The sequence below is a fragment of the Mesorhizobium humile genome, from assembly GCF_033977215.1.
Classification (GTDB): Bacteria; Pseudomonadota; Alphaproteobacteria; order Rhizobiales; family Rhizobiaceae; genus Mesorhizobium; species Mesorhizobium humile.
Genome location: NZ_JAVIIV010000032.1, coordinates 1 through 48,998, shown reverse-complemented (window position 1 = coordinate 48,998; position 48,998 = coordinate 1). Strand labels below are relative to the sequence as shown.

Annotated in this window: 56 protein-coding genes and 1 other RNA gene; 23 read left to right on the top strand and 34 right to left on the bottom strand. The window is 63.8% G+C overall.

Going from position 1 to position 48,998, the window contains the following annotated elements; genetic code table 11:
• Window positions 1-263: 263 nt before the first annotated feature.
• On the bottom strand, window positions 264-1,616 hold the full coding sequence (gene glmM, locus RFM52_RS30400) for a phosphoglucosamine mutase (RefSeq protein WP_320296454.1): 1,353 nt from the start codon (window positions 1,614-1,616) through the stop codon (window positions 264-266).
• 367 nt (window positions 1,617-1,983) lie between these two features.
• Between glmM and RFM52_RS30395 the strand changes: the two genes are divergently transcribed.
• Window positions 1,984-2,862: a hypothetical protein gene (locus RFM52_RS30395; RefSeq protein ID WP_320296453.1), complete on the top strand. Its 879-nt coding sequence runs from the start codon at window positions 1,984-1,986 to the stop codon at window positions 2,860-2,862.
• A 492-nt stretch (window positions 2,863-3,354) separates the two neighbouring features.
• On the opposite strand, the gene ftsH is transcribed toward RFM52_RS30395, so the two are convergent.
• The 10 genes from ftsH to ybgC all read right to left on the bottom strand — a co-directional run bounded on the left by ftsH (window position 3,355) and on the right by ybgC (window position 13,785).
• Window positions 3,355-5,289, bottom strand: a complete 1,935-nt coding sequence (gene ftsH / locus RFM52_RS30390) for an ATP-dependent zinc metalloprotease FtsH (protein ID WP_320296452.1) — start codon at window positions 5,287-5,289, stop codon at window positions 3,355-3,357.
• Window positions 5,290-5,393: 104 nt separating this feature from the next.
• Entirely contained in the window at window positions 5,394-6,770 is a 1,377-nt protein-coding gene (gene tilS / locus RFM52_RS30385; protein WP_320296451.1) for a tRNA lysidine(34) synthetase TilS, read from the bottom strand.
• Window positions 6,764-7,930 carry a tol-pal system protein YbgF gene (ybgF, locus tag RFM52_RS30380; protein ID WP_320296450.1) on the bottom strand — a complete coding sequence of 389 codons (1,167 nt, stop codon included), beginning with the start codon at window positions 7,928-7,930 and terminating at the stop codon, window positions 6,764-6,766. Before ybgF ends, tilS begins: the two co-directional genes overlap by 7 nt.
• Window positions 7,931-8,140: 210 nt before the next feature.
• Complete coding sequence (pal, locus tag RFM52_RS30375) at window positions 8,141-8,647, bottom strand: peptidoglycan-associated lipoprotein Pal (RefSeq protein ID WP_320296449.1); 507 nt, start codon at window positions 8,645-8,647, stop codon at window positions 8,141-8,143.
• Window positions 8,648-8,903: 256 nt separating this feature from the next.
• Window positions 8,904-9,260 (bottom strand): four helix bundle protein, encoded by a 357-nt coding sequence (locus tag RFM52_RS30370; protein ID WP_320296448.1) that lies wholly within the window; start codon window positions 9,258-9,260, stop codon window positions 8,904-8,906.
• Between the two features lie 43 nt (window positions 9,261-9,303).
• Window positions 9,304-10,617 carry a Tol-Pal system beta propeller repeat protein TolB gene (tolB, locus tag RFM52_RS30365; RefSeq protein ID WP_320296447.1) on the bottom strand — a complete coding sequence of 438 codons (1,314 nt, stop codon included), beginning with the start codon at window positions 10,615-10,617 and terminating at the stop codon, window positions 9,304-9,306.
• 40 nt (window positions 10,618-10,657) lie between these two features.
• Complete coding sequence (locus tag RFM52_RS30360) at window positions 10,658-11,812, bottom strand: TonB family protein (RefSeq protein ID WP_320296446.1); 1,155 nt, start codon at window positions 11,810-11,812, stop codon at window positions 10,658-10,660.
• Between the two features lie 8 nt (window positions 11,813-11,820).
• Window positions 11,821-12,282, bottom strand: a complete 462-nt coding sequence (tolR, locus tag RFM52_RS30355) for a protein TolR (RefSeq protein ID WP_320296445.1) — start codon at window positions 12,280-12,282, stop codon at window positions 11,821-11,823.
• Between the two features lie 9 nt (window positions 12,283-12,291).
• Entirely contained in the window at window positions 12,292-13,002 is a 711-nt protein-coding gene (tolQ, locus tag RFM52_RS30350; RefSeq protein WP_320296444.1) for a protein TolQ, read from the bottom strand.
• A 309-nt stretch (window positions 13,003-13,311) separates the two neighbouring features.
• Window positions 13,312-13,785, bottom strand: a complete 474-nt coding sequence (gene ybgC, locus RFM52_RS30345; RefSeq protein ID WP_320296443.1) for a tol-pal system-associated acyl-CoA thioesterase — start codon at window positions 13,783-13,785, stop codon at window positions 13,312-13,314.
• Between the two features lie 52 nt (window positions 13,786-13,837).
• On the opposite strand from ybgC, the gene RFM52_RS30340 reads away from it, so the two are divergent.
• Window positions 13,838-15,088: a glycoside hydrolase family 5 protein gene (locus RFM52_RS30340; protein ID WP_320296442.1), complete on the top strand. Its 1,251-nt coding sequence runs from the start codon at window positions 13,838-13,840 to the stop codon at window positions 15,086-15,088.
• A gap of 15 nt (window positions 15,089-15,103) precedes the next feature.
• On the opposite strand, the gene RFM52_RS30335 is transcribed toward RFM52_RS30340, so the two are convergent.
• The 8 genes from RFM52_RS30335 to rcdA form a co-directional block, all read right to left on the bottom strand.
• Window positions 15,104-16,006 (bottom strand): metallophosphoesterase, encoded by a 903-nt coding sequence (locus RFM52_RS30335; protein ID WP_320296441.1) that lies wholly within the window; start codon window positions 16,004-16,006, stop codon window positions 15,104-15,106.
• Between the two features lie 132 nt (window positions 16,007-16,138).
• Complete coding sequence (ruvB, locus tag RFM52_RS30330; protein WP_320296440.1) at window positions 16,139-17,176, bottom strand: Holliday junction branch migration DNA helicase RuvB; 1,038 nt, start codon at window positions 17,174-17,176, stop codon at window positions 16,139-16,141.
• Between the two features lie 43 nt (window positions 17,177-17,219).
• On the bottom strand, window positions 17,220-17,840 hold the full coding sequence (gene ruvA / locus RFM52_RS30325) for a Holliday junction branch migration protein RuvA (RefSeq protein ID WP_320296439.1): 621 nt from the start codon (window positions 17,838-17,840) through the stop codon (window positions 17,220-17,222).
• Window positions 17,841-17,850: 10 nt separating this feature from the next.
• Window positions 17,851-18,270: a type II toxin-antitoxin system VapC family toxin gene (locus tag RFM52_RS30320; RefSeq protein ID WP_320296438.1), complete on the bottom strand. Its 420-nt coding sequence runs from the start codon at window positions 18,268-18,270 to the stop codon at window positions 17,851-17,853.
• Complete coding sequence (locus tag RFM52_RS30315; protein WP_320296437.1) at window positions 18,248-18,517, bottom strand: AbrB/MazE/SpoVT family DNA-binding domain-containing protein; 270 nt, start codon at window positions 18,515-18,517, stop codon at window positions 18,248-18,250. The genes RFM52_RS30320 and RFM52_RS30315 overlap by 23 nt, the downstream gene beginning before the upstream one ends.
• Before the next feature lie 44 nt (window positions 18,518-18,561).
• On the bottom strand, window positions 18,562-19,080 hold the full coding sequence (gene ruvC, locus RFM52_RS30310; protein ID WP_320296436.1) for a crossover junction endodeoxyribonuclease RuvC: 519 nt from the start codon (window positions 19,078-19,080) through the stop codon (window positions 18,562-18,564).
• A gap of 490 nt (window positions 19,081-19,570) precedes the next feature.
• Entirely contained in the window at window positions 19,571-20,635 is a 1,065-nt protein-coding gene (locus RFM52_RS30305) for a glycosyltransferase family 2 protein (RefSeq protein WP_320296435.1), read from the bottom strand.
• A gap of 274 nt (window positions 20,636-20,909) precedes the next feature.
• Window positions 20,910-21,437 (bottom strand): protease adaptor protein RcdA, encoded by a 528-nt coding sequence (gene rcdA / locus RFM52_RS30300; protein ID WP_320296434.1) that lies wholly within the window; start codon window positions 21,435-21,437, stop codon window positions 20,910-20,912.
• A gap of 559 nt (window positions 21,438-21,996) precedes the next feature.
• On the opposite strand from rcdA, the gene RFM52_RS30295 reads away from it, so the two are divergent.
• Entirely contained in the window at window positions 21,997-22,548 is a 552-nt protein-coding gene (locus RFM52_RS30295; protein WP_320296433.1) for a DUF2269 family protein, read from the top strand.
• Between the two features lie 32 nt (window positions 22,549-22,580).
• On the opposite strand, the gene RFM52_RS30290 is transcribed toward RFM52_RS30295, so the two are convergent.
• Window positions 22,581-23,351, bottom strand: a complete 771-nt coding sequence (locus RFM52_RS30290; protein ID WP_320296767.1) for a sulfite exporter TauE/SafE family protein — start codon at window positions 23,349-23,351, stop codon at window positions 22,581-22,583.
• 160 nt (window positions 23,352-23,511) lie between these two features.
• On the opposite strand from RFM52_RS30290, the gene RFM52_RS30285 reads away from it, so the two are divergent.
• Entirely contained in the window at window positions 23,512-23,970 is a 459-nt protein-coding gene (locus RFM52_RS30285; RefSeq protein ID WP_320296432.1) for a GNAT family N-acetyltransferase, read from the top strand.
• A 120-nt stretch (window positions 23,971-24,090) separates the two neighbouring features.
• Here the strand turns inward: RFM52_RS30285 and RFM52_RS30280 are convergent, their stop codons facing one another.
• The gene (locus RFM52_RS30280) at window positions 24,091-24,819 is read right to left on the bottom strand and encodes a class I SAM-dependent methyltransferase (protein WP_320296431.1); all 729 of its coding nucleotides are present in this window, start codon (window positions 24,817-24,819) and stop codon (window positions 24,091-24,093) included.
• A 117-nt stretch (window positions 24,820-24,936) separates the two neighbouring features.
• Between RFM52_RS30280 and RFM52_RS30275 the strand changes: the two genes are divergently transcribed.
• The 9 genes from RFM52_RS30275 (at window position 24,937) to RFM52_RS30235 (ending at window position 32,532) form a co-directional block, all read left to right on the top strand.
• Entirely contained in the window at window positions 24,937-25,512 is a 576-nt protein-coding gene (locus RFM52_RS30275) for a PH domain-containing protein (RefSeq protein WP_320296430.1), read from the top strand.
• 84 nt (window positions 25,513-25,596) lie between these two features.
• A complete protein-coding gene (locus RFM52_RS30270; protein ID WP_320296429.1) occupies window positions 25,597-26,244 on the top strand; it encodes a thiamine phosphate synthase in 648 nt (215 codons plus the stop codon).
• A gap of 1 nt (window position 26,245) precedes the next feature.
• Window positions 26,246-27,364 (top strand): tetratricopeptide repeat protein, encoded by a 1,119-nt coding sequence (locus RFM52_RS30265; RefSeq protein WP_320296428.1) that lies wholly within the window; start codon window positions 26,246-26,248, stop codon window positions 27,362-27,364.
• A 116-nt stretch (window positions 27,365-27,480) separates the two neighbouring features.
• The gene (gene efp / locus RFM52_RS30260) at window positions 27,481-28,047 is read left to right on the top strand and encodes an elongation factor P (RefSeq protein ID WP_320296427.1); all 567 of its coding nucleotides are present in this window, start codon (window positions 27,481-27,483) and stop codon (window positions 28,045-28,047) included.
• Between the two features lie 23 nt (window positions 28,048-28,070).
• Window positions 28,071-28,871, top strand: a complete 801-nt coding sequence (locus RFM52_RS30255; RefSeq protein WP_320296426.1) for an inositol monophosphatase family protein — start codon at window positions 28,071-28,073, stop codon at window positions 28,869-28,871.
• A 115-nt stretch (window positions 28,872-28,986) separates the two neighbouring features.
• Complete coding sequence (gene trhA, locus RFM52_RS30250; RefSeq protein WP_320296425.1) at window positions 28,987-29,679, top strand: PAQR family membrane homeostasis protein TrhA; 693 nt, start codon at window positions 28,987-28,989, stop codon at window positions 29,677-29,679.
• A 123-nt stretch (window positions 29,680-29,802) separates the two neighbouring features.
• Window positions 29,803-30,825, top strand: coding sequence for a MotA/TolQ/ExbB proton channel family protein (locus RFM52_RS30245; RefSeq protein ID WP_320296424.1), 1,023 nt, complete (start codon window positions 29,803-29,805; stop codon window positions 30,823-30,825).
• A gap of 1 nt (window position 30,826) precedes the next feature.
• The gene (locus RFM52_RS30240; protein ID WP_320296423.1) at window positions 30,827-31,855 is read left to right on the top strand and encodes a peptidoglycan -binding protein; all 1,029 of its coding nucleotides are present in this window, start codon (window positions 30,827-30,829) and stop codon (window positions 31,853-31,855) included.
• A 251-nt stretch (window positions 31,856-32,106) separates the two neighbouring features.
• Entirely contained in the window at window positions 32,107-32,532 is a 426-nt protein-coding gene (locus tag RFM52_RS30235) for a hypothetical protein (protein WP_320296422.1), read from the top strand.
• A gap of 194 nt (window positions 32,533-32,726) precedes the next feature.
• Here the strand turns inward: RFM52_RS30235 and RFM52_RS30230 are convergent, their stop codons facing one another.
• A complete protein-coding gene (locus tag RFM52_RS30230; RefSeq protein ID WP_320296766.1) occupies window positions 32,727-33,080 on the bottom strand; it encodes a DUF1304 domain-containing protein in 354 nt (117 codons plus the stop codon).
• 146 nt (window positions 33,081-33,226) lie between these two features.
• Here RFM52_RS30230 and RFM52_RS30225 point away from each other — a divergent pair, with 146 nt between their 5' ends.
• A complete protein-coding gene (locus RFM52_RS30225) occupies window positions 33,227-34,711 on the top strand; it encodes a carboxypeptidase M32 (protein ID WP_320296421.1) in 1,485 nt (494 codons plus the stop codon).
• Window positions 34,712-34,747: 36 nt separating this feature from the next.
• Here RFM52_RS30225 and RFM52_RS30220 read toward each other — a convergent pair whose 3' ends face one another.
• The gene (locus RFM52_RS30220) at window positions 34,748-36,550 is read right to left on the bottom strand and encodes an ABC transporter transmembrane domain-containing protein (RefSeq protein ID WP_320296420.1); all 1,803 of its coding nucleotides are present in this window, start codon (window positions 36,548-36,550) and stop codon (window positions 34,748-34,750) included.
• A gap of 205 nt (window positions 36,551-36,755) precedes the next feature.
• Between RFM52_RS30220 and rpmE the strand changes: the two genes are divergently transcribed.
• Window positions 36,756-36,977 (top strand): 50S ribosomal protein L31, encoded by a 222-nt coding sequence (gene rpmE, locus RFM52_RS30215; RefSeq protein ID WP_027166741.1) that lies wholly within the window; start codon window positions 36,756-36,758, stop codon window positions 36,975-36,977.
• Window positions 36,978-37,271: 294 nt separating this feature from the next.
• Here the strand turns inward: rpmE and RFM52_RS30210 are convergent, their stop codons facing one another.
• Window positions 37,272-37,913 carry a TetR/AcrR family transcriptional regulator gene (locus RFM52_RS30210; protein ID WP_320296419.1) on the bottom strand — a complete coding sequence of 214 codons (642 nt, stop codon included), beginning with the start codon at window positions 37,911-37,913 and terminating at the stop codon, window positions 37,272-37,274.
• Window positions 37,914-38,035: 122 nt separating this feature from the next.
• Here RFM52_RS30210 and RFM52_RS30205 point away from each other — a divergent pair, with 122 nt between their 5' ends.
• On the top strand, window positions 38,036-38,512 hold the full coding sequence (locus tag RFM52_RS30205) for an anthrone oxygenase family protein (RefSeq protein WP_320296418.1): 477 nt from the start codon (window positions 38,036-38,038) through the stop codon (window positions 38,510-38,512).
• Window positions 38,513-38,544: 32 nt separating this feature from the next.
• Here RFM52_RS30205 and RFM52_RS30200 read toward each other — a convergent pair whose 3' ends face one another.
• The 3 genes from RFM52_RS30200 to RFM52_RS30190 all read right to left on the bottom strand — a co-directional run bounded on the left by RFM52_RS30200 (window position 38,545) and on the right by RFM52_RS30190 (window position 40,164).
• On the bottom strand, window positions 38,545-38,853 hold the full coding sequence (locus RFM52_RS30200) for an Rdx family protein (protein WP_430699270.1): 309 nt from the start codon (window positions 38,851-38,853) through the stop codon (window positions 38,545-38,547).
• A 34-nt stretch (window positions 38,854-38,887) separates the two neighbouring features.
• A complete protein-coding gene (locus RFM52_RS30195) occupies window positions 38,888-39,637 on the bottom strand; it encodes a YebC/PmpR family DNA-binding transcriptional regulator (protein WP_073984984.1) in 750 nt (249 codons plus the stop codon).
• Window positions 39,638-39,840: 203 nt separating this feature from the next.
• Entirely contained in the window at window positions 39,841-40,164 is a 324-nt protein-coding gene (locus RFM52_RS30190) for an ArsR/SmtB family transcription factor (RefSeq protein WP_320296416.1), read from the bottom strand.
• A 51-nt stretch (window positions 40,165-40,215) separates the two neighbouring features.
• Between RFM52_RS30190 and RFM52_RS30185 the strand changes: the two genes are divergently transcribed.
• Genes RFM52_RS30185 through RFM52_RS30175 form a run of 3 tightly spaced genes read left to right on the top strand, consistent with a single transcriptional unit; the run spans window position 40,216 to window position 41,608 of the window.
• A complete protein-coding gene (locus RFM52_RS30185; RefSeq protein WP_320296415.1) occupies window positions 40,216-40,698 on the top strand; it encodes an SRPBCC domain-containing protein in 483 nt (160 codons plus the stop codon).
• Window positions 40,699-40,735: 37 nt separating this feature from the next.
• The gene (locus RFM52_RS30180) at window positions 40,736-41,128 is read left to right on the top strand and encodes a VOC family protein (protein ID WP_320296414.1); all 393 of its coding nucleotides are present in this window, start codon (window positions 40,736-40,738) and stop codon (window positions 41,126-41,128) included.
• 18 nt (window positions 41,129-41,146) lie between these two features.
• Window positions 41,147-41,608, top strand: coding sequence for an SRPBCC family protein (locus tag RFM52_RS30175; protein ID WP_320296413.1), 462 nt, complete (start codon window positions 41,147-41,149; stop codon window positions 41,606-41,608).
• Window positions 41,609-41,847: 239 nt separating this feature from the next.
• Here the strand turns inward: RFM52_RS30175 and RFM52_RS30170 are convergent, their stop codons facing one another.
• From RFM52_RS30170 to ssrS, 7 genes are all read right to left on the bottom strand, one after another.
• Window positions 41,848-42,612, bottom strand: coding sequence for a TerC family protein (locus tag RFM52_RS30170; RefSeq protein ID WP_320296412.1), 765 nt, complete (start codon window positions 42,610-42,612; stop codon window positions 41,848-41,850).
• A gap of 182 nt (window positions 42,613-42,794) precedes the next feature.
• Window positions 42,795-43,619 carry a TIGR00282 family metallophosphoesterase gene (locus tag RFM52_RS30165; protein WP_320296411.1) on the bottom strand — a complete coding sequence of 275 codons (825 nt, stop codon included), beginning with the start codon at window positions 43,617-43,619 and terminating at the stop codon, window positions 42,795-42,797.
• Window positions 43,616-43,903, bottom strand: a complete 288-nt coding sequence (locus RFM52_RS30160; RefSeq protein WP_430699269.1) for a helix-turn-helix domain-containing protein — start codon at window positions 43,901-43,903, stop codon at window positions 43,616-43,618. The genes RFM52_RS30165 and RFM52_RS30160 overlap by 4 nt, the downstream gene beginning before the upstream one ends.
• Before the next feature lie 25 nt (window positions 43,904-43,928).
• Window positions 43,929-44,210, bottom strand: a complete 282-nt coding sequence (locus RFM52_RS30155) for a BrnT family toxin (protein WP_320296409.1) — start codon at window positions 44,208-44,210, stop codon at window positions 43,929-43,931.
• A 69-nt stretch (window positions 44,211-44,279) separates the two neighbouring features.
• A complete protein-coding gene (locus tag RFM52_RS30150) occupies window positions 44,280-44,801 on the bottom strand; it encodes a DUF3592 domain-containing protein (protein ID WP_320296408.1) in 522 nt (173 codons plus the stop codon).
• Between the two features lie 79 nt (window positions 44,802-44,880).
• Window positions 44,881-45,465 carry a 5-formyltetrahydrofolate cyclo-ligase gene (locus tag RFM52_RS30145; protein ID WP_320296407.1) on the bottom strand — a complete coding sequence of 195 codons (585 nt, stop codon included), beginning with the start codon at window positions 45,463-45,465 and terminating at the stop codon, window positions 44,881-44,883.
• Between the two features lie 114 nt (window positions 45,466-45,579).
• Window positions 45,580-45,735, bottom strand: a non-coding RNA gene (gene ssrS, locus RFM52_RS30140) — 6S RNA.
• A gap of 162 nt (window positions 45,736-45,897) precedes the next feature.
• Between ssrS and RFM52_RS30135 the strand changes: the two genes are divergently transcribed.
• From RFM52_RS30135 to RFM52_RS30120, 4 genes are all read left to right on the top strand, one after another.
• The gene (locus tag RFM52_RS30135; RefSeq protein ID WP_320296406.1) at window positions 45,898-46,737 is read left to right on the top strand and encodes an AAA family ATPase; all 840 of its coding nucleotides are present in this window, start codon (window positions 45,898-45,900) and stop codon (window positions 46,735-46,737) included.
• A 167-nt stretch (window positions 46,738-46,904) separates the two neighbouring features.
• Complete coding sequence (locus RFM52_RS30130; protein ID WP_320296405.1) at window positions 46,905-47,351, top strand: GNAT family N-acetyltransferase; 447 nt, start codon at window positions 46,905-46,907, stop codon at window positions 47,349-47,351.
• 33 nt (window positions 47,352-47,384) lie between these two features.
• On the top strand, window positions 47,385-47,645 hold the full coding sequence (locus RFM52_RS30125) for a type II toxin-antitoxin system HicB family antitoxin (RefSeq protein ID WP_320296404.1): 261 nt from the start codon (window positions 47,385-47,387) through the stop codon (window positions 47,643-47,645).
• Window positions 47,646-47,648: 3 nt separating this feature from the next.
• Window positions 47,649-48,839 (top strand): vWA domain-containing protein, encoded by a 1,191-nt coding sequence (locus RFM52_RS30120; RefSeq protein ID WP_320296403.1) that lies wholly within the window; start codon window positions 47,649-47,651, stop codon window positions 48,837-48,839.
• Window positions 48,840-48,998 lie beyond the last annotated feature (159 nt).

The following is a 48,998-nucleotide window of genomic DNA, read 5'->3' as shown; positions in this document are numbered from 1 at the left end:
GCAACGACATGCATCAAACAAAGGACCTAAAGCGCGTCGCCTGAATCCGTTTCAGCGCGACGCGCTTTAGAGCAGTTCCAGGAAAAGTGTGAAGCGGTCGGGCTCGGCGACTTCGCCGTAGCCTTCCGTCCGCAATTGCGTAAAAGCAAAGAGATAGAGCGGTCCGGCGATTCCGTGAAACGCTGAACCGCTCTAGCGTCCAGCAACGAAAAAGCCCGCCTGGCGGCGGGCTTGAATACGTTGCGTAAACTCTGGCGGCCGGCTCAGGCGGCGCTGCGGGTGTCCTGAAGGATGCCGACGATATCGTTGACCACCGCTTCGACCAGCTGCGGGTCGTCGCCTTCGGCCATGACGCGAATGAGCGGCTCGGTGCCCGAGGGCCGGATGACGAGGCGGCCGGACGTGCCGAGCCGGTTGCGCCCTTCCTCGATCGCTGCCTTGACCGGCGCTTCCTCCAGCGGCTTGCCGCCCGAGATGCGGACATTCTTCAGAAGCTGCGGCACCGGCTCGAATTTCTTCGACAGCTCGCTGACCGGGCGGTTCTGCCGCTTGATGCAGGCCAGCACCTGCAGCGCCGAGACGAGGCCGTCGCCGGTGGTCGAGAAATCGGAAAGCACGATATGGCCGGACTGCTCGCCGCCGACATTCAAGCCATGCGCGCGCATATGCTCGACCACGTAGCGGTCGCCGACCTTGGTCCGGTGCAGCTGCAGCTTCATGTCGCCGAGGAAGCGCTCCAGGCCGAGATTGGACATCACCGTGGAGACGACGCCGCCGCCGGCCAGCCTTCCGCTCTGGTGCCAGGATTCGGCGATCAGCGCCATGATCTGGTCGCCGTCGACGATCGCGCCGTTCTCGTCGACGATGACGACGCGGTCGGCGTCGCCGTCGAGCGCGATGCCGATGTCGGCGCGCACCTCGTGCACCTTCTTCTGCAGGCCGGCCGGATGGGTCGAGCCGCATTCCTTGTTGATGTTGAAGCCATTGGGCTCGACATTGATTGCGATGACCTCGGCGCCCAGCTCCCAAAGCGCGGCCGGCGCCACCTTGTAGGCGGCGCCGTTGGCGCAGTCGACGACGATCCTGAGACCCGAAAGCGACATCGAGCGCGGCAGCGTGCGCTTGGCGAATTCGATATAGCGGTCATGCACGCCATCGACGCGCTTGGCCCGGCCGAGCCCGTCGGAATCGGCGAGCGCCAGCTCGATGTCCTTGTCGAGCATGCCCTCGATACGCTCCTCGATCTCGTCGGAGAGCTTGTAGCCGTCGGGCCCGAAGAGCTTGATGCCGTTGTCGTAATAGGGATTGTGCGAGGCCGAGATCATCACGCCGATGTCGGCGCGCAGCGAGCGCACCAGCATGGCGACCGCAGGCGTCGGTATCGGGCCGAGCAGGAACACGTCCATGCCGGCGGCACAAAGGCCCGCCACCATGGCGTTCTCGATCATGTAGCCGGAAAGCCGCGTGTCCTTGCCGAGCACGACGCGATGACGATGATTGCCGCGCTGGAAGGAGAGCCCGGCCGCCATGCCGACGCGCATGGCAATCTCGGCCGTCATCGGGAATTTGTTGGCGCGTCCGCGGATACCGTCGGTGCCGAAATACTGACCTGCCATGTGCCTTACAGTCCCTGTCGGTTTTTCAGCCGCCCGTATTGCCACAATTGGGCCGCATCCGATCATCAAATTTCGTCATTATATATTACCAATCCTTAGAAAATCATTGTCGCGGGCTGTGCAAGTGATTCGACAGCCTGCCACCGCCTTTTACTTGGCGGCTCTGCACCTGCTCGAGCCAGGCTTTCGGTGCCCTATCCACCGGTTAACCTTGGCTATCGACACGCCGGCAAGCAATTCATCACCTTATCAGGATCAACACACTTTGTGACGGTATCAATGCCGGAAGCATCTGGCGCAGCCGGACATTGAGAGCTATTGATTCGGCATAGGGACACTTAATGGCGGCAGCAAGGGAGAAAACGCCATGCTTATTCATAGACTTGCGGCTTTGACGGGGATCGCCGTCGCAACCCTGTTCCTGGCGGCGCCGGCCAACGCGCTGACCATGGCCGAGTGCAGCACCAAGTATAACGCGGCCAAGGATGCGGGAACGCTCTCTGGCCAGACCTGGAACCAGTTCCGCAAGGCCCAGTGCGGTACCGACGCTTCCGCCGCGACCGATACCAAGGCGACCACTGACGCCAAGGCCGCGACCGATACGAAGGCAGCCGACACCAAGCCCGCCAAGAAGACGAAGGCGGCCGCCGCCGCTTCCGACGACGCGGCCAAGGGCCTGAGCTCCAAGGAATGCAGCGCCAAGTACCAGGCTGCGAAATCCGCCGGCACGCTGAACGGCATGAAGTGGAACGACTTCCGCAAGGCCGAGTGCGGCCCTGGCGCAACCGCGGCGGCCGCCGCCGCGCCCGCCACCGACACCAAGCCTGCCAAGACGACCAAGACCTCGACCGCGGCTGCCGACGGCGGCAAGGGCCTGAGCATGGCCGAATGCAGCACCAAATACCAGGCTGCGAAAACGGCGAACACGCTGAAGGGCATGAAGTGGAACGACTTCCGCAAGGCTCAATGCGGTGCCAGCGCCTCGGATGACGACACCGCGCCGGCTCCGACCGAAGCCACCTACACCAGCGAACCGGAGAAGCCGACCGCTGTTGCTCCGAAAGGCGTGACTTTCCCGAAGGCCATCTCGCCGAAATTCGCGACCGAGACCCCGGCCAAGGGCCGTATGCACACCTGCCTCGAGCAGTATTATGCCAACAAGGATGCCAACACGCTGAACGGCCTGAAGTGGATCCAGAAGGGCGGCGGCTTCTACAGCCTCTGCAATGCCAAGCTGAAGAGCTGATCGCCTAGCTTCAATTCCCGGAAAAAGGCCCGCGCATCGCACGATGCGCGGGCCTTTTGTTTGCGGCTCAAGAGAGGAAGCGCGGTCGCTGCCGGTGCCAATCTCCCCCTCGTGGGGGAGATGTCCGGCAGGACAGAGGGGGGCGTGAAGGATCGCTACTATGCAGTCGTCATTCTAGGGCGGAGCAAGGAGCGGAGCGACGCGCGCGGACCCTAGAATCCATGCCGTGACATTAAGGCTTTGCAGCGGTTACAGAATTCTGCGCCGTTGCGTCCTCCGGCAGCAGTCACGGCATGATCCTAGGTCAAGCCCGAGGATGAACGAAGAGAGGCCGGCGGGACAGCGCCCCCCTCTGCCCTGCCGGGCATCTCCCCCACTTGGGGGGAGATTGGCTGTCGCGCCGGCTTTCGCAAATCGCCAATTCGCCGCCCCAAAACAAAAACGCCGCGGTTTGATCCGCGGCGCTTTCCAATCAGTTCGTTTGCAAAAACCTCAGCCTTGCGGCTGGGGCTCCATGCCGCCTTCGGGCTCGGGGCCCTTCTTGCGGCGGCCGCCGGTGCCGGCCTTCGGCACGGCCGAGCCACGGCTGGGCGGGGTGTCGTCGCCGAGGTCGCGGGCAGGCTTGTTGCCCGCGATCAGCTGCTTGATCTCGTCGCCGGACAGCGTCTCGTATTCGAGCAACCCTTCGGCGAGCGCGATCCATTCCTTCTTCTTCTTGGTCAGGATGGCCTTGGCGGTCGAATAGGCGTCGTCGATCAGGCGCCGCACCTCTGCGTCGATGATCTGCGCCGTCTCTTCCGAGATGTTCTGCGTGCGCGCCACCGAATGGCCGAGGAAGACCTCTTCCTGGTTGTCGCCATAAGCGACATGGCCGAGCTTGTCGGAGAAGCCCCAGCGCGTGACCATGGCGCGCGCCAGCTTGGTCGCCTGCTCGATGTCGGAGGAGGCGCCCGACGTGATGTTCTCCTTGCCGAACTTGAACTCCTCGGCGACGCGGCCGCCCATCATGATCGCAAGCCGCGAGACCATGTATTTGTAGCTCATCGAATAGCGGTCGCCTTCCGGCAACTGCATGACCATGCCCAGCGCGCGGCCGCGCGGGATGATGGTCGCCTTGTGCAGCGGATCGGCCGACGGCACGTTGAGCGCCAGGATCGCGTGGCCGGCCTCGTGATAGGCGGTCAGCTCCTTCTCGGCCTGCGTCATCGCCGACGAGCGGCGCTCCGCACCCATCATGATCTTGTCCTTGGCGTCCTCGAACTCGGCCATGGTGACGAGCCGCTTGTTGCGGCGCGCCGCCATCAGCGCGGATTCGTTGACGAGGTTCATCAGATCGGCGCCGGAAAAGCCCGGCGTGCCGCGCGCAACCACCTTGAGGTCGACATTGGGCGCCAGCGGCACGTTGCGGACATGCACCTTGAGGATCTTCTCGCGGCCGACGATGTCGGGGTTCGGCACCACCACCTGGCGGTCGAAGCGGCCGGGCCTCAAGAGCGCCGGGTCGAGCACGTCGGGCCGGTTGGTGGCGGCGATCAGGATGATGCTTTCGTTGGATTCGAAGCCGTCCATCTCGACCAGCAACTGGTTCAGCGTCTGCTCGCGCTCGTCATTGCCGCCGCCGAGGCCGGCGCCACGATGACGGCCGACGGCATCGATTTCGTCAATGAAGATGATGCAGGGCGCGTTCTTCTTGGCCTGGTCGAACATGTCGCGCACGCGGCTTGCGCCGACGCCGACGAACATCTCGACGAAGTCCGAGCCGGAAATGGTGAAGAACGGCACGTTGGCCTCGCCGGCGACGGAGCGGGCGAGCAGCGTCTTGCCGGTTCCGGGCGGGCCGACCAGAAGCACGCCGCGCGGGATCTTGCCGCCGAGGCGCTGGAATTTCTGCGGATCGCGCAGGAACTCGACGATCTCCTCGAGGTCTTCCTTGGCTTCGTCGACGCCGGCGACGTCCTGGAAGGTGACGCGGCCATGCGCCTCGGTCAGAAGCTTGGCCTTCGACTTGCCGAAGCCCATCGCTCTTCCGGAGCCGGACTGCATCTGGCGCATGAAGAATATCCACACGCCGAGGATCAGGATCATCGGCAGCCACGAGATCAGGTAGCCGAACAGCGAGTTGGAGCCATCGGTCTCGGGCTTGGCGGTGATGGTGACGTTCTTGTCCTGCAGCCTGGAGACCAGCGACGGATCGCCGGGCGAGTAGGTCTGGAAGCCGTTGGCGTTGTCCGTGTAGTTGCCGAAGATGCGGGCGCCGGCGATGGTCACGCTCTTGACCCGGCCGGAGGCGACATCCTGCAGGAACTGCGAATAGGCGATATCCGTCGTGGCACCGCGCGTCTGGGGCGTCTGGAACAGATTGAACAGGGCGATGAGCAGGACCGCTATGATCGCCCAGAGCGCGAGATTGCGATAATTCGGATTCATCTATTGTCCCGTTGGGGTCCGCGCACGGACCCGCGATGATGGAGGAGCTTGGGCCTAACATAGGGAGACCGCCTCCCCTTGCCAAGCAGAACAGCATGTATCGGTTAAGCTTTCGCCCACCCTCGCTCGCCATCATGGCCGTGGAATGGCGGCGCCGGCGGCAAAGGAGCGCCGACAAGGGCCGCGACGGCGACGGCGGGCGCAAGGTCGAAGGACGGCAGGAAGCGGGCGAAAGGGGCTACCACTGGGACCATCGAGATCGCCTGCGGGCCGGTATCGCCGCCAGTAAAATCAAGGCGTTCGGCTCCGCGCCATAGCGCGGGCTCCGCAGCCAGCGCCGCGCGTGCGACACTTTGCGGAACATCCTCGCTCACGGACGCTTGCCTGGCGGCGGCGGACCCCAGCGGCGCGATCACCAAGCCGCCCGGCCCGTCTTTCAAAGTGATGCGTCGCCGATTGTCCCAAAGCTGGTTATTCGACGGCGGCAGGGCTGCCGGCAGGTTGCGGTTCTCGCGGCGCAGGAAAATGCCGGTCCGGCGCGCATCGACCACCGTCCGCGACAATGTGGCGCAAAGTGGAGCCGACCGCAGACGGGAAAGCAGCGCGACGCAGCGCGCCTCGTCGGCGAGGAACGACATGCCGCCGACGGCGGCCAAAAGGATGCGCAGCGCATAGAGGGCCGCCTCGCCATCCTGATGCGCGGCAAAACCGCGGTCGAGGCGGATGAGACCCGGAACCGGCCTGTCGGCAAAGGCGTCGATGAGCGTGGCGGCACGGCGGCCGATGTCGAGGCGCTCGAGAGCCGCCTGCTCCGACCGTGCCAGCGCTTCCGCCATCCGTCGCTCGCCATCGCCCTGCCCGAGCTTCGCCCGCACGCGCGGCCGCTCGAACCGGATGTCGATATTGGTCGGGTCCTCGATCCAGCTAATGTCGCGAGCCCGCAGCATCTCGCGCAACGCCGCGCGCCTTGTGCCGAGCAGCGGCCGGACGATCCATGTCCGCCAGTCGTGCAGCGTGGCGGGCGCCATGCCGGCGAGGCCTCGGCCGTCATCGTCGCGGGCCTGTCGCATCAGCACCGTCTCGGCCTGATCGTCGGCGGTGTGGCCGGTCAGGATCAGCTTGATGCCTTCGGCATCGGCCGCCTCCGCCAGCAGCCTGTAGCGCGCCTCGCGCGCGGCGGCCGGCAGGCCGGTCGCGGGCTTGTCGCCATGCCAGGAGAGAATGCGGTGCGCGATGCCGCGCTCGACGCAGAAACGTTGGACGAGCCTAGCCTCGCTGGCCGAGTCCGGCCTCAGGCCGTGATCGACGGTCACCGCGAGCAGCCTGGTGGCCGGGGCGGTCCGGTCTAGGTGATCCTTGAGGAGAAGGAGAAGGGCGGTAGAGTCGCTGCCGCCGGACACGGCCGCAACGGCGCCGGTCGAAAGGTCTAGGTCGGAGAAAAGGCGGTCGAGAAGGTCAGGTTTGGTATCGGGCGTCAGCACGCCGCCAGCGCCTTTTCCTGCTTGATGCGTTCCTTGAGCGCGCCGGAAACATCGGGATAGCGCTTGCCGATTTCATTGAAGGTGGCGCAGGCCACGTCGTTCTGCTTCAGGCCGACCAGTGAAACGCCGAGCTTGAGCAGCATGTCGGGCGCCTTCTTGGCCTTCGGGTAGTCTTTGCTGGCGGCGAGGAAGACTTCGGCCGCGTCACGGTATTTCTGCTGACCGAGCAGCGACTCGCCCAGCCAGTAATGCGCGTCCGACGCCTTGGCGTCCTTGGGGAAGCGCGAAATATGATCGCGAAAACCCTGCTCGGCGGTCGGATAGTCGCCCGACAGGATGAACTGGTAGGAATTGCGGTAGAGCTCGTCGGGATCGTTGGTCGACGGCAGGGCCGCGACTTGCGTGCCGCCAGCCTTGCTCTTCTTGGCCGGCGTTTCGGCGGAGGGCGCGCTTGCCGTGGCGGCGGGAGCTTGCGCCGGCGCACTGGCCTGCGGGTCGGTCTCGGCGTTGACGACATTGCCGTTCTTGTCGACCTTGATGGTGCCGAAATTCTTCGGCGGCGCGCCGGTGATCAGCTTGCCGGGATCGCCGGTCTGCGATTCCACGATGACGTCGCCGACGCTCTTGCCTGCGCCATTTTCCGCGCCGGTGTCGGCCGGCGCCCGCGTCGCCGGGGCCTGGGCGACGCTGTTGTCAGTTCCGGCGTCGCCGGCGCCGGAATCCCCGGTGCCGGCATCGCCGAGATTGGTGTTGCCACCGTTGCTATTTCCATCCTGGGGCGCGGCTTCCGATTTCTTCGGCCCGGCCGGCTTGGTGCTGCCTTGCGATCCGCCCTCGAGCTGCTGGAAGCGGAACTCGTTGTCTTCCTGCTGCTTGCGCATCTGTTCCTGCATCTGCAGGATCTGGAAGTTGAGCTCCTCGATCTTGCCGTTCATCTGGCGCAACTGGTCCTCCAGACCCGTCATGCCGCCGCTGCTGTCCTGCGCGACCTGCGCCTGTTCCGGCTTCTTCTTGTCGCCGAAGATGCCGAGCGTCGGCAGATGGAAGGTGAACCCGCTGTCGGAGGCCCGCGCGGCGCTGTCGGCCGAGGCGGCAAGGCTCGGGAGGCTTGAAACGAGCAGCAGCGCAAGCGTGCCGCTCAGGACCGTTCTGAAATGCATTCTGTCTCTCGCGGTGGGTGTTGGCCTGATGCGCCTTTCCAAATCAAACAGTGGGAGGAAGCGCCCTCGCGCTCATAGCAGGACGCGAGACTTCGGCCAAATTTTGTTTCAACCCGTTGCAAATGAAAAAGGCGGCCCTGAGGCCGCCTTTCATTTTGGGTTGTTGTATTTTTGCCGCCTGGGGCGCCTGGCGCCCTTGGCGAAAATCGATCAGGAGCCGGCGCCGGAAAGCGTGGTGACGGCGCGGCGGTTCTGCGACCAGCAGGAGATGTCATCGCAGACCGCGACCGGACGCTCCTTGCCGTAGGAGATCGTCTTCAGGCGGCTGGCGGAGACGCCCTTGGAAACCAGGAAGTCGCGCGTGGCGGCGGCGCGGCGGGCGCCCAGCGCCAGATTGTACTCACGCGTGCCGCGCTCGTCGGCATGGCCTTCGATGACGATGGCGTACTGGCGGTACTGGTTCAGCCACTGCGCCTGGCGGCCGAGCGTGGTTTGCGCATCGGCGCGGATCGAAGCGGAATCGGTGTCGAAGAAGATGCGGTCGCCGATGTTGACGGTGAAGTCCTGCGCGGAACCCGGCGTCGCGGCGCCGGCGCCGTTGAGGCCGAGATCGCCCGGGCTGTTCAGGTTCTTCTTCGAGGCGCAGCCCGTAATGGCAAGCGCTGCCACCAGCGCGATCATCGCCGGGTTGCGGGTAAGTGCTGCGATACGGCTCATGCCGCCTCTCCTTCGCATTCGAGTGATTTCGTTGATCACCCAGTAACCACGTTTGGGTTAACCGGCATTCAAGAAACACGGTTAATTTTTGGTTTCGGCCGCCGTCCGCGGCCGTTGCGCCCGACGCATTTACCAAGGGCGAGATTGCGCGCGGACCGTAGGCAGAAATGCGGCCAAAACATGAAAAAAGGGGGAATTGAGGAACTGGGGAATTGAAGAACTGGAGAAAGAGGTCACTTTAGTGACCCTCTGAGATTCACCAGCATTCCATAGATCTGGTTGTAGGATCGTAGCCACTCATCAAGCTGTGCCTTCGAAATGTACTCAAGGTCGAAGGCGTAGGAGAGATCCATGTCTCGACCTCGCTACACGACCCCATAGCCATTGAAATGAAGCGGGCGAATTCGGCTTTGGAATGAGGCTGCTTGGCGAAGCCCTCAGCCAAATTGGCGCAGATAGCCTTGCTGGAGCGACGCAACTGATCGGCTAGCGCGTATTGCTCAATCTTCGGAAAGGCCAGCGTGGCTTTGTGAATTTCAAGAGAAACTACGTACGCCCGCTTATAGACCTCCAGGTCCCTGGCGCGTCCAACGTAGCGTCTCTGGCTCTCCATTTCTTCAGTTCTTCAATTCCTCAATTCTCCAGTTCCCCTTCCCTCACTCCAGCAACGGTGACCAGGCCGGGTCCGAAGCGTAGTTCGCCGTCGGAATCGGCTGCTCGTTGCGGCCGGTGAGATCGACCGACACCAGCTTCGGCCCGCCGCCGGAGTCGCGGAAGAACATCAGCACGCGGCCGTTCGGCGCCCAGGTCGGACCCTCCTGCTGGAAGCCGGAGGACAGGATGCGCTCGCCCGAACCGTCGGTTTTCATGACGCCGATCTGGAACTCGCCGCCGCTCTGCTTGGTGAAGGCGATGAGGTCGCCGCGCGGCGACCAGACCGGCGTCGAATAGACGCCATCGCCGAAGGAGATGCGGTGCGGGTTCGAGCCGTCCGCGCCCATCGCGTAGATCTGCGAGCGGCCGCTGCCGCCGCCGCGGTCGGACGTGAAGACGACCTGCGAGCCGTCCGGCGAATAGGAGGGCGAGGTGTCGATGGCGGTCGAGTCGGTCAGCCGCGTCGTTGAACGGCTCCTCAGGTCCATGGCGAAGATGTTGGAATTGCCGTCGTCGCGCAGCAGGCTCATGATCACCTTCTGGCCATCGGGCGAAAAGCGCGGCGCGAACGTCATGCCCGGGAAATTGCCGACCAGTTCGCGCTGTCCGGTTTCGATCTGCAGCAGGTAGACCTTCGGCTGCCCGCTTTCGTAGGACATATAGGTGATTTCCTGCCGGTTCGGCGAGAAGCGCGGCGTCAGCACGATGGCGCGGCCGTCCGACAGGTAGCGCACATTGGCGCCGTCCTGATCCATGATGGCCAGCCGCTTCTTGCGCGCGTTCTTGGCGCCGGATTCGTCGACGAAGACGACGCGCGTATCGAAATAGCCCTTCTCGCCGGTGATCTTCTCATAGATCGCATCGGCGATGATATGCGCGACACGGCGTTGATTGGCGTCATTGGCGAAAAACTGCTCGCCGGCCAGCTGCGAGTTGCCGAAGATATCCCACAGCCGGTACTGGGCGCGAATGCGGCCGTCGGCCTCCTTGCTCACGCTGCCGGTGACCAGCGCCTGGGCGTTGATGACCTTCCAGTCTTCATAACGGGGCGCGGCGTCGGGATTCGTGATCTTTTCTACGAAAGCGGCCTTGTCTATCGGCGCGAACAGTCCTGACCGTTTCAGATCGGCTGTCACGATCTCCGATATCTGCGGTCCAAGGCCTCCCTGAAAGTCAGGGATGGCGATCGGCATCGGCTCGACATTGCCTTTGTTGACGTTGAGCTCGAGGGTTGCCCGGGCAGGCAAGGTGGCGACGGAAATTATGCCGACCGCCATCGCGGCGACCATCAGGAGCGGCTTGAGGATGGATTGCATGTCTTCTCGCTTCTCTTGCTGATTTCTCGGACGCTCAGGCTTAAAGACCAAGCATCGCTCTCGGGTCGAAGTTGACGCGAACGTCAGACCATATGTCCTGCTTGCCGGCGGGAACCTGCAGGCCGGCGACATCGCATTTCTGCACGGCGCGAACCGCGCTGGCGTCGAACTGAGGGTTGCCGCTTGATTTCTCGACGGTCGGGCGGCCCTCCAGCTTGCCGGAGGCATTCAGGTTGAAACGGATGACCACGGTGAAGTTCTCGGAACCTTCGAGGCCGACCGGAAGGGTCCAGCAACCGCCGAGTTGGTCCTCCAGCGCCCCCTGCTCCGACTTGGAAAGCTTCTGGCCCTGGTCCTTTTCGCCGCCGAGCGAGGCCTGCTGGGTCGAGCGCTTGGCGCCGCCGCCGGACGGCTTCTGCTTATCGAGCAGGGCCGTTATCTCGTCGGCGTTGAATTGCTTTTCATCCGACTTCGGCTTCGAGGAAGCCTCCTTGACCGGCTTTTCCGCATCCTTGCGGTCCGGCGCTTTGGCGCTCTCGGCCTGGGCCGGCTGCGGCTTCGGCCGCGCTTCCGGCGCCGGCGCGGAGTCCGGCAGCTTGGCTTCTTCGGTCGGCTGCTGCTGATCGATCGCCTCGGCGACGGCGTCCGGCTTCACCTCTTCCTTCGGGATGGCCGCGGTCGTGTCCTTCGGCGGTGTCGGCGCCGGTTGCTTGGCCGGCGTCGGCTTCGGCTCCGTCTGCTTGACCGGCTCGGGCTTGACCTCTTCCTTCGGCGTCGGCGTCGGGGCTACCTCGGTCGCCGGGGTCGGCTTCGGCTTCTCCTGCGGCTTCGGCACGTCCTCGACCGCCGGCTTCTCGGTCGGCGTCGGCGCGGGCGGCGGCGCCGCCGTCTTCTCGACCGGCTTCGGCTTGGCTTCGTCCGTCACCGGCTTGTCGGTGTCGACGGTGTTCTCGCCGACCTTCTGGGCGTTCGGCACGACATCGGGACGCTTGGTCGGCAACGGCGCCGGCTTGTCATGCATCACCGACTTCTTGTCGCCCTGCAGCGTCTGCGCGATCGCTTCCATCGGCACGATGTCGACCGCCACCGACTCCACGTCGCTGGCAGGCATGGCCGGCGGCGACGACAGCGTGAACAGCCCGAAGGCCAGCGCCACCGCGTGCAATATCACCGATGAGGTAAGACCGGTGCGCATCTTCTCGTCTACTGATCCTGTTCCTGCAGCGAGACCAGGCCGATATTCTTGTACCCGGCGGCCGAAATGCGGGCCATGACTTTCATCGCGGTGCCGTAGTCCGTCGACTTGTCGCCGCGGATGAAGATGCGCTCGTCATAGCCGGTCTTGGAAATCGCCTGCAGCTTGGCCACCAATTCCTCGATCGGGATTTCGGTTTCCTGCAGGAAGATCTTACCCGCGGCGTCGATCGAAACGGTGATCGGCTGCGTGTCGACATTCATCGCCTTGGCCTGCGTGTCCGGCAGGTCGATCGGTACGCCGACGGTGAGTAGTGGCGCCGCGACCATGAAGATGATCAACAGCACCAGCATCACGTCGACCATCGGCGTGACGTTGATCTCCGACATCAGGGCATGGTGACGGCCACGGCGCCTATGGCCGCGTCCACCTCGCCCCGTGCCACCTGCGCCAGCAGCAGACATCCCCATGATCGTTCCTCAGGCCTTCTGCGCTACTTTTTCATCGATTTGGCGCGAGAGTATGGCGGAGAACTCATCCGAGAACCCTTCCATGCGCACGCCGAGTTTGTTCGCATCCGATGACAGCTTGTTGTAGGCGATGACCGCCGGGATGGCCGCGAGCAGGCCGATCGCGGTGGCGAGCAGCGCCTCGGCGATACCGGGCGCCACGACCGAAAGGCTGGTGTTCTTCGAGGCGGCGATCGCCTGGAACGACGTCATGATGCCGATGACGGTGCCGAACAGGCCGATGAAGGGCGCGGCCGAGCCGGTGGTGGCGAGGAAGCCAAGGCGTCCTTCCAGCCTTTCCATCTCGCGCGTCAATGCCAGGTCCATGGCCTTGTCGATGCGGGTCTGCAGCGCCAGCGGCGATTTCGCGCCCTTTTCGAAACTCTTCTTCCATTCGCGCATGGCGGCGACGAAGATCGCGCCCATGCCGGTGGTCTTGCGGTCGGCCAGCGTGCGGTAGAGGTCTTCAAGCGATTGCCCGGACCAGAAGACCTGTTCGAAGCGGTTCAGCGCCAACTTCATCCGGCTATAGGCGACGAGCTTGTCGATGATGATGGCCCAGGTCCAGATCGAGGCGCCGAGCAGGCCGATCATGACCAGCTTGACCACCCAGCCGGCCTGCATGAACAGCGCCCAGATCGATAAATGCGCTGCCGGGTCGGCGAGTGCGATGTTTTCCATGACTTAAGTCCTTAAGATTATCCGGGCATCGCTGGCGGCTGGCCCATGGCATCCCTTTGGTCCGATCGCGCGAAGCGTGAAGCTTGCGGGATAAGCCCCGAATGCACCGTTTCACGGCCTTTTCGAGGCAAATATTGGTGAAAGGAAGGCGCACGAATTGCGCCAATCTTCGCCAATTCCTTCATGAACCGTTATGGTTAAGGATGGGTTAGGATGTAAGGCGCGGCGCATTGCCGCGCTTGGCTTGGGCCAGCCCGCGGCCGGCGCCGTCTGGTCAATGGCTTCGAGACTGTGCGGGCAAGCGAAGGCTCAGGCCTTGGCCTTCGGCATAAAAGCGGCAATCCATTCCTTCGGGAAACGCTTCGGGCGGCCGTTTTCGCCGACGATCGCCGCCTCGACTTTCGCCTCAACCAGCACATCGCCGCCGCGCTTCAATTGCTGGCCCATGAAGATGCGGGCGCCGGAAATATCGTCAGTGCGCGTGTCGATGGTGAGGATATCGTCCATGCGGGCCGGCGAGCGGAAGTCGATCTCCATGCGCCGGACCACCCAGACGATGCGCTCGCCATGCTTGCCGTCCAGGAGTTCGGTGTGGTGGACGCCGGTCAGCCTCAGATAGTCGGAGCGGCCGCGTTCGAGGAATTCGAGATAGCGCGCATGGTAGACGACCCCGGAGAAATCGGTGTCGGCATAGTAGACTCGGGCCATCAGCCGATGGCCGAATTCCGTCAGCGCTCCGGAAAGCCCGGCGCTGAGCGCCGCCGATTCACCATGATCGTCCATCGCGCTTTCCTTTTCAGGCCCGAACAGGCAGGTGTTTTCGCGCGGGAACGGGATGGCATTGTTGGGCACGATGATCAAGACCTTGCTGGCGGTGTTGCTTGCGCTCGGCACGCTGCCATTGCCGGCCGGGGCAGCGACCTTCTCGATGAAACGCGGCCTCAATCTCGACCAGTGGGTGACCTGGCCGGCCGAGGACAAATGGGGGGAGCGCCAGGCGATCCTGCCCTATCCGGAGTGGCGCAAATTCCTCAAGGAGGACGACCTCAAGGCGCTCAAGGATGCCGGCCTCGACTTCCTGCGCATGCCGGTCGATCCCGCGCCCTTTCTTTCGGACCGGACCGCGGCCCTTCGCGACGACCTCTATGCCAGCGTGCTGGACTCGGCGCGCATGATCAACCGCGCCGGCCTGAAGGTGATCGTCGACCTGCATCTGATCCCCGCTGGCGGCAACCGCAAGACCGGCATGAACGAGGTGATGCACGACCCGGCCGTCTTCGATGCCTATGCCGAGCTGGTGCGCGAGATGGCTCGGACGCTGGCCAAGGAAGACCCCAATCAGGTCGCGCTGGAGTTGATGAACGAGCCGTTGGTCGATTGCGACGCGAACGGCACCAATCTTTGGCCCGGCCGCCAGAAGCAATTGTTCGCGGCCGCCCGCGCCTCCGCCACCAGGCTCACGCTGATCCTGACCGGCGGCTGCTATTCGAACGCGGAGTCACTGGCTAAAATCGACCCTAGGACGATCGCCGATGACAACATCATCTGGACTTTCCATTCCTACGATCCGTTTCTTTTGACACATCAGGGCGCAAGCTGGGCCGGCGATTTCATTCCTTATGTCACCGGCCTGCCCTATCCGCTGACGGCTGTGCCGCGCGCGCAACTGGACCTGACGCTGGACACGATTCGCGACCGGATCAAGGCCGAGGCGCCCTGGGCGCGGCAGAGCGGCCTGCTCAGCTATCTCGACGAGCAGGTGGCGACGATGGACAGTTCCGAAAAGCTGCTTGGCGTGATGGACGCGCCGTTCGCCACGGTCGACGCCTGGGCGAAGGCCAACGGCGTCAAGCCGCAGGACATCACGCTCGGCGAATTCGGCATGATCCGCAAGGAATATGGCAACGGCTTCGTCATGCCGGCCGCATATCGCGCGGCCTATGTGCGCGACATGATCGCCCGCGCCGAGGCGCACGGCTTTTCGTGGTCGGTGTGGAGCTATGGCGGCGCCTTCGGCGTGGTCGACGCCTTCGACGGCGAGAAGGCCGAGCCGGACGTGATGGATATGATCAGGTCGCTGCGCTGAGGCGCTGGAAGCGGACTATCCCAGATCGATCTGCAGGATTTCCGGCCGCACTCCGAAACGAACCGGGGCGATGCTGAAGCCTAGTCCTCCCGAGACAATCAGATTTCGGTCGTTCTCGACGACATGGCCGTAGGCATAGCGGTTGCCATAGGCAGAGGGCACGACCGGAGAATAGCCGAACAACCGCACTTGTCCGCCATGCGTGTGCCCGGACAAGGTGAGCGAAACCCTCCAGGGCACTTTGGGAAAAATGTCCGGCTCATGCGCCAGCAGGATGATGGGAGCGGTGTCGCCGACCTTGGCCAGCGTGGCGGGAAGATCATCGAGGCCGGTGAGCCCCCTGCGGCCCTCGGCCTTGTTCGGCAACAGCGCAATCTGGTCGGCGAGCCCGGCGATCCAGAAACCCTGGCCGTCCTTTTCCAGGCGCACGACGTCGTTCTCCAGCACCGGAATGCCGACCGCCTCCAGTGACTTGCGGGAGATGGTCGGCCCCGCCCCGGCTGCCTGCGCCGAGCGATCCTCCCACCAGTCGTGATTGCCGAGGATCGAGTACACGCCGAGCGGCGCCTTGAGCCCGGAGAGCGCTGACGCCCATTCCGACGCGTTCACCCAGCCTGTCACCAGCCGGGTCCCGGCGGGATAGTCGCCAAGCATGACGATGACGTCCGGCTGCAGCGCATTGGCTTCCTCGGCAAGTGCCGCAATCCGTTCCGGCGTCATCCAGGGTCGGCAGGCATGGATGTCGGCCAACGCCACGACGCGCAATTTAAGCCCGGCCGGCCAGTGCGGCGGCGTCAGCGTGTAGCGCTTCACGTGGGTCAGCAGCATCGGCTCGATGCCGACGGCATAAGCGCCAAGCGACACCAGGCTGAAGGCCGAGCCGCCGACAAGGCGCAGGAAGGCGCGTCTGGTGATCATGAATCGGCCCAAGCCCTTGGGATTCTATCAGGAAGCTGCGTTAAAGGCGGCAATTGCGCCCTGAGCTAGGCCAAGGCGCGCAGATTCTGCGCAGACGAGCCGTTGCGCTGCCAAACGGCGAACAAATCTGCGTTACTCTTCCTGGAACAGGCTGATCTGCTGCTGGGCGATATCCTTCGGAGGGTCGAGCCCGAGATGGCGCCAGGCATTGGCGGTCAGCACGCGGCCGCGCGGCGTGCGCTGGATGAAGCCCTGCTGGATGAGATAGGGCTCGATGATATCCTCGATCGCGTCGCGCGGCTCTGAGAGCCCCGCCGCGATCGTCTCGATGCCGACCGGGCCGCCGCCGAAATTGCGCGCGATCATCGACAGGTAACGGCGGTCGAGCGCGTCGAGGCCGAGCGCGTCGACCTCAAGTCTTATCAGCGCCTCGTCGGCGATCTTCCTGTCGACATGCGCGGCACCCGCGACGCTGGCGAAGTCGCGCACCCGGCGCAACAGCCTGCCGGCAATGCGCGGCGTGCCGCGCGCGCGGCGCGCGATCTCCACCGCCCCGTCGTCGCCGAGCGGCATCGACAGGATGCGTGCGCCGCGGCGCACGATCTGCTCCAGCTCCTCGACCGTATAGAAATTGAGCCGCACCGGAATGCCGAACCGGTCGCGCAGCGGATTGGTCAGCAGCCCGAGTCGGGTTGTCGCCGCGACCAGCGTGAAACGGGCGAGGTCGATCTTGACCGAGCGTGCCGCCGGGCCTTCGCCGATGATCAGGTCGAGCTGGAAATCCTCCATCGCCGGATAGAGGATTTCCTCGACCGCCGGATTGAGCCGGTGGATCTCGTCGATGAAGAGGACGTCGCGCTCTTCGAGATTGGTGAGCAGCGCTGCGAGATCGCCCGCCTTCGCGATCACCGGCCCGGAGGTGGAGCGGAAATTGACGCCAAGCTCGCGCGCCATGATCTGTGCCAGCGTCGTCTTGCCCAGTCCGGGCGGCCCGACGAACAGCACATGGTCGAGCGCCTCGCCGCGACCCTTGGCGGCATCGACGAAGACCTTGAGATTGGCTCGCACCGCCGCCTGGCCGACGAACTCGTCGAGCGACTGCGGCCGCAGCGTCTGGTCGGCATCCTCGCCGCGCTTGTCGGGGGCAATGAGGCGGGGCGAAAGGCTCATGCCGCCTTCCTTGCATAGGACCGATGGCGGGACAAGCGCTGCCTCACCGCGCCAGCTCCCTCAGCCCGAAGCGGATCAGCTTGGACGCATCCGCGCCCTCGCCGGCCGATTTCAGCGCCGCGGCAACCGCATTCGCCGCGATGTCGCGCGAATAGCCGAGATTGACCAGCGCCGAGACCGCATCGGTGATCGGTGCGGCCGCCACCCCTTCGCCGAGTTCCTGCTTGAGGCCGATCGTGCCGGTGGCCGCGCCCGCATAGGCCGGCGCCTTGCTGCGCAATTCGGTGACGATGCGCTCGGCCACCTTCTTGCCGACGCCGGGCGCGCGGGAAACCATGGCGATGTCGCGCAGCGCGATCGCATTGGCGAGGTCGGCAGGCGCCAGCGTTGACAAAATAGCCAGCGCCACCTTGGCGCCGACGCCCTGCACATTGTTCATCAAGAGGCGAAACCACTCGCGCTCCAACGCGCTCTGGAAACCGTAGAGCCGGATCATGTCCTCGCGCACATAGGTCTCGATGAACAGCACCACCGCCTCGCCGGGCGACGGCAGCGCGGCAAGCGTGCGCGCCGAGCAATGGGCGACATAGCCGACGCCGTGCACATCGACGAGGCAGGAGTCTTCGTCGATCTCGTCCAGCGTGCCTTTCAGCTTGCCGATCATGGCCTGGCCTTCATGGATGTGTTTCCGGAGAGACGATTTCGAGGTCTGGGAAATAACTGCGATAGCGAGGCGCGTCGCGCGTCAAGAGGCGGTGACCGGCGACGGCCGCATGAGCGCCAATGAAAAAATCCGGCAAGGTCCGCTCCCGAACACCGCCGGCCCGCCGATAACGGGAATGTGCCACCCCAGCCAGGAATGCGGCTTCCCAAGGCAAAAACTCGCGATCCATTTCAAGTCTCTCGGCTGCTTTCCTCAGCATTGCTTCGGAAGCGACCAGAGGAGCAAGCTCGGACCAGACGATGCTGTTGATGACCAGCGCGCCATCGCGTCGGCAGGAGACGATCGCCGACGCGGACCATTCCGTCAGCGGCCCAGCCGGACCCCAGACATCAATGAGCACGTTTGTGTCAATTAACGTCGAGATTTTCACGTGGTCCCCTCAACCACTCCATATACTCGTCCGTCGTCATGCCGCCCAAATCCAGCGTCCCCTCCATCTTGTCGAGGATCTCCTTGAATTTGCGGGCAGCTTCCTCCTCCGAAATGTTTTCGTTGACGGCGACAAGCCGGGCGCCCTCGTCGGTGGCCACGAACTGGACCTCCGAACCCGGGCCTATGCCCAGGTGATCCCTTATTTGTTTGGGGATCGTGACTTGCCCTTTGGTGGTCACACGCATGGTAATACCTCCGAGGTATTACTTACCGGGCAAATGAGAACAAGTCAAGAACAAGCTACCAGAGCAGCCATCCGATAGGCCGCACTCGGGCGGTGATGCGCATGGCAGATGGCGATGGCCAGAGCGTCCGCGGCATCGTCGGTGTCGAAGACAGCCTTCGGCATCAGCACCTTCACCATCATGTGGATCTGCTTCTTCTCGCCGTGGCCGACGCCGATCACCGCCTTCTTGACGGCGTTGGGGGCGTATTCGGCGACCACCAGCCCGGCGCGCGCCGGTACCAGCATGGCGATGCCGCGCGCCTGGCCGAGCTTCAGCGTCGCGGTCGCATCCTTGTTGACGAAAGTCTGCTCGACCGCTGCCTCATGCGGCATGGCCTGGTGCAGCACCTCGGCCAAGCCGTCATGCAGCTGGCAGAGCCTTGTCGCCAGCGACTCCTTTTCGTCGGACCGCACCGTGCCGGACGCGACGAAGCGCAGCGAATTGCCGACGCTGTCGATAATACCCCAACCGGTGCGCCTCAGCCCCGGATCGATGCCGATGATGCGAATCGCTTCCCCCATGCGCCAAGTTTAGCCGTGGCGGCAAGCGATGCCAGCGAAATGTGAACAAACCGGAAACGATCGCGATCCAATGGGCATCCTGGTCCGGCGTTCGCGCCGGCATTGTCCAATCTCGGCTGGTGGCACTGCACCGAAGTTTTGACCGATCGGCCCTATTTGCATCGGCAGGTGGCATACGTTCGTTGGAGATTGGCCGAAACGCCCTTCGCGATCGTCATTCTAGGGCGGAGCGACGCGCAGCGGCGCGCAGACCCTAGAATCCATGCCGTTACCTTCGCCAAGGCGTGCAACGGAGCAGAATTCTGCACCGCAGCGACGCTTCCAAGTCATGGCATGGATTCTATGGTCTGCGCCGCGTCGCTTCGCTCCTTGCTCCGCCATAGAATGACGAGGTAGGGGCGGCTTCGACCAATCTCCAGCGTTGCGCTGATTGATGGAAAATCTTGCGCCAAGACAAACGGCAACCTTTCAAAATCCCTGTGTCGAGGTTCTAGTTCGTCACGCGACGGATAGCTTTCGACAGCCGTGTGAGAAATGCCGGCCTGGACGATGCGACCAGCTTCCAGGCCAGGACTGCATTGCCCATGCGCCGCGGGAGAATTCCGATGCAGAGGAACCAGACCGCCAGCGCAGCCCGCCGACGCCAGGATGCGTTCATTTCCAGACTGGCGGCGGCGCCCGCTTTTGCCAATCCCAGCCGGGAGTCGGTCGTGACCGGATGCTGAGGCTCGTCGACACAGAGCGAAGCCAATCGCTCTTCGAGATGGACCGGATCGCGAAGGCCGGCATCCGACGATACGGTGAGACCGATCTCGGCGGCTCGGCCGGACAAGGCCTCAAGGCGCCGGAAATCATGCTCCACGCGCCAGCGCGCCCGCTCGGCAAGCCTTTCGGCAAAGACCGAATGGTTGGAGCCGTGGATGCGGTAGGCGCCAAGGCAGGTGTCGATGGATTTCACCTCCCCGTGCAGCGGCGCGAGCGTCGCGAGATAGCCATCGGCGCCCTGCCGGAAATCGCTTTCGGGCATGGGCATTATCGTTTCCAGGGCCTCGCGGTCGAACGCCAGCCCGCTTGTCACCGTCGTGCGGTACCGCCCCTTTCGCAACAATTCCGGCACGACATCGCCAGAGTCGAATGGCTGTTCCGGAGGTGGGAAGACATCCTTGATACGCTGGTCCTCATCGACGAGATGCAATCTGAACTGCGCCTGGGCGACATCCGAGTCCCACTCGTCCAGGACCTCGGAGACGGCGTTCGGATAGAGGTAATCGTCAGCGTCGAGGAAAAGAACGATCTCCCCCTTGCTCGCCTCGAACCCCGTATTGAACGCGGCGGCATGGCCGCCATTCCTGTGCCTCAGGCACGGGCGGATCCTGTCGCCGTAGGATTCGATGACGGCCACCGACGCATCCGTCGATGCGTCGTCGACGACCACGACCTCGACATTTCGGTGGTCCTGCTCCAACGCGCTGTCGATGGCGCGTCCCAGGAACTGGTCGTAGTTATAATTGGGGATGATGATCGATACCGGGATGCGGTCCAATGGCGAATGCACGGGATCAAGCCTCGCAATCTGCTTTGGTCACGGTGACGGTGATTGTCCTGCAGAACCGGCTCGGGTCGACCGGGCTGCGGCGAACGGCCCCAACTAGGGTCTCATCTCGTCAAGGCAAGGGTGATCTTTCTCGCGAAGGCCGGCATGGTCTTCAAATGCTATGACGGCTGCCCGCAATATCGAAGCGGTCGGAGTCGCAGGCGTTCGACTTGCGGCCAAAACGGCTCGCCAAATCGCGGCTCGGTTTAGGGATGCTTTTGTTGCAAACGCGGTTTCAGCCGCGCGCGAACGCCGTGTTCAAAAGGCTGATCTGGTCGGAAACCGGGTTGGCCCGCCGGCTGGGGGCGTGCGTGTCGTTGATGACACCGCCATAGATTTCCTCGTCCATGCGCCGCACCAGCGCCTGCAGGCGCAGCGAGCGCGTCACGAGGTCCAGAAAATCCTTGGGCAACTCGTTCCAGCCAAGCGCCTCGTCATGCGCCGACGCCGTGTCGAGCCGCACCTTGGATTTCTCCGAGGCCACCTGGTCGCGCGTCATCTCGCCGGAATTCGCCGCACGCTGCAGCAGCAGCCAGGAGGCGACCTGCATGAGCCTTGTGGTCAGCCGCATCGATTCGGCCGCATAGAGCGTCGCCGCCGTGCGCGACAATTTCTTGGCCTCGAGCCTGCCCTTGCCATCGAGATATTCGGCGGCCTGCTCGACCAGCCCCATGCCTTCCTGGTAGAGCGGCTTGAAGGATTGGGAGAAAACCCGGCGCTCCGCCAGTTTAATGGTTTTCGCGCCCTTCGAAGGCTCGTTCATCGATACGCCCCTGCACTGCCGCAAGCCGATTCGGCAATCCTCGCCGACGTGGCCCGCACCCTAAATGACTGAGGCTTGAAAATGCGCTTCGATGCCCATGAAGGCAAGCGCATGTTTAACAAACGGTTAACGCCGGCCTCGCTCCAGCCATCCGCAAGCGGATGGCGCCAGCCTGCCGCCCGCGGACAAAAAAAGAGCCGCGGATAAGGCGGCTCTCAGGAGTTTAACAGGGAGGCGTCAAACAAAGTGGCTCCAACCACTCGGTAAGAATCCAGCAAAACTGGATGCGCATAGTAAACGCCCGTAAAGCTTAATGAACCCTTAACACGGCGACGATTTTTTAAGCGGCCGCGCTTTCCTATGCCGGAACAGGACAGCCGGCTTCGCCGCCCGGGATCGTCTGAAAACCGGACCTTCGAACGCCGAACCCGGCCATCGAAACATGTTGGCCGCCGCCGCGACATCGTTCCGAAACACGCGCCACGCAAAAGCCCGCTCCTCTGAAGCGGCGCGCGGATCCGCGCCGCTCGAAACCAGGCGGGATATCCGGGAGCAAATCATGGATTGGTATTCGATCGTCAAATTCCTTCACGTCGTTTCGGCCGTTTTGTGGGTCGGCGGCGGCTTCGTGCTGTTCCTGCTCGGCGTGCTGGCCGAGCGTGCCGGCAACATCGAGGACAAGCTGCAGGCAATGCGCGCCAGCGGACAGCTCGGCGGCAGGTTCTTCGCGCCGATGTCGATGCTGACGCTGGCCTTCGGCCTCATCATGTGCGGCTTCTGGGTCGGCTTTACCGAGCTGTGGATCGTCATCGGCCTCGTCGGCTACGCCACCACCTTCTCGATCGGCATGCTCGTCTTCAAGCCGACCGGCGAGCGCATGGGCGCCATGGTCGCCGAGCAGGGCGTGACGCCGGCGGTTCTTGCCATCGGCCAGCGCATGATGAAATGGGCGCGCCTCGATTATGCGGTGATGCTGGTGATCATCGCCGACATGGTGCTGAAGCCCACTTTGCACGACATCGGCATTCTTGCCGGCATGGCGATGGTGGTTGCGCTGGGCGCCGCGCTCGCCTTCGGCGGCGGCCGCCAGATGGTGCCGAGCGCCGCTTGAATCCTTCTGGTGAGGCTGCCTTGCGGCCGGCCTCACCAGAAACCGGCAATGCCATCCCACAACAGCTTGACGGCGACCACCGCGACGGTCGCGTAGGTGAATGGGTAGAATATCTCAGGCCGCATGCGGCGCACCAGCCACGCGCCGGCAATGGTGGAAAGCGGCGCCAGCGGCATCAGCACCGCCGAAGCGGTCAAATTGGTGGTGTCGAACTGGCCGAGCGCGAAATAGGGGATGAGCTTCAGCGCATTGGTGGCGGCAAAGAAGATCGCCGCTGTTCCCGACAGCACTTTCGGGTCGAGCCGGATCGGCAGCGCATAGACCTGGAAGGGCGGACCGCCGACATGGGCGACGAAGCTGGTGAAGCCTGCGACCGTGCCCCAGAAGGCCGCCGCGATGCGGTTCGGCTCCGCCGCATGGCCGGTGCCGTGGCGGAACTGCAAATATAGCCAGCGCAGCACGAACACCAGCGCGACCGCGCCGACGATCAGCCGCACCATCTCCTCGGTGACCAAGGCCGCGGTCAGCCAGCCAAGTCCGATGCCGATGACGGCGCCGGGCATCATGTCGACCAGCATCTTGCGGTCGTAGACGCCCCACCAGCTCCACACGGAAACCACATCCATCAGGCACAGGATCGGCAGCAGGATGGCGGCCGCCTGAACCGGCGGAATGGTCAGCGCCATGAGCGGCACGCCGACGAAACCGACGGCGCCACCGAAGCCGCCCTTCGACAGGCCGACAAGGATCACCGCCGGAATGGCGGCGGCATAGAACCACGGATCGCTGAGCAGGCCTGACATCGGCAAGGGAAGGTTGGAGAAGGCGGGGAGCCAGCCATAGCGCAGAATGGCGCCGCCGGGATAGTCATTAATGCCGGCATCCGCTATTGCCGAGCCGGCATCGACGGCCGCCGCGCTGTCAGGGCCGTTTTCGATCGGCTCGCTGTCTCGAGGTATGGAAATGAGCGCCATCAGCATCCGCAAGGCTCGCGAAGCGGACGTGGCGGCAATCGTCGCGATGCTTGCCGACGATGCGCTCGGCCAGGCCCGCGAAGACGCCGGGCTGCCGCTGTCGCGAGCCTATCTCGACGCCTTCGCGGCGATAGACGGCGATCCGAACCAGTTCCTCGCGGTGATGACCGACGGCGACGACGTCATCGGCACGCTGCAGATCACCTTTATCGCCGGACTGTCGCTGCGCGGCGCCCGTCGCGGCCTGATCGAGGCGGTGCGCGTCGCGTCGAGCCGGCGCGGCGAAGGGCTGGGACAGCACCTGTTCGAATGGGCGATCGACAAATGCCGCGAGCGGGGCTGCCGGCTCGTCAAGCTGACGACCAACAAGAGCCGGACCGACGCGCATCGCTTCTATGAGCGCCTTGGCTTCAAGGCCAGCCACGTCGGCTACAAGCTTGAACTCTAATGCATGTCGCCCAGAAGTGCGCAGCGGTTCTGGGATAACGACATGCATCAAAACAAAGACCTAAAGCGCGTCGCCTGAATCCGTTTCAGTACGGCGCGCTTTAGGCCAGCGTCTGGCCGTTCAACGCCGCGCCTGAACAAGCAGGAACATCGGCCGTTCCAGCTCCTCGGCGAGTTCCGGCCGGGCGGCGATCTGCTCGTCCGTCGGGCAAAATTCCTCGACATGCCCGATGCTGAATCCGGCCTGGATCAGCAGATTGAGCGTGGTGCCGATGGTGCGGTGATATTTCACGACGCCCTTGGTGAACCAGTCGGTGCTGCGCGGCCCCTCCACCAGATACCGGTCGACCGGCCATGTCTTCCTGCCCATGGCATCGACCGACCAGCCCGGATCGGTCGGAGCCATATAGATCGGATGTTCCGTTGAGAAGACGAAGGCTCCGCCGGGCACCAGGGCCCGATGGACGGTCGCGAACAGGCGCGCTGCATCGCCGACATAATGCAGCGCAAGCGAACTGTAGGCGAGATTGAAACGCGCCTTCGGCAGACTGAGCTCATCGAGGTCGGCGCGCTGATAGGTGACGCCGCCGTCGGAGCCGGCGGCGCGTGCGCGGGCAAGCATCTTTTCCGAGAGGTCGAGGCCTAGGACTTCTCTTGCGCCATGCGAGCGCGCCCAGCGGCAGAACCAGCCGAACCCGCAGCCGAGATCGACAATGCTTGCGCCATCGACGTCGGGCAGCATGGCGCGCAGCGCCGGCCATTCGGGCGCGCCCTCCAGGCCCTCGACCGAGCGGCCGAGGCGGCTATAGCCATCGAAGAAATCCGGATGGTCGTAGATATTTTGCGCCATGTGCCTGTCCTCGCAGCCCGTTGCCGGCCGCCTGCAAGTCCGGAAGCCGAGATTTGCATTGGTGCCGAAACACCACTTATGCAATGAATGAACCGGCGGAAAGTGGCGGGTGGCTGCGTGGAAAATCAACTCTTTCAAGGCCGGCTGTTGCCGCATGAACGCATCTTGTGGAGTGGGACGCCCGCGCAGGGACTGCTGTTCTCCAGTCGCGACGTCTTTCTGATCCCGTTCAGCCTGCTCTGGTGCGGCTTTGCGATTTTCTGGACCTATTCGGCGACGAGGCAAGGCGCGCCACTGTTCTTTGACGCCTGGGGAGCGATGTTCGTCTGCGTCGGCCTCTTCATGGTTTTCGGCAGGTTCATATTCGACGCCTGGCTGAGGCGGCGGATATGCTACGCCGTCACCAACAAGCGTATCCTGATCCTGCGCGGCGCCCCGTCCGCCAACTTCACCTCGATCGATCTCGAACGCATTCCCGACGTCCAGTTGACCGGCGAAACGGCGACGAAGGGGACCTTGCGCTTCGGAGCCGCCATGTCGGCATATCCATTCTCACGGATGAACGGGTGGTTTCCGGCGCTGGATCCGGTCCCGCAGTTTCTCGGAATCGAACAGCCGCAGCGCGTGTTGGATCTCATCATGAAGACCCGGCGCGACGATGCTCGTGCGGACCGGTCTCCGTCCGCCGCATAGCCGACTGTTCAAGCCGCCCCCTTTGCTCTATGCCGCAATGCAACCATGTTCGCCCGGCATAGGCGAAACCGGGATCGAAGGCCAATGAACGATATAAACCCGCCCAACCGCTGCCGCATCGTGCTGATCGCGCCGCCGCTCGTGTCGGCGGAGCAGATCTGCGCGGCGTTCGAGGGCGGCGACGTCGCCTCGCTGATCCTGCCGGACAACGGCATGGACGATGCCTCTTTCCAGACCTTCGCCGAGAGGATCGTGCCGATAGCGCAGGCCTCCGGCGTCGCCGTCATCATTGCCGGCGACAGCCGCATCGCCGGGCGCGTCCAGGCCGACGGCATCCATGTCGAAGTCAAGCCCGGTGAGCTCGCCGAGACGATCGAGCGGGTGGCCGGCAAGATGATGGTCGGCGTCGGCGGCGCCAAGACCCGCGACGAAGCGCTGGATCTCGGCGAAGCGCGGCCAGACTACATGTTCTTCGGCCGCTTCGGCTACGACAACAAGCCAGAGCCGCATCACCGCAACCTCGCCCTCGGCGAATGGTGGGCGGAAATGATCTCGATCCCTTGCATCGTCATGGCCGGCTCCGAGCTTGCCTCCGTCGAGACGGTGGCCGCGACCGGCGCCGAGTTCGTGGCGCTGTCCAGCGCCGTCTTTGCTGACGCGCGCGACCCGCGGGCGGCGATCGCCGCCGCCAACGCGCTGCTCGATCAAACCGCGCCGCGCTTCGAGAGCTGACATGCGCCTGCGTGTCCTTCCTCTGGTTGTCCTGGCCGGCTTGTTTGCGCAGGCCGCGACGGCGGCTCAGACCGTCCCGCTGCCGCAGCCGCGGCCGGATGCCGGCTCTCCAGACGCCGGCACACCGAATACGGTCACGCCCAACGCAGGCACGCCGGACGCCGGCGCGCCTGACGCGAGCAGGTTCGGCGGCGCTCCCCATATCGACAAGCCGATCCAGAACACCTTGCCGCAGCCGGCCACCATGACGCCGCCATCGGCCGACGCCGTCAATCCCGACCGCTTCGGCGCCAAGCAGCCGGACGCCGCCTATGGCGCCTTCCAGCGCGGGCTCTACAAGACCGCCTACAACCTTGCCATGGACCGCGCCAAGAACGGCGATCCGGCGGCCGAGACGCTGGTGGCCGAAATCCTGTCGCGCGGGCTGGGCGTGCCGCTCAATCCGGCCGAGGCCAGCAAATGGTATGCGCTGGCCGCCGAGCAGGGCGTGCCGGAGGCGCAGTTCCAATATGCGCTGATGCTGCTCGACGGCCGCTATGCGAAGAAGGACGAAAAGGGCGCCTTCGCGCTGATGCAGGCCTCGGCCGAGGCCGGCAACCGGCTTGCGCAGTTCAACTTCGCCCAGTTGCTCGTCCAGCAGGATCCCGGCGACGGCGGCCTTGTGAAGGCCGCCGTCTATTATGAGCGCGCCGCCGCCACCGGCCTTGCCGACGCCCAATATGCGATGGCGCAGCTCTACGCCAACGGCGCCGGCGGCAAGCCGCATGACGACGCCCAGGCGCGTCTTCTGCTGGCGCAAGCCGCGCGGCAGAATTACGACACCGCGCAGGTCGACCTCGCCGCCTGGATGATCGAGGGACGCGGCGGCCCGCGCGACCTGAAATCGGGCTTTGCCTGGATGAAGCGGGCGGCGCAAGGCGGCAATGTCGCGGCCCAGAACCGCCTCGCCAAGCTCTATATGGGCGGCATCGGCACCGATCCGGACCTGATCCTGGCCGGCGCCTGGTACATCGTCGCCCGCCGCGCCGGCCTGATCGACCCGCAGATGGACGATTTCCTGCAGGGCCTCGACGACGACCAGACCAAGCAGGCGCTGCAGAAGGCAAATCGCCTGCCTTGACGCATAGCGCCACGGACGGCATGTCCGGCCTCCCTTGCTACTATGCGCAATTTGTGGTCTTGGAGGCGCCAAAGCGCGCCCCGCGCCAGAAAAATCTCATTCCGGATCAGTTCATCATGGCCAAGATCAGTGGCAACGAAATCCGTCCCGGCTATGTCATCGAGCACGATGGCGGGCTGTGGGTGGCGGTCAAGACCAACACCGTCAAGCCGGGCAAGGGCGGCGCCTACAATCAGGTCGAGCTGAAGAACCTGATCAACGGCACCAAGCTCAACGAGCGCTTCCGCTCGGCCGAGACCGTCGAGCAGATCCGGCTCGACCTGAAGGATTTTTCGTTCCTCTACGAGCAGGGCGACGCGCTGGTCTTCATGGACACCGAAAGCTACGAGCAGCTCGAGCTGGCGAAGGACTTCGTCGGCGAGCGCGCCGCCTTCCTGCAGGACGGCATGATGGTGACGGTGCAGCTTTACGAGGAGCGGCCGATCGGCATTTCGCTGCCCGACCAGGTGACGCTGACCATTACCGAGGCCGACCCGGTTGTGCGGGGCCAGACGGCCGCCTCCTCCTACAAGCCGGCGGTGCTGGAGAACGGCATCCGCGTTCTCGTGCCGCCCTTCATTTCGGCCGGCGAGCGCATCATCGTCGACACCAACGAAATCACCTACGTGCGCCGCGCGGATTAACGGCAAAAAGCAGGAAGAAAAAAATGGCGCGTTCCGCTCTCCTCAACGTCATGGTCCAGGCCGCGATGAAGGCCGGCCGCTCGCTGTCGCGCGACTTCGGCGAGGTGCAGAACTTGCAGGTCTCGATGAAGGGGCCGGGCGACTATGTCAGCCAGGCCGACCGCAAGGCCGAAGAGATCGTCTTCACCGAGCTTTCCAAGGCGCGGCCGGGCTACGCCTTCCTGATGGAAGAACGCGGCGCGGTCGAAGGCGAGGACGCCCAGCACCGCTGGATCGTCGACCCGCTCGACGGCACCACCAATTTCCTGCACGGCATCCCGCTCTTCTCCGTGTCGATCGCCCTCGAGCGCCAGGGCCAGGTCGTCGCCGGCGTCGTCTACAATCCGGCGATGGACGAGCTCTACACGGCTGAGCGCGGCGGCGGCGCCTTCATGAACGACCGGCGGCTGCGCGTCGCCGGGCGCTCCAAGCTGACCGACGCGGTGATCGGCTGCGGCGTGCCGCATCTCGGTCGCGGCCAGCACGGCAATTTCCTGATCGAGCTGCGCAACGTCATGGCCGAAGTCTCCGGCGTGCGCCGCCTGGGTTCCGCCGCGCTCGATCTCGCCTATGTCGCGGCCGGACGCATGGATGGTTTCTGGGAAACCGGCCTGTCCTCCTGGGACATCGCGGCGGGCATCCTTCTGGTGCGCGAAGCCGGCGGCTTCGTCTCCGACATGGATGGCGCGCAGGACATGCTGGACAATGGCGAGGTCGTCGCCGGCAACGAGCTCATCCAGCGCGCGCTGCTCAAGACCGTGAAGAAGCCATTGGCTGCTCGCTGACTGACTATGGCGTCCTTCGCGCGTCGAAAGGACGCGCGCCTTTAGTCGCAAAACCGCAACCGAAGCTTGAAATACTGGTCCGCAAGCGCCCAGATTAGGCGTTGCAGGATCATCGATGAACGACGCGCGTCCAGATACAACGCTTGAAATCCCCTTTGTCGGGCGCTGGCACTATTCGCGTGCCGAAATGATCGCCGACGGCATCGTCCACGCGGTCGGCATCGTGCTGGCGATCGCGGCCGGCTCCGCTTTCCTGGCTTTGGCCGCCTTCCATTCCGGTCCGGGCGAATATATCGCCGCAGTGTTCTACGTGGTGTCGCTGCTCACCGTGCTCTCGGTTTCGCTGGCCTATAATCTGTGGCCGGTGTCGTGGCCGGCGAAATGGATCCTGCGCCGCTTCGATCACGCCGCGATCTATCTGCTGATCGCCGCCACCTACACGCCCTTCCTCGCCCAGCTCGACAACTCGCCGTTGGCGCTGCCCATGATCGTCGTCGTGTGGAGCGCGGCAGCGGCCGGTATCGCCATCAAGATGTTCGTGCCCGGCCGCTACGACCGGCTGGCCATCGTCTTCTATCTCGCCATCGGCTGGAGCGGCGTCGTGCTCGCCGGACCGCTGGTCCACACGCTGCCGACGACCTCCGTCGCGCTGCTCATCGCCGGCGGCATCGTCTATTCCTGCGGCGTCATCTTCTTCGCCTGGAAGGGCCTGCGCTTCCACAATGCCGTCTGGCACGGCTTCGTCGTCACCGGCGCCGGCCTTCATTTGGCCGCCATGGTCGACTGCCTTGTCGTCAACCGGTTCTAGAGCATGAGCTAGGCCTGTGGCGCGGGCCTGTCAGGCCATATTGCCAAGCGCCATTCAATTTGGTCACAATTCCGTTTAGAGTCGCGGCAATTCTGCGGCGGTGGCATCGGAAACGGGGCACGGATGGCTTTTCTCAGATCCTTCGGCAGGCGATCGGACGTCCTGGTCTATGATCCGCACAAGCTGTCGAGCCCGCAGGTCTTCCTGCTCACCATGGTGATCTTCCTGATCATCGTCGCTTTCATCGCCGCCATCCTCACCCGCCAGATATCGACCGCCTTCTCCAGCAATCCGGGCCTCAACGGACTGATCGTCGGCGTGCTGGCGGTTGGCATCCTGCTTGCCTTCGTCCAGGTCGGACGGCTGTTCCGCGAGGTGCGCTGGGTCAATTCCTTCCGCGCCGGCTCCGAGACCACCGAGCCGGTTCTTTTGGCGCCGATGAAGGCGATGATCGGCCGTTCGTCCTCGATGGCCTTCTCGACCTCGTCGATGCGCACGATGCTGGATTCCATCGCCACGCGCCTCGACGAAAGCCGCGACACCTCGCGCTATCTGGTCGGCCTGCTCGTGTTCCTCGGCCTGCTCGGCACCTTCTGGGGCCTGCTCAACACCATCGCCTCGATCCGCGAGACGATCGAGGCGCTGGACCCGGGCAGCGGCGATGCGGCCGCCGTTCTCGACGCGCTGAAACAGGGCCTGTCGGCGCCGCTCGCCGGCATGGGCACCGCGTTTTCGTCCTCGTTGTTCGGCCTTTCCGGCTCGCTTGTGCTGGGCTTCCTCGACCTGCAGGCCGGCCGCGCCCAGACCCGCTTCTACACCGAACTGGAGAACTGGCTGTCCTCTGTCACCGATCTGTCGTCCGACATCGTGGTCTCCGACACGTCGAAGACAACCGAATCCTCCGAGGACATCCGCCTGCTGTCGGAGCGGCTACGCAGCCTGCAGGAGAATGGCGGCGGCTCCAATCCGCGCGTCGCCACCGCCATGGCCAATCTTGCCGACGGTATCTCGGGGCTGGTGAAGAACATGCGCTCCGAGCAGCAGATCATGCGCGACTGGGTCGAGGCCCAGTCCGACGAGCAGAAGGCCATGCGCAACACGCTGGAAAAGATCGCCGACGCGCTGAAGAAGCAAGGGGTCCACTGACGTGGCGCTGGCAAGACGGCGCGCCGACCGCCGCATCGACTACTGGCCTGGCTTCGTCGACGCGCTGTCGACGCTGCTGTTGGCCATCATGTTCCTGCTCACGGTTTTCGTGCTGGCGCAATTCCTGCTCAGCCGCGAGATTTCCGGCAAGGACACGGTGCTGAACCGCCTCAACTCGCAGATCAACGAACTGACCCAGTTGCTGGCGCTGGAGCGCTCGAACAGCCAGGATAAGGAAGACTCGCTCGCCAATTTGCAGGCTTCGCTGTCGGCGTCGGAAGCGGAAAAGAGCCGCCTCGAACAGTTGCTGGCGCAAGGCGCCGGCGCCGGCGACGCGGCCAACAAGCGCGCCGACCAGCTTACCGGCGAGCTCAGCAACCAGCGCCAGATCAGCCAGCAGGCGCTGAGCCAGGTCGAGATCCTCAACCAGCAGATAGCGGCCCTTCGCAAGCAGATCGGCGCGCTGGAGGACGCGCTCAACGTCTCCGAGCAGCGCGACCACGACTCCAACACCAAGATCGCCGATCTCGGCCGCCGCCTGAATGTAGCACTTGCGCAGCGCGTCCAGGAGCTCAACCGCTACCGTTCCGACTTCTTCGGCCGGCTGCGCGAGATCCTCGCCGACCGCGAGAACATCCGCATCGTCGGCGACCGTTTCGTCTTCCAGTCGGAGGTGCTGTTCCCAACCGGCTCCGACGAGATCAACGACGCCGGCAAGGTCGAGATGAAGAAGCTCGCCGACGCCATCATCGAATTGCAGAAGGAAATCCCGCCCGAGATCAGCTGGGTGCTGCGCGTCGACGGCCACACCGACAACAAGCCGCTGTCAGGCACCGGCCGCTATCGCGACAACTGGGAACTGTCGACCGCGCGCGCGACGTCCGTCGTGAAGTTCCTGATCGAGAACGGCGTGCCGGCCAACCGGCTGGTAGCCGCCGGCTTCGGCGAGTTCCAGCCGCTCGACCCGGCCGACACCGATGAGGCGCGCGGCAAGAACCGCCGAATTGAACTGAAGCTCACAGAACGGTGACCCATTATCACAGAAAGTCACGGGAAGTTGTTCGTCGGCTGAATACTTAGCGCGACAAGTCCTGGCGGCAAGGCCTGAAAACATTATCTTTTTTTAATTACACATCGCGAATCGACGCACCTAATTTGCTACGCAGGGCCGGGGACCGCCGGCGATGCCTCCCATCGCGACGCGACGGAACCGGACGGCCCGGAAAGGTCGGAAGGCAATGCGGCAGGACCGCTTCCTTCCCTGCAGGAGGATGCGCCGCCATGCGCGCTTCAACATCTCTCAAGACTGTAACCCTGGCTGCCGCGCTGATCGCGGCCCCGCTCGCCGGCGCCTATGCGGCCGGACATCACAAGGGGCTTCTCGACGCGACCGCTCCAACCGATTTCACCGGCCCGCGCGTGACCAGCCTTATCGATCAGGTCCAGGGCGTGGATCAGGGCATCACCGACGCCCGGCAGGCAAACAACATCTCCGCTTCGGAAGCGCAGCAACTGCATATGCGCGCCGCGCATATCAGCCAGGCCGCGGAACATGTCGCGGCTTCGGATCACGGCAGGATCCCGTCCGCGCAATACCATGAGTTGCTGCGCCGTCTCGACAATGTCGACCAAAGGCTGATGAACGACACCGGCAGCGGCTTCATGATGGGCGACGGCGACGATGGCGGGAATTACCCGAACGGTTAAAGCAGGCCGCGTGAAAAAGAATTCACGCGACCTGCTTTAAGTTTTTGATTTTAAGCATGTCTTTGTCCCGAAACCGGGCCCACTTTCGGGAGACATGCTTAGAGCATTTGCTCTGATCACACAGGAAGGGACCAACTGGCGCCCGCGGGACCTGGCCCCGAGGGCGTCCTTTTTCGATCGCATACCCGTTTCGATCACAGGCCGAGCCAAAGCGCGACGATGGCGAGCACCGCCGGCACCGTCTGGATGAAGAGGATCTTGCGGCCGACGGTCGCCGCGCCATAGAGGCCGGCGACGGCGACGCAGAGCAGGAAGAACATCTTGACCTGGAACCCGCCGGCGCCGAGATAGAGACCCCAGATCAGGCCCGCGGCGAGAAAGCCGTTATAGAGCCCCTGGTTGGCGGCAAGCACCTTCGAGGCGCTGGCGAATTCCGGCGTCAGTCCAAACGCCTTGCGGCCGCGCGGCGTGTCCCACAACACCATCTCAAGATAGACGATATAGCAGTGGATCAGTGCCACCAGCCCGACCAGGATATTGCCGACCATTGTCCCCTCCAGCAGTTTGTTGAAGGCATTGATCACGCAGTAGGCTCGCAAGGCAAGACGGCTGACCCCATCGCGACCGGACAGGGTTGCCAAGCTCGGCGCCTTGGTATCTTTTCGCGCCAGCCAAATTGACCTCGGGATCCATCATGTCTTTCCAGAAACTCGACCAACTCGGCCACAAGCTCGAAGCGCTGGAGCATGCCTTGGCCATCCTCGGCGCCGACGAGGCGACCCATATGGCGGTCGGCGGCGGCGAGAAGCGCGCCGAGGCGATGTCCTCGCTTGCCGGCATGCTGCACGCCCAGGCGACCGCGCCGGAGATCGGCGACTGGATTGCCGCCGCCGAAGCCGAGCCGCTGGGCGAAGAGCAGCAGGCGGCGGTGCGGGAACTGCGCCGCCAATACACCAACCTCACCTGCCTGCCGGTCGAATTCGTCGAGCGCCAGACGGTGGCGCGCATGCGTTCCGAGCAGCTCTGGCGCGACCTGCGCGCCAAGAACGACTGGGCCGGCTTCCTGCCGGCGCTGGAAGGCGTCGTGGCCCTGGTGCGCGAGGAAGCAGCACTGCGCGCCGACGCGGTCGGCCTCGCCCCCTATGACGCGCTGATGGAGCAGTATGACCCCGGCAACCGCGCCGCCGACATCACCCCGGTGTTCGCCGAACTGAAGGCCTTCCTCAAGGATTTCCTGCCGCGCGCGCTGGCCGTGCAGGATGCGCGGTTGGCGAAACATCCGTTGAAGCCGCTGTCGGGCAGCTATGCCGTCGACCGCCAGCGCGAGCTCGGCCTGGCCATGATGGCGGCGGTCGGCTTCGACCTCACCCATGGCTCGCTCTCGGTGTCGCACCATCCCTTCTGCGGCGGCGTGCCGACCGACGTGCGCATCACCACCCGCTACAAGACCTCCGACTTCCTGTCGGCGCTGATGGGCGTGCTGCACGAGACCGGCCACGCGCTCTACGAGCAGAACCTGCCGAAAGCCTGGTCGCATTGGCCGCTGGGCAAGGCGCGCGGCATGGCCGTGCATGAGAGCCAGAGCCTGTTCGTCGAAAAGCAGATCGGCCGCAACCCGGCCTTCTGGCGCTGGGCGCTGCCGGTGGTCGAAAAGCATCTCGGCGAAGCCTGGTCGCTCGACGACATCCTGCCGCATGTCCACCATGTCGAGCGCGGCCTGATCCGCGTCGACGCCGACGAGGTCACCTATCCGTTGCATGTTATCCTGCGCTATGAGCTCGAGCAGGAGCTCGTGTCCGGCCGGCTGGAGGTCGCCGACCTGCCCGAAGCCTGGGACGCCAAGATGCGCGACTATCTCGGCCTCTCGACCATCGACAACCCCGCCGACGGGCCGATGCAGGACGTGCACTGGCCGGGCGCCGCCTTCGGCTATTTCCCTTCCTATACGCTCGGCGCCATGATGGCGGCGCAGCAATGGGCGGCTTTGACCAGGGAGCACCCGTCCGCCGACCAGGATCTCGCCAAGGGCGATTTCAGCGCCGTAAACGAGTGGCGTCGCGCAAAGATCTGGTCGCAGGGCTCGCGCTGGTCGACGCCGGACCTGCTCGAGCGCGCCACCGGCGAAAAGCTCAATGCCACTTACTTCACGCAGCACCTGCGCAGGCGCTACGGCAATTGACGCGTAGCGGTTTAAAACCGGCCGGGTGCGGCGTGGCTACTCCGCCGCGCCCCGGAAGGCGCCGGCGCCGGTCTCGAACTGCAGCTTGGCGAGCCGGGCGTAGATGCCGCCCTTGGCGACCAGGCTCTGATGCGTGCCTTCCTCGACGATGCGCCCGCCATCCATCACCAGGATGCGGTCGGCCTTCAGCACCGTCGCCAGCCGGTGGGCGATGACGATGGTGGTGCGGCCGCGCATCAGCCGCTCAAGCGCCCTTTGCACCAGCGTCTCGCTCTCGGCGTCGAGTGCCGAGGTCGCTTCGTCGAGCAGCAGGATCGGCGCGTCGCGCAGGATGGCGCGGGCGATCGCGATGCGCTGGCGCTGCCCGCCGGACAGCGTCACGCCGCGCTCGCCGACCTGGCTGTCATAGCCCTTGTCGAGCCTGGCGATGAATTCGTCGGCAAGGGCCGCCTTGGCCGCGGCCTCGATCTCGGCGTCGCTGGCGCCTTGCCTGCCGAAGCCGATATTGTCGCGCACGCTCGCCGCGAAGACGGTGACGTCCTGCGGCACGATCGCGATGCGCTGGCGGACGGCCGCCGGATCGGCCTCGCGCACATCGACGCCGTCGATGACGACGCGGCCGCTCTCGGGATCGTAGAAGCGCAGGATCAGCGAGAAGACGGTGCTCTTGCCCGCGCCTGAGGGCCCGACGATCGCCACCGTCTCGCCCGGTTTCACCTGGAAGCTCAGGCCATGCACCGCGGCACGGTCCGGCCGCGCCGGATAGGAGAAGGAGACGTCGTCGAAGCTGATCGCGCCCTTGGCCGTGGCCGGCAGCGGTTGAGGATCGGCAGGCGGCTGGATGGCCGGTTTCTCGGCCAGGATCTCCGTCAGCCGCTCGGCGGCGCCCGCCGCCTGCGACAGCTCGCTCCACACCTCCGACAGCGCGCCGAGCGCGCCGGCGGCAAATACCGAATAGAGCAGGAACTGCCCGAGCGTGCCGGGTGACAGGGTGCCGGCAAGCACGTCCCGCGACCCGAACCACAGCACCGCGACCACCGAGGAGAAGATCATGAATATGGCGAAGAAGGTGAGGAACGAGCGCGCGAACACCGAGGCCCGCGCGGCCTCGAAGGCGGCGTCGACGGCGCCAGCGAAGCGGCCGGTGACCAGCTTCTCGTTGGTGAAGGCCTGCAGCGTGCGCACCGCGCCGATCTGCTCGCTGGCATAGGCGGTTGCTTCGGCGAGCGTATCCTGCGCTTGCCGGGACTTGCGCCGCACCGAACGGCCGAAGGCGACCAGCGGCAGCACGATCACCGGGATGGCCGCGATCACCAGGCCCGACAGCTTCGGGCTAGTGACGACCATCATCGCCACCGCGCCGAGGCCAAGGATGAGATTGCGCAGCGCGACCGAGGCGGTGGCGCCGACCGCCGACTTCACCTGCGTGGTATCGGCTGCAAGCCGCGAGACGATCTCGCCCGAATGCGCCTTGTCGAAGAAGGCGGGCGACAGCGTCGTGACATGCGAGAAGACGTCGCGGCGGATATCGGCCACGACCCGCTCGCCGAGCGTGATGACGAAATAGTAGCGGCTGGCCGAAGCCGCCGCCAGCAAAGCCGCCATCACCACGAGCGCTGCGAAATACTCAGCAATGAAGGTGGAACTCGCGGCTTCGAAACCGTGATCTATCATGCGCCGCACGGCCATCGGCAATGCAAGCGTGGTCACCGCGGCCACGATCAGCGAGATGATCGCGCCGACCGCCAGTTTCCGGTAGCGGATGATATAGGGGAAAAGGTTTCTCAGCGGCCGGACCGAGCGCCTGCGCTGGTCTCCACTGGCACCGATCTCCGCCATGAGCGTTTCCTCTGGCCGCTTGTCAATACCGCGCTTCAATATGCGCTTGCCGCGGCCTTGTGATTCAATTCCGGCTGATGTATAGGCTCGCCGACCGTTTTAGAAGCCGTGGCTTTTCATTAGCTGCGGCTTCGAGTTTTAAAAAGGGGCGCATCGACGCAGGCCATAGGCCCGTCAGCAGCGCCGGCAGCCAGGAAACACGACAATGAAGGCCGATATCCATCCCGACTACCACACCATCAAGGTCGTCATGACCGATGGCACCGAGTACCAGACCCGTTCGACCTGGGGCAAGGAAGGCGACACGATGAACCTCGACATCGACCCGACCACGCACCCGGCCTGGACCGGCGGCCAGCAGACCCTGCTCGACCGCGGCGGCCGCCTGTCGAAGTTCAAGAAGCGTTTCGAGGGTTTCGGCCTCTAAGCCCAGTAGGCCTGCGAGATTTGAAAAACCCGCCTTCGGGGCGGGTTTTTTGTTGGCCGCAGTTTCCTTCTCCCCGTTCAACGGGGGGAAGGTGCCCAACGGGCGGATGAGGGGCAGCGCTAACCTCCACCGTTAGCCAGAGAATTCGATTTGCAATTCGGTGACAGTGCACTTTTCGGCGACGCCTACGTCATAGGCTGGCGCTGCCCCTCACCTGCCTGCCGGCATCCTCTCCCCGTATAGTGACGGGGAGAGGGGCGCTCCCGCCGGCGATTTCGCCAATCGCCTTAGCCCCTACTCCCCCACCAACTCCCTCAGCGCCATGCGCTTGTAGGCTTCGACCAGCCTGTCGCCCTCTTCCCGATCGACCGAGATCGCCAGCCGCACGGCGGCCTCGCCCATCTGCCACACCAGAAATGCCGTCGTCTCCAGTTGGACCGGATCGGCATCGGGCCGCAGCCGCTTCAGCACCGCCACCAGGAATTCGGCATTGGCCCGGCTGTCGGCCAGTTCGAGCGCGCGCAGCGCCTTGTCGGCCTGCGTGCCGGACCAGACATCGCGTATCACAGGCTCGGCCAGAAACAGCTGGTAATAGATGTCGACCAACTCTGAAAACGCGCTCTTAAAGCCCTCGGCGTCCTCGACCTCTTTTAGCGCGGCCGAAATACAGGCCTGGCCTTCGGCGGTGTAGCGCTCGGCCAGCGCCCAGACGATCGCCCGTTTGTCCGGGAAGAACTGGTAGAGCGAGCCGATCGACACCCCTGCCTTTTCCGCCACCTCGCCCATGCGCATGGCATCGCTGCCCTGCTCGGCAATCAGTGCCGAGGCTGCCGCGAGCATCCGCTCCACCCGCTCGCGGCTGCGCTGCTGCGCAGGCGACCGGCGCGGCGAAGCAATGCCCACCTGATCGGCCTTCGCGGCGACTTTTTCGTCCATGGCTCTCTCCGGGCAATTTCTCGAAAACTGGCTTGACTCACAAAATACGAGGGTTTATCACGTTTTGCAAATGTGAGGATTTATCACATTTTGAAAACAAACCGGCATCTGGAGCAACCGAGATGATGAAACTTCTTCCCACCCTCACCTTCATCGCCGCGATCGCCGCCGGCGTCGTCGGCGGCGTCTTCTTCGCATTCTCGAATTTCGTCATGGCGGCGCTTGCCCGGCTGCCCGTCCCGAGCGGCATCGCGGCGATGAACTCGATCAACATCACGGTGATCACGCCGACCTTCATGACCGCGCTGTTCGGCACCGGCCTCATCTGCCTGGTGTTGATTGCCGCCGTTCTCTTCGGCTGGAGCCAGTCGGGCTCATACTGGCTGCTTGCCGGCGCCGTGATTTATTTCGTCGGCAATCCGATCGTGACCATGGTCTTCAACGTTCCGCTCAACGACGCCTTGGCCGCCGTCGATCCGCAAAGCGCCAACGGCGCCGCCGTGTGGGCGAACCATCTGAACCAGTGGGTGATGTGGAACCACGTCCGCACCGTCACCGCGATCGTGGCGATGGCTTGCTTCATCATGGCATTGATCTGAGGACAGCAGCCCGCAAATGCAAAAGATCCACCTCAGGCGGGATCTTTCTTATGATCCTTGCGGTCGGCATGGCCGAGATCCCGCTCCGGGTCGATGACGTCGCGGACCAGCTGCTTGAGCTTTGCCGCATCCGGAAAACCGCCGTCGCGCTTGCGCTCCCAGATGAGCTGATCGTTGCAGGAAATGGTGAAGATACCGCCGGTGCCCGGCGCCAGCGTCACCTGGCCGAGATCGGTGCCGAAGGTCGAAAGCAGCTCCTGCGCCATCCAGCCGGCACGCAACAGCCACTGGCATTGCGTGCAGTAGGTGATGCGGATGGTGGGAAGCGGCTTCTCGCTCATATCGGATTGAGCTTTGCTCATATCCCGACTTGGCTCAAGCCGCGCTGAGCTTGGCCATAGTCTCGTCGTCGACCTCGAAATTGGCGTAGACGCTCTGCACGTCGTCATCGTCCTCGAGAGTGGCGACCAGCTTCATCAGCGACTGCGCCCGCTCCTCGTCGACCGGGACGTTGTTCTGCGGCTGCCAGATCGGCTTGACCGATTCCGCCTCGCCGAGCGCGGCTTCGAGCGACTTCGACACTTCGCCGAGATTTTCGAAGCCGCAATAGATGGTGTGGCCTTCCTCGTCCGACTCGACATCGTCCGCGCCCGCCTCGATCGCCGCTTCCATCACCTTGTCGGCGCTGCCGGCCGAGGCCGGATAGTAGATTTCGCCGACGCGGTTCCACATGAAGGACACCGAGCCGGTTTCGCCGAGCGCTCCGCCTGCCTTGGTGAAGGCGGCGCGCACATTGGAGGCCGAGCGGTTGCGGTTGTCGGTCAGCGCCTCGACAATCAGCGCGACGCCGCCGGGACCGTAGCCCTCGTAGCGCACCGCCTCATAGTTTTCGCCGTCGCCCGCGGACGCCTTGTTGATGGCGCGCTGGATGTTGTCCTTCGGCATCGACACCGCCTTGGCGTTCTGCACCGCAAGGCGCAGCCTGGGGTTCATCGCCGGGTCCGGCGTGCCGGTCTTGGCGGCGACGGTGATTTCGCGCGCCAGCTTGGAAAACATTTTCGACCGCACCGCGTCCTGACGACCCTTGCGATGCATGATGTTCTTAAACTGCGAATGGCCAGCCATGGCACCCCTGTCGTGTTCGGCTAGAGCATCTCGAAGCGGGGTGTCATCACCTCGTCTCCGGCAAAATGCTCGAATTCAACCTTTTAGAACGTCCCGGGCATGCCTGCGAAGGCACGCGGCGCTCTTTGTCGGAATGGCCGGCTTATAGATAAATCGGCTCAATTCGTCCAGCCGCGCCGTAACTGAGGCGCCGAAGAGGCCGCTCATCCCTCCAGATCGGACTTCAACCGGTCGAGAATGCTGATCGCGTGGCCGGCATACTGGCTGATCCAGCGGTCATGGATCTGCTTGATCGGCAAGGCATTGAGATGGTTCCAGCGCTCGCGCCCCTCGCGCTTCGCCACGACCAGATCCGCTTCCTCCAGGACTTTGAGATGCATCATCACCGTGCAGCGGTCCATGTCCGGGAAAGCCTCGCAGAGCGCGCCGGTGGTCTGCGGCTGGTCCTTCAGGAGATCCAGCAATTCGCGCCGGCGCGAATGCGCCAAGGCCTTGAAAACATAGTCGTCCTCAGTTTGGGTTGACATGTTATATTTCTATAACATATTGTTCGGACGAGCAAGGAAGGAGCTGTGGATATGTCCCTGGGATTCAGGATTTCCGGACGCATCGGGAAACCGGTCGCCGAGGTCTTCGACGCCGTCGTCAACCCGACGAAGCTCAGCGGTTACTTCACCACCATTGGCGGCGCCTCGGCCCCACTTGTCGCCGGCACCACGGTCACCTGGTGGAAGATGGTGCCGGTGGAGGTCGACGAAGTGACGAAGGACAAGCGCATCGTGCTGCGCTGGGACGCCACCGACGCCGACGGCAAACCGGCCTACAAGACCCGCATCGAGATGAATTTCGAGCCGCTCGAGGATGGCGGCACCTTCGTCACCATTGCCGAGGAAGGCTGGCGCGAAGGCGAGGTCGGGCTGAAGAAATCCTACCTCAACTGCGAAGGCTGGTCGCAGATGCTCGCCTGCATGAAGGCCTATCTCGAATACGGCATCAATCTGCGCGACGGCTATTATCGCAGCGAGCTGCGTGGCGAGCCGGCCAACGAAACCAACATCTGAGCCCGACATTCAATATCCAGCAGCAGGAGGTCGCCCGATGACGAAAGCAACACCATTCCTGATGTTCGAGGGAAAGGCCGAGGAGGCCATGACCCTCTATTGCGGGACCATTCCCGATAGCCGTGTCCTCGACGTCACGCGCTACGGCTCGGGCGAGGACGGGACGGAAGGAACGCTCAAGCTGGCGCGCGCTTTGATCGGCGGCGTCGAGGTCAGGATCTACAACAGCCCCGTGCACCACGCCTTCACCTTCACGCCGTCCTTCTCCTTCTTTGTCGACTGCTCGTCCGAAGAGGAACTGGACCATATCGTCGACGTTCTTTCCACGGATGGCGGATTTCTGATGCCGACCGGCGACTACGGCTTCAGCCGGCGTTTCGCCTGGTTCAACGACCGCTTCGGCGTCTCCTGGCAGGTCAATCTGCCCTGAAACAATCAGGAGAAATTCATGGAACTCAAGGAAGCCCCTACCGCCGAAACCGCCATGCTGATCCGGCGACCGGTCGCCGAGGTCTTCGAGGCGATCGTCGATCCGGCAGTCACCACGAAATTCTGGTTCACGCATTCGAGCGGTCGGCTGGACGAAGGCAAGCCGGTCGAGTGGGAATGGCGCATGTATGGCGTCTCGACAAGGGTCGAGGTGAGCGAGATCGTCCCCAACGAAAAGATCGTCATGCGGTGGAGCGATCCGCCGACGACCGTCGTTTGGTCGTTCACCGAGATGCCGGACGACGCGACCTTCCTCGAAGTCCGCAATTTCGGCTTTGCTGGCTCCAGCGACGAGCAGGTCAGGCAGGCGGTCGAATCCACCGGCGGCTTTTCGCTGGTTTTGGCCGGCGCCAAGGCATGGCTGGAACAGGGCCTGACGCTCGGCCTGATCGGCGATCGTCACCCGAAGGGCATAAAATGAATTCGTCATGCTAGGGCGGAGCAAGGAGCGAAGCGACGCGCGCAAACCCTAGCATCCATGCCGTGACGCCGACGTTCCGCCGCGTCTCAGGATGAATACCCCAGTCGTTCGACGGCTGACACTCAGCCGTTACTCAATTCTGCTCCGCTGCATCCTTCGATATGGGTAACGGCATGGATTCCAGGGTCTGCGCTCCGCTTCGCGCCGCTCCGCCCTGGAATGACGAAGGTGTGCGGGCCTCAATGCCCGCCGCCGGACCCCTGCTTCTTGCGGTTCCTTGCCAGCATGTTGAGGCCTTCGACCAGCGCCGAAAAGCCCATGGCGGCGTAGATGTAGCCCTTGGGCACGTGGTAGCCCATGCCGTCGGCGATCAGCGTCATGCCGATCATCAACAGGAAGCCCAGCGCCAGCATGACGATGGAGGGGTTCCTGGCGATGAAATTGGCGAGCGGCGTCGCCGCCAGCATCATCACGCTCACCGCCACGATCACCGCGATATACATGATGGCGATCTCGTCGGTCATGCCGACGGCGGTGATGATGGAATCGATCGAGAAGACGAGGTCGAGCAAGAGGATCTGGAAGATAGCACCGGCAAGGCTCATCTGCAGCGTGCCCACCATCGTATCCTGATGGTCCTGTGGGTCGACCGTATGATGGATTTCCTTGGTCGCCTTCCAGACCAGGAACAGACCGCCGGCGATCAGGATCAGGTCGCGCCAGGAAAAGCCGTGGCCGAAGGCGGTGAACACCGGCGCCGTCAGTTGCACGATGACCGAGATCGTGGCGAGCAGGATCAGGCGCATGACCAGCGCCGCCGAGATGCCCAGCCGGCGCGCGCGGACGCGCTGCGCTTCCGGCAGCTTGTTGGTCAGGATCGAGATGAAGATCAGATTGTCGATGCCGAGCACGACCTCGAGCAATATCAGCGTCAAAAGCGCGACCCAGGCGGTCGGATCGGAAACAAAGTGAAAGTGCGGCGCCAGGAATTCGACAAGCTGCATGAAGGTCGTCCCCTCTACGATCCAAAGAAATTCCAGGAAAAGTGTGTGACGGTTTTCCGTCCGGAATTTCGTAAAAATAAATAGTTAGAGCGGTTCGGCGGTTTCATGAAAACGCTGAGCCGCTCTATGCAGTTTTCGCGGGTTTCGTCGCCAGTTAGGTATTGATCTGGCCTATATCAACGTCACGACCAGAAGGACGGCGCCGTTTCTTCCAGCCGGGGCCCGCGACGAAACGGCGCGATCTTCTCGGCCAGCCCTGTGCGGTCTGAAATAGTGACACCGACGCCGCACAAGGTCGCGGGTCCGTTCGCCGCCTCGAAGCGACCCTTCGGCACCTTGGACAGAAACCGGTTGAGCGGTTCTTCCTTGTCCATGCCGAGCGAGGAATCGTAATCGCCGCACATGCCGGCGTCCGAAATATAGGCGGTGCCGCCATTGAGGATCTGATGGTCGGCGGTCGGCTGATGCGTATGCGTGCCGACCACCAGGCTGGCACGGCCGTCGACGAAATGCGCGAAGCACATCTTCTCCGACGTCGCCTCGGCGTGGAAATCGACGATGGCCGCATCGGCCTGCTCGCCGAGCGGACAGGCGGCCAGCTCACGCTCGCCGGCCTGGAAAGGGTCGTCGAGCTCCGGGTGCATGAAGACGCGCCCCATGATGTTGGCGACCAGCACGCGCGCGCCGTTGCGCGCGATGTAGACGCCCGAGCCGCGCCCCGGCGTGCCCTTGGGAAAATTCGAAGGCCGCAGGAAGCGCTCCTCGCGCGGCGCGAAGATCAGCGCGTCGCGCTGGTCCCAGACATGGTTGCCGGTGGTGACGACATCCGCGCCCGCCGCAAGCGTCTCTCGGAAGATTTCTTCGGTGATGCCGAAGCCGCCGGCGGCGTTCTCGCCATTGACGATGACGAAGTCGAGCTTGAAGTCGGAAATCAGCCCCGGCAGCTGTTCCCAAACCGCCGTGCGTCCCGTCTTGCCAACCATGTCGCCTAGGAACAGGAGTCTCATGCTGCGCTGCGCGTCCCGAGCGCCCGCGACACCGTTTCCGGCTCCTTGGCGATAACTTGCAGATAGGCCTGCGCCGCCTGGTCTGGCTCTGTTCTGCCCTGCTCCCAGTCTCTAAGCGTGCCGAGCGGAATGCGATAGCGGACGGAAAATTCCTCCTGGGTGAGATGCAAGGCCCGGCGGATCACCTTGACACGCGCGACCGGCGCCAGTCTGGGCCGATCCGTGCTGAGCGGAGGGTTGTCCTGGTCCGCCAAGGCGCTAGCCTCCGCCTCCGCGTCGCTCATGGCGCGCAGCCGATCCCAATCGGATTCAATCCTGGCGTGCTTGGTCATAGGCTTTCTGCTCATGGCGCGTCGCCTTTCTGGCGGAGATCAGTCTTATTCGGTCGCCGCGTTCGGTGTAAACCACCGTCAGCACCAATCCATTGACGATACCGATGCCGATGAAGCCCTCCTCTTCGTAATCCATGGAGCGATCCGAATAATGCACAGCATGGATGTCGTCGAACAGGCGTCTGGCATCCGCAAATGCCACACCGTGCTTGGCAAGATTGCTCGCTGCTTTCTCGTCATCCCACTCGAATTCAAGCATGTTTGTCTACTGGATTTCCGTAGTATTCGCCAGACAGGCGCGAACGTCAAGCGTGGATGGCAACTGGCCCTAACGCCGGCCGAAAGTGCCGCCCTGCCGTTGCGATTGCCTGGCGCCCGCGCCCGAGACGCGGGCAGTTGGGGGCATCATGGCCGGCGGCGCGTTGCGCCCGCGCAGCCAGAAGAACCAGACATAGAAGGCGACGAAGCCGCCGGTGACGGCAAGCAGCAACAGCCCGCCGCTCCAGCCTTTCATGGCCGCGGTATCGAGGTTCGATGGATCGGCAGGGTCGTAGTAGAATTCTATCCTGTCGCCTTTGGCCGCCTTGTAGAGACCGACATCCTTGCCCTTGCTGGACCACGTCATCGGCGCATCGTTGACGACGTAGGCCAAAACGACATTGATGCCGTCCGTCTTGAGACCGTTCGCCTGCATTTCGCTGTAGGGGCTGACATCCGTCGCGGTGGCGACCGTGCGCTGCCAGGCGGCCCGGTGATGCAGGGCAGTTCCTATGATGTGCAATGCCATTAGGAACAGGATCGCCGCGATCAGCGCTAACGGCACCAGCAAATAGCGCGCAAGAATAAACACCAGGATCCCCGTCGGCTCGGGCTGTTTGCGGGAATATAGCCGATGTGTGTTTGAAACGGGTTAAGCAGGTCGCGATAGTTTAAGCGACATCGAAGCGCCGCAACCCGCTTTCGGTCAGTATTTCCGGAATGATGACGTCATGGTTCTCGTCCGGAACCCGCTCGACTTCCTGACAGTCGAAGGCGATGCCGATCAGCCTTGGGATGATGCCCTTGTCGGCCAGCTTGGAAATGGCGCGGTCGTAATAGCCGGCGCCGTAGCCGATGCGATGGCCGCGTGCATCGAAGGCAGCAAGCGGTACCAGCATCAGCGTGGGGTCGAGCACTTCCGCCTCTTCATGCGGTCCGACCGTGCCGAATCCCATCTCGACCATCGGCGCGCCGCGCACCAGTTCGCGGAAGACGATCGTGGTCTTGTCGAGGATCGCCGGCAGGCAGAGCCTGGCGCCCTTTTCGCGCAGCGCGAACATCAGCGGCCGCACATCGACCTCAGAGCGCATCGGCCAGAAGCCGGAGACGACCCGGCCGGGCTCGAAGTCGATTTTTTCCTTCGCGGTCTCGGCCATTTCGAGCGCGATTTCCACGCGCCAGAATTCGTCGAGCGCGTCGCGCCGCGCCAGCGCTTCCTTGCGAAGCCGTTTTTTCAGGTCTTTGGATGGTGACATGCGCCGACGCTAGAAAAGGTCAGATTTGGATGGAGTTTTAGGAGCGACGTTTATTACCGCATGATCCGCCGAAGTGTCAGCGGTTCGGTGAAAAGATCATGCGAAAAAAGAAAGTGACGATCCACGCAACCGGTGGAGAGGTCGATCCCGGGTGCCTACAAAGTAGGTGGGCGCCGTGTGAGAAAACCCACGGGTCTTCCCAGGGACAGCTCCCTAAGGATCGATAAGGCCCCGGGGATAAGTTTCTCCTGCCGGGAAGCGCAGACCGCCGGGAGTGAATATAGGCCGATGATTAGCCGTGCGCCAGAGAAACGGGTGACCATTTGCGCGCAATTCGTCTTGCGGACCATCCCGACAAGGAGCTCTTCCGCCACCGCCCTTGCGCGGCCCGTCCAGCCTCCTTACGGTCCCGCCGCACGGACAGGAGAAAAAATGCGTTTCGAAGGCACAGCAGCTTACGTCGCCGACAAGGATCTGATGGTTGCGGTCAACGCCGCGGTCGCGCTGGAGCGGCCCCTGCTGGTCAAGGGCGAGCCCGGCACCGGCAAGACTGAGCTCGCCCGCCAGGTGGCGACGGCGCTCGGGCTGGAGTTCATCGAATGGAACGTCAAGTCGACCACCAAGGCGCAGCAGGGCCTTTACGAATATGACGCCGTCTCGCGGCTGCGCGACAGCCAGCTCGGCGACGAGCGCTTCAACGACATCGCCAACTACATCAAGCGCGGCAAGCTGTGGGACGCCTTCGCGGCGCAAAAGAAGGTCGTGCTTTTGATCGACGAGATCGATAAGGCCGACATCGAATTCCCCAACGACCTCCTGCAGGAACTCGACCGGATGGAGTTCTTCGTCTACGAGACAGGCGAGACGATCCGCGCCGAGTTCCGGCCGATCGTCATCATCACCTCGAACAACGAGAAGGAACTGCCGGACGCCTTCCTGCGCCGCTGCTTCTTCCACTATATCCGCTTCCCCGACATCGACACGCTGCACCGCATCGTCGACGTGCATTATCCGGGCATCAAGCAGAACCTGGTGCGGGCGGCCCTAACCCAGTTCTACGAGATCCGCGACGTGCCAGGGTTGAAGAAGAAGCCCTCGACCTCCGAGGCGCTCGACTGGATCCGCCTTTTGGTCGCCGACGACATCGCGCCCGAGGACCTGCGCGGCGACCCGAAGAACATGCTGCCGAAGCTGCATGGCGCGCTGCTGAAGAACGAGCAGGACGTGCATCTGTTCGAGCGACTGGCCTTCATGGCGAGGCGGCAGCAATAATGCGTGTCGCCCAGAAGTGTGGAGCGGTTCTGGGACAACGACATGCATAAAACAACGGCCTAAAGCGCGTCGCGCTTTAAGCGGCAGCAATAGCGCTTTCCCGCGCTGTGGACCGTTGCCGGCGAGCGGCCGCTGCCGCAGCTTCGGGCCAAATGTTGGAGGAAAAAATGTCCGAGATCATCATTCGCCCGCTCGCGCAGTCCGACCACACCGAGTGGCGCCGGCTTTGGACCGACTATCTGACCTTCTATGAGACGAAGCTGCCGGAAGAGGTCTACGCGATCACCTGGAAGCGGCTGTTCACGGAGGGGGAGTTCGAGCCGAAGGGTTTCATCGCCACGCTCGACGGCAAGGCTGTCGGCCTCACCCACTACCTCTACCATCGCTCCGGCTGGTCCGAGAAAAACAACTGCTACCTGCAGGACCTGTTCGCCGACCCTCAGGTGCGCGGCAAAGGCGTGGGCGCAGCACTCATCAAAGCCGTGCAGGACGAAGCCGGCAAGATCGGGGTGAAGAACGTCTACTGGATGACGTACGAGACCAACGCCACGGCGCGCAGGCTCTACGACCATGTGGCGCGGCGTACGGGCTTCATCGAGTACGATCTGCTATGAAGAGCGCGGGATTAATACCGTAGAACGAACTGAATGACCGGCTACGTTGGAATTTTGGATGGCTCCAATGACGTGTGGGGCGTGCGGGTCCCTGACCTTCCAGGCTGCCACGGAGGCGGCGTAAGCCCCGAGCAAGCGATTGCCGACGCGTCGCTCGCCATCCGCGAGTGGACCGAAGCTCGGGTGGCGAAGCAGCTGCCCGTTCCCAAACCGCGTGCGCTGGCGGATTTGCTACGGTCCGGGGAAATCGACAGCGCCCACGGTGATTCCGCCGTGATCGTGAGGCAGAGATAGCAGGTGTTCATCCCCTTCTTCCTCGAGCTGAAGGCCGCGCGGATTCCCGTTTCGCTCAGGGAATATCTGTCGCTGCTGGAAGGGCTGGAAGCCGGGCTGGTCGATTATGACGTCGAGGCTTTCTATTACCTCGCCCGCTCGGCCCTGGTGAAGGACGAGCGCCATATCGACCGTTTCGATCAGGTGTTCGCGCATGTCTTCAAGGGCGTCGAGGCGCTTGGCGGTCCCGACGCTGTCGATGTCGCCAACATCCCGGAGGAGTGGCTGCGCCGGTTGGCCGAAAAGCACCTGACGGAGGAGGAAAAGAAGCTGGTCGAAGCGCTTGGCGGCTTCGACAAGCTGATGGAGACGCTGAAGCAGCGCCTCGAGGAACAGAAGGGCCGCCACCAGGGCGGCTCGAAATGGATCGGCACCGGCGGCACCTCGCCCTTCGGCGCCTATGGCTACAACCCCGAAGGCGTGCGGATCGGCCAGCACGAGAGCCGGCATCGCCGCGCGGTGAAAGTCTGGGACAAGCGCGAGTTCAAGAATTTCGACGACACGGTCGAGCTCGGCACGCGCAACATCAAGGTCGCGCTGAAGCGGCTGCGCCGCTGGGTGCGCGAGGGCGCCGAGGAAGAGTTCGACCTGCCCGGCACCATCCACGCCACCGCCGAGCACGGCTATCTCGACGTGCAGACCCGCCCCGAGCGGCGCAACGCCGTGAAGCTTCTGATGTTCTTCGACGTCGGCGGCTCGATGGACGACCATATACGCGGCGTCGAGGAACTGTTTTCGGCCGCGCGCGCCGAGTTCCGCCAGCTCGAATATTTCTACTTCCACAACTGCCTCTACGAGCGCGTCTGGAAGGACAATCGCCGGCGGCTGGCCGAGGCGATCCCGACCTTCGACCTGATCCACAAATACGGACCGGACTACAAGGTGATCGTCGTCGGCGACGCCTCGATGAGCCCCTACGAGATCGCGCATCCGGGCGGCTCGGTCGAACATTGGAATCCGGAGGCCGGAAGTGTGTGGCTGGCGCGCCTGTTGCAGCAATGGCCGAATGCGATCTGGCTGAACCCTGAAGCCGAGAAGAACTGGCGCTACACGCATTCGATCCAGTTGATCAGCGATATCTTCGGCGGCCGCATGTTCCCGCTGACATTGGCCGGGTTGGAAGCAGCGACCAGGCAGTTGTCACGCAAGCACTAGTTCCCCGGCACCAGGGATTTTGACCGGTCGGCCCTGTTTGCGTTGGCAGGTGGCATGCCTTGGAGATTGGCCGAAACGCCCATCGCGATCGTCATGTATGGACGGCCCCTCTTGGGCAAGAGGCAAAATAGCGGCGACGGCTTAAGTCTGGAGCGGTCA

Bases quoted from the DNA above. Each gene is read 5' to 3' on its own strand.
- glmM (WP_320296454.1), bottom strand. From the start codon at position 1,616: ATGGCAGGTCAGTATTTCGGCACCGACGGTATCCGCGGACGCGCCAAC.
- RFM52_RS30395 (WP_320296453.1), top strand. From the start codon at position 1,984: ATGCTTATTCATAGACTTGCGGCTTTGACGGGGATCGCCGTCGCAACC.
- ftsH (WP_320296452.1), bottom strand. From the start codon at position 5,289: ATGAATCCGAATTATCGCAATCTCGCGCTCTGGGCGATCATAGCGGTC.
- ybgF (WP_320296450.1), bottom strand. From the start codon at position 7,930: ATGCATTTCAGAACGGTCCTGAGCGGCACGCTTGCGCTGCTGCTCGTT.
- pal (WP_320296449.1), bottom strand. From the start codon at position 8,647: ATGAGCCGTATCGCAGCACTTACCCGCAACCCGGCGATGATCGCGCTG.
- RFM52_RS30370 (WP_320296448.1), bottom strand. From the start codon at position 9,260: ATGGAGAGCCAGAGACGCTACGTTGGACGCGCCAGGGACCTGGAGGTC.
- tolB (WP_320296447.1), bottom strand. From the start codon at position 10,617: ATGCAATCCATCCTCAAGCCGCTCCTGATGGTCGCCGCGATGGCGGTC.
- RFM52_RS30360 (WP_320296446.1), bottom strand. From the start codon at position 11,812: ATGCGCACCGGTCTTACCTCATCGGTGATATTGCACGCGGTGGCGCTG.
- tolR (WP_320296445.1), bottom strand. From the start codon at position 12,282: ATGGGGATGTCTGCTGCTGGCGCAGGTGGCACGGGGCGAGGTGGACGC.
- tolQ (WP_320296444.1), bottom strand. From the start codon at position 13,002: ATGGAAAACATCGCACTCGCCGACCCGGCAGCGCATTTATCGATCTGG.
- ybgC (WP_320296443.1), bottom strand. From the start codon at position 13,785: ATGGACGATCATGGTGAATCGGCGGCGCTCAGCGCCGGGCTTTCCGGA.
- RFM52_RS30340 (WP_320296442.1), top strand. From the start codon at position 13,838: ATGGCATTGTTGGGCACGATGATCAAGACCTTGCTGGCGGTGTTGCTT.
- RFM52_RS30335 (WP_320296441.1), bottom strand. From the start codon at position 16,006: ATGATCACCAGACGCGCCTTCCTGCGCCTTGTCGGCGGCTCGGCCTTC.
- ruvB (WP_320296440.1), bottom strand. From the start codon at position 17,176: ATGAGCCTTTCGCCCCGCCTCATTGCCCCCGACAAGCGCGGCGAGGAT.
- ruvA (WP_320296439.1), bottom strand. From the start codon at position 17,840: ATGATCGGCAAGCTGAAAGGCACGCTGGACGAGATCGACGAAGACTCC.
- RFM52_RS30315 (WP_320296437.1), bottom strand. From the start codon at position 18,517: ATGCGTGTGACCACCAAAGGGCAAGTCACGATCCCCAAACAAATAAGG.
- ruvC (WP_320296436.1), bottom strand. From the start codon at position 19,080: ATGGGGGAAGCGATTCGCATCATCGGCATCGATCCGGGGCTGAGGCGC.
- rcdA (WP_320296434.1), bottom strand. From the start codon at position 21,437: ATGAACGAGCCTTCGAAGGGCGCGAAAACCATTAAACTGGCGGAGCGC.
- RFM52_RS30295 (WP_320296433.1), top strand. From the start codon at position 21,997: ATGGATTGGTATTCGATCGTCAAATTCCTTCACGTCGTTTCGGCCGTT.
- RFM52_RS30290 (WP_320296767.1), bottom strand. From the start codon at position 23,351: ATGTCAGGCCTGCTCAGCGATCCGTGGTTCTATGCCGCCGCCATTCCG.
- RFM52_RS30285 (WP_320296432.1), top strand. From the start codon at position 23,512: ATGAGCGCCATCAGCATCCGCAAGGCTCGCGAAGCGGACGTGGCGGCA.
- RFM52_RS30280 (WP_320296431.1), bottom strand. From the start codon at position 24,819: ATGGCGCAAAATATCTACGACCATCCGGATTTCTTCGATGGCTATAGC.
- RFM52_RS30270 (WP_320296429.1), top strand. From the start codon at position 25,597: ATGAACGATATAAACCCGCCCAACCGCTGCCGCATCGTGCTGATCGCG.
- RFM52_RS30265 (WP_320296428.1), top strand. From the start codon at position 26,246: ATGCGCCTGCGTGTCCTTCCTCTGGTTGTCCTGGCCGGCTTGTTTGCG.
- efp (WP_320296427.1), top strand. From the start codon at position 27,481: ATGGCCAAGATCAGTGGCAACGAAATCCGTCCCGGCTATGTCATCGAG.
- RFM52_RS30255 (WP_320296426.1), top strand. From the start codon at position 28,071: ATGGCGCGTTCCGCTCTCCTCAACGTCATGGTCCAGGCCGCGATGAAG.
- trhA (WP_320296425.1), top strand. From the start codon at position 28,987: ATGAACGACGCGCGTCCAGATACAACGCTTGAAATCCCCTTTGTCGGG.
- RFM52_RS30245 (WP_320296424.1), top strand. From the start codon at position 29,803: ATGGCTTTTCTCAGATCCTTCGGCAGGCGATCGGACGTCCTGGTCTAT.
- RFM52_RS30235 (WP_320296422.1), top strand. From the start codon at position 32,107: ATGCGCGCTTCAACATCTCTCAAGACTGTAACCCTGGCTGCCGCGCTG.
- RFM52_RS30230 (WP_320296766.1), bottom strand. From the start codon at position 33,080: ATGGTCGGCAATATCCTGGTCGGGCTGGTGGCACTGATCCACTGCTAT.
- RFM52_RS30225 (WP_320296421.1), top strand. From the start codon at position 33,227: ATGTCTTTCCAGAAACTCGACCAACTCGGCCACAAGCTCGAAGCGCTG.
- RFM52_RS30220 (WP_320296420.1), bottom strand. From the start codon at position 36,550: ATGGCGGAGATCGGTGCCAGTGGAGACCAGCGCAGGCGCTCGGTCCGG.
- rpmE (WP_027166741.1), top strand. From the start codon at position 36,756: ATGAAGGCCGATATCCATCCCGACTACCACACCATCAAGGTCGTCATG.
- RFM52_RS30210 (WP_320296419.1), bottom strand. From the start codon at position 37,913: ATGGACGAAAAAGTCGCCGCGAAGGCCGATCAGGTGGGCATTGCTTCG.
- RFM52_RS30205 (WP_320296418.1), top strand. From the start codon at position 38,036: ATGATGAAACTTCTTCCCACCCTCACCTTCATCGCCGCGATCGCCGCC.
- RFM52_RS30200 (WP_430699270.1), bottom strand. From the start codon at position 38,853: ATGAGCGAGAAGCCGCTTCCCACCATCCGCATCACCTACTGCACGCAA.
- RFM52_RS30195 (WP_073984984.1), bottom strand. From the start codon at position 39,637: ATGGCTGGCCATTCGCAGTTTAAGAACATCATGCATCGCAAGGGTCGT.
- RFM52_RS30190 (WP_320296416.1), bottom strand. From the start codon at position 40,164: ATGTCAACCCAAACTGAGGACGACTATGTTTTCAAGGCCTTGGCGCAT.
- RFM52_RS30185 (WP_320296415.1), top strand. From the start codon at position 40,216: ATGTCCCTGGGATTCAGGATTTCCGGACGCATCGGGAAACCGGTCGCC.
- RFM52_RS30180 (WP_320296414.1), top strand. From the start codon at position 40,736: ATGACGAAAGCAACACCATTCCTGATGTTCGAGGGAAAGGCCGAGGAG.
- RFM52_RS30175 (WP_320296413.1), top strand. From the start codon at position 41,147: ATGGAACTCAAGGAAGCCCCTACCGCCGAAACCGCCATGCTGATCCGG.
- RFM52_RS30170 (WP_320296412.1), bottom strand. From the start codon at position 42,612: ATGCAGCTTGTCGAATTCCTGGCGCCGCACTTTCACTTTGTTTCCGAT.
- RFM52_RS30165 (WP_320296411.1), bottom strand. From the start codon at position 43,619: ATGAGACTCCTGTTCCTAGGCGACATGGTTGGCAAGACGGGACGCACG.
- RFM52_RS30160 (WP_430699269.1), bottom strand. From the start codon at position 43,903: ATGAGCGACGCGGAGGCGGAGGCTAGCGCCTTGGCGGACCAGGACAAC.
- RFM52_RS30155 (WP_320296409.1), bottom strand. From the start codon at position 44,210: ATGCTTGAATTCGAGTGGGATGACGAGAAAGCAGCGAGCAATCTTGCC.
- RFM52_RS30145 (WP_320296407.1), bottom strand. From the start codon at position 45,465: ATGTCACCATCCAAAGACCTGAAAAAACGGCTTCGCAAGGAAGCGCTG.
- RFM52_RS30135 (WP_320296406.1), top strand. From the start codon at position 45,898: ATGCGTTTCGAAGGCACAGCAGCTTACGTCGCCGACAAGGATCTGATG.
- RFM52_RS30130 (WP_320296405.1), top strand. From the start codon at position 46,905: ATGTCCGAGATCATCATTCGCCCGCTCGCGCAGTCCGACCACACCGAG.
- RFM52_RS30125 (WP_320296404.1), top strand. From the start codon at position 47,385: ATGACCGGCTACGTTGGAATTTTGGATGGCTCCAATGACGTGTGGGGC.